This is a genomic window from Thermoflavimicrobium dichotomicum (assembly GCF_900114055.1).
GTDB lineage: Bacteria > Bacillota > Bacilli > Thermoactinomycetales > Thermoactinomycetaceae > Thermoflavimicrobium > Thermoflavimicrobium dichotomicum.
Genome location: NZ_FORR01000007.1, coordinates 57,672 through 115,117, shown reverse-complemented (window position 1 = coordinate 115,117; position 57,446 = coordinate 57,672). Strand labels below are relative to the sequence as shown.

64 protein-coding genes and 1 pseudogene (2 of these 65 cut by a window edge) are annotated in these 57,446 nt (G+C 42.6%); 56 read left to right on the top strand and 9 right to left on the bottom strand.

From position 1 onward, the window contains the following. Positions 1–554, top strand: the 3' portion of a protein-coding gene (locus tag BMZ78_RS09105) for a metallophosphoesterase (protein WP_175482381.1). 187 nt of this gene lie to the left of the window's left edge; 554 of the gene's 741 nt are visible here — the last part of the coding sequence; its start codon lies off the left edge, out of view; its stop codon occupies positions 552–554. Positions 555–661: 107 nt separating this feature from the next. Here the strand turns inward: BMZ78_RS09105 and hutH are convergent, their stop codons facing one another. Further along, a complete protein-coding gene (hutH, locus tag BMZ78_RS09100; RefSeq protein WP_245739799.1) occupies positions 662–2,194 on the bottom strand; it encodes a histidine ammonia-lyase in 1,533 nt (510 codons plus the stop codon). Between the two features lie 216 nt (positions 2,195–2,410). On the opposite strand from hutH, the gene BMZ78_RS09095 reads away from it, so the two are divergent. The 5 genes from BMZ78_RS09095 to BMZ78_RS09075 all read left to right on the top strand — a co-directional run bounded on the left by BMZ78_RS09095 (position 2,411) and on the right by BMZ78_RS09075 (position 5,788). Then, positions 2,411–2,881 carry a hypothetical protein gene (locus BMZ78_RS09095; RefSeq protein ID WP_093229720.1) on the top strand — a complete coding sequence of 157 codons (471 nt, stop codon included), beginning with the start codon at positions 2,411–2,413 and terminating at the stop codon, positions 2,879–2,881. 452 nt (positions 2,882–3,333) lie between these two features. Next, positions 3,334–3,891 (top strand): NADPH-dependent FMN reductase, encoded by a 558-nt coding sequence (locus tag BMZ78_RS09090; RefSeq protein ID WP_093229718.1) that lies wholly within the window; start codon positions 3,334–3,336, stop codon positions 3,889–3,891. Positions 3,892–3,966: 75 nt separating this feature from the next. Continuing rightward, positions 3,967–4,413, top strand: coding sequence for a transcriptional regulator MntR (mntR, locus tag BMZ78_RS09085; protein WP_093229717.1), 447 nt, complete (start codon positions 3,967–3,969; stop codon positions 4,411–4,413). Positions 4,414–4,493: 80 nt separating this feature from the next. Next, complete coding sequence (locus BMZ78_RS09080; protein ID WP_093229715.1) at positions 4,494–5,411, top strand: patatin-like phospholipase family protein; 918 nt, start codon at positions 4,494–4,496, stop codon at positions 5,409–5,411. A gap of 20 nt (positions 5,412–5,431) precedes the next feature. After that, positions 5,432–5,788, top strand: coding sequence for a protease complex subunit PrcB family protein (locus BMZ78_RS09075; protein WP_093229713.1), 357 nt, complete (start codon positions 5,432–5,434; stop codon positions 5,786–5,788). 423 nt (positions 5,789–6,211) lie between these two features. Here BMZ78_RS09075 and BMZ78_RS09065 read toward each other — a convergent pair whose 3' ends face one another. Next, the gene (locus tag BMZ78_RS09065) at positions 6,212–7,204 is read right to left on the bottom strand and encodes a DUF1385 domain-containing protein (protein WP_245739798.1); all 993 of its coding nucleotides are present in this window, start codon (positions 7,202–7,204) and stop codon (positions 6,212–6,214) included. A gap of 184 nt (positions 7,205–7,388) precedes the next feature. On the opposite strand from BMZ78_RS09065, the gene aroQ reads away from it, so the two are divergent. The 4 genes from aroQ to BMZ78_RS09045 all read left to right on the top strand — a co-directional run bounded on the left by aroQ (position 7,389) and on the right by BMZ78_RS09045 (position 10,777). After that, positions 7,389–7,838, top strand: coding sequence for a type II 3-dehydroquinate dehydratase (aroQ, locus tag BMZ78_RS09060; protein WP_175482380.1), 450 nt, complete (start codon positions 7,389–7,391; stop codon positions 7,836–7,838). Between the two features lie 12 nt (positions 7,839–7,850). Beyond that, on the top strand, positions 7,851–8,927 hold the full coding sequence (locus BMZ78_RS09055; RefSeq protein ID WP_093229710.1) for a M24 family metallopeptidase: 1,077 nt from the start codon (positions 7,851–7,853) through the stop codon (positions 8,925–8,927). A 25-nt stretch (positions 8,928–8,952) separates the two neighbouring features. Next, positions 8,953–9,510 (top strand): elongation factor P, encoded by a 558-nt coding sequence (gene efp / locus BMZ78_RS09050; protein WP_093229709.1) that lies wholly within the window; start codon positions 8,953–8,955, stop codon positions 9,508–9,510. A 109-nt stretch (positions 9,511–9,619) separates the two neighbouring features. After that, positions 9,620–10,777 (top strand): conserved virulence factor C family protein, encoded by a 1,158-nt coding sequence (locus tag BMZ78_RS09045; protein ID WP_093229707.1) that lies wholly within the window; start codon positions 9,620–9,622, stop codon positions 10,775–10,777. Positions 10,778–10,945: 168 nt separating this feature from the next. Here BMZ78_RS09045 and BMZ78_RS09040 read toward each other — a convergent pair whose 3' ends face one another. The 3 genes from BMZ78_RS09040 to BMZ78_RS09030 all read right to left on the bottom strand — a co-directional run bounded on the left by BMZ78_RS09040 (position 10,946) and on the right by BMZ78_RS09030 (position 13,696). After that, on the bottom strand, positions 10,946–11,401 hold the full coding sequence (locus BMZ78_RS09040) for a DUF441 domain-containing protein (RefSeq protein ID WP_093229706.1): 456 nt from the start codon (positions 11,399–11,401) through the stop codon (positions 10,946–10,948). Between the two features lie 92 nt (positions 11,402–11,493). Beyond that, on the bottom strand, positions 11,494–12,297 hold the full coding sequence (gene comA, locus BMZ78_RS09035; protein WP_175482379.1) for a phosphosulfolactate synthase: 804 nt from the start codon (positions 12,295–12,297) through the stop codon (positions 11,494–11,496). Positions 12,298–12,385: 88 nt separating this feature from the next. Continuing rightward, positions 12,386–13,696: an MFS transporter gene (locus BMZ78_RS09030; RefSeq protein ID WP_093229703.1), complete on the bottom strand. Its 1,311-nt coding sequence runs from the start codon at positions 13,694–13,696 to the stop codon at positions 12,386–12,388. Positions 13,697–13,787: 91 nt separating this feature from the next. Here BMZ78_RS09030 and BMZ78_RS09025 point away from each other — a divergent pair, with 91 nt between their 5' ends. Next, positions 13,788–14,192 carry a CD1247 N-terminal domain-containing protein gene (locus BMZ78_RS09025; protein ID WP_093229701.1) on the top strand — a complete coding sequence of 135 codons (405 nt, stop codon included), beginning with the start codon at positions 13,788–13,790 and terminating at the stop codon, positions 14,190–14,192. Between the two features lie 341 nt (positions 14,193–14,533). On the opposite strand, the pseudogene bacA reads toward BMZ78_RS09025, so the two are convergent. After that, positions 14,534–15,339 (bottom strand): annotated as a pseudogene (gene bacA / locus BMZ78_RS09020) (undecaprenyl-diphosphate phosphatase). A gap of 331 nt (positions 15,340–15,670) precedes the next feature. Between bacA and spoIIIAA the strand changes: the two are divergent. From spoIIIAA to BMZ78_RS08870, 30 genes are all read left to right on the top strand, one after another. Next, complete coding sequence (gene spoIIIAA, locus BMZ78_RS09015; RefSeq protein ID WP_425263923.1) at positions 15,671–16,633, top strand: stage III sporulation protein AA; 963 nt, start codon at positions 15,671–15,673, stop codon at positions 16,631–16,633. Beyond that, positions 16,630–17,151 (top strand): stage III sporulation protein SpoIIIAB, encoded by a 522-nt coding sequence (spoIIIAB, locus tag BMZ78_RS09010; protein WP_093229698.1) that lies wholly within the window; start codon positions 16,630–16,632, stop codon positions 17,149–17,151. Before spoIIIAA ends, spoIIIAB begins: the two co-directional genes overlap by 4 nt. An 11-nt stretch (positions 17,152–17,162) precedes the next feature. Further along, a complete protein-coding gene (gene spoIIIAC / locus BMZ78_RS09005) occupies positions 17,163–17,369 on the top strand; it encodes a stage III sporulation protein AC (RefSeq protein WP_093229696.1) in 207 nt (68 codons plus the stop codon). 16 nt (positions 17,370–17,385) lie between these two features. Further along, a complete protein-coding gene (gene spoIIIAD, locus BMZ78_RS09000) occupies positions 17,386–17,775 on the top strand; it encodes a stage III sporulation protein AD (RefSeq protein ID WP_093229695.1) in 390 nt (129 codons plus the stop codon). A gap of 11 nt (positions 17,776–17,786) precedes the next feature. Further along, positions 17,787–18,974, top strand: coding sequence for a stage III sporulation protein AE (spoIIIAE, locus tag BMZ78_RS08995; protein ID WP_093229693.1), 1,188 nt, complete (start codon positions 17,787–17,789; stop codon positions 18,972–18,974). 8 nt (positions 18,975–18,982) lie between these two features. Continuing rightward, positions 18,983–19,615: a stage III sporulation protein AF gene (gene spoIIIAF, locus BMZ78_RS08990; RefSeq protein WP_093229691.1), complete on the top strand. Its 633-nt coding sequence runs from the start codon at positions 18,983–18,985 to the stop codon at positions 19,613–19,615. A gap of 17 nt (positions 19,616–19,632) precedes the next feature. Then, complete coding sequence (spoIIIAG, locus tag BMZ78_RS08985; RefSeq protein WP_175482377.1) at positions 19,633–20,250, top strand: stage III sporulation protein AG; 618 nt, start codon at positions 19,633–19,635, stop codon at positions 20,248–20,250. Positions 20,251–20,261: 11 nt separating this feature from the next. Beyond that, positions 20,262–20,825, top strand: a complete 564-nt coding sequence (locus BMZ78_RS08980) for a SpoIIIAH-like family protein (RefSeq protein ID WP_093229688.1) — start codon at positions 20,262–20,264, stop codon at positions 20,823–20,825. A 308-nt stretch (positions 20,826–21,133) separates the two neighbouring features. Continuing rightward, the gene (rraA, locus tag BMZ78_RS08975) at positions 21,134–21,622 is read left to right on the top strand and encodes a ribonuclease E activity regulator RraA (protein ID WP_093229687.1); all 489 of its coding nucleotides are present in this window, start codon (positions 21,134–21,136) and stop codon (positions 21,620–21,622) included. A 215-nt stretch (positions 21,623–21,837) separates the two neighbouring features. Further along, positions 21,838–22,350 carry a C40 family peptidase gene (locus tag BMZ78_RS08970; RefSeq protein ID WP_175482376.1) on the top strand — a complete coding sequence of 171 codons (513 nt, stop codon included), beginning with the start codon at positions 21,838–21,840 and terminating at the stop codon, positions 22,348–22,350. Between the two features lie 564 nt (positions 22,351–22,914). Continuing rightward, positions 22,915–23,445: an acetyl-CoA carboxylase biotin carboxyl carrier protein gene (accB, locus tag BMZ78_RS08965; protein ID WP_093229684.1), complete on the top strand. Its 531-nt coding sequence runs from the start codon at positions 22,915–22,917 to the stop codon at positions 23,443–23,445. A 21-nt stretch (positions 23,446–23,466) separates the two neighbouring features. Continuing rightward, positions 23,467–24,834, top strand: a complete 1,368-nt coding sequence (accC, locus tag BMZ78_RS08960) for an acetyl-CoA carboxylase biotin carboxylase subunit (protein ID WP_093229682.1) — start codon at positions 23,467–23,469, stop codon at positions 24,832–24,834. Further along, a complete protein-coding gene (locus tag BMZ78_RS08955; protein ID WP_093229681.1) occupies positions 24,827–25,228 on the top strand; it encodes an Asp23/Gls24 family envelope stress response protein in 402 nt (133 codons plus the stop codon). Before accC ends, BMZ78_RS08955 begins: the two co-directional genes overlap by 8 nt. Before the next feature lie 28 nt (positions 25,229–25,256). Next, positions 25,257–25,817, top strand: coding sequence for an alkaline shock response membrane anchor protein AmaP (amaP, locus tag BMZ78_RS08950; protein WP_093229679.1), 561 nt, complete (start codon positions 25,257–25,259; stop codon positions 25,815–25,817). 14 nt (positions 25,818–25,831) lie between these two features. Further along, the gene (locus BMZ78_RS08945) at positions 25,832–26,062 is read left to right on the top strand and encodes a DUF2273 domain-containing protein (RefSeq protein WP_093229678.1); all 231 of its coding nucleotides are present in this window, start codon (positions 25,832–25,834) and stop codon (positions 26,060–26,062) included. 45 nt (positions 26,063–26,107) lie between these two features. Further along, entirely contained in the window at positions 26,108–26,527 is a 420-nt protein-coding gene (gene nusB, locus BMZ78_RS08940; RefSeq protein WP_093229676.1) for a transcription antitermination factor NusB, read from the top strand. 750 nt (positions 26,528–27,277) lie between these two features. After that, positions 27,278–28,639: an exodeoxyribonuclease VII large subunit gene (xseA, locus tag BMZ78_RS08935; RefSeq protein ID WP_093229674.1), complete on the top strand. Its 1,362-nt coding sequence runs from the start codon at positions 27,278–27,280 to the stop codon at positions 28,637–28,639. Next, a complete protein-coding gene (gene xseB, locus BMZ78_RS08930) occupies positions 28,632–28,883 on the top strand; it encodes an exodeoxyribonuclease VII small subunit (RefSeq protein WP_093229672.1) in 252 nt (83 codons plus the stop codon). Before xseA ends, xseB begins: the two co-directional genes overlap by 8 nt. A 6-nt stretch (positions 28,884–28,889) precedes the next feature. Beyond that, positions 28,890–29,780, top strand: coding sequence for a polyprenyl synthetase family protein (locus BMZ78_RS08925; protein ID WP_093229781.1), 891 nt, complete (start codon positions 28,890–28,892; stop codon positions 29,778–29,780). Positions 29,781–30,191: 411 nt separating this feature from the next. Beyond that, the gene (locus BMZ78_RS08920; RefSeq protein WP_093229671.1) at positions 30,192–30,374 is read left to right on the top strand and encodes a hypothetical protein; all 183 of its coding nucleotides are present in this window, start codon (positions 30,192–30,194) and stop codon (positions 30,372–30,374) included. 137 nt (positions 30,375–30,511) lie between these two features. Further along, a complete protein-coding gene (locus BMZ78_RS08915) occupies positions 30,512–31,129 on the top strand; it encodes a hypothetical protein (RefSeq protein ID WP_093229669.1) in 618 nt (205 codons plus the stop codon). Beyond that, the gene (gene dxs, locus BMZ78_RS08910; protein WP_093229668.1) at positions 31,110–32,999 is read left to right on the top strand and encodes a 1-deoxy-D-xylulose-5-phosphate synthase; all 1,890 of its coding nucleotides are present in this window, start codon (positions 31,110–31,112) and stop codon (positions 32,997–32,999) included. Before BMZ78_RS08915 ends, dxs begins: the two co-directional genes overlap by 20 nt. Positions 33,000–33,013: 14 nt before the next feature. Next, positions 33,014–33,826, top strand: a complete 813-nt coding sequence (locus BMZ78_RS08905; RefSeq protein ID WP_093229666.1) for a TlyA family RNA methyltransferase — start codon at positions 33,014–33,016, stop codon at positions 33,824–33,826. A gap of 52 nt (positions 33,827–33,878) precedes the next feature. After that, positions 33,879–34,424 (top strand): hypothetical protein, encoded by a 546-nt coding sequence (locus BMZ78_RS08900; RefSeq protein ID WP_093229664.1) that lies wholly within the window; start codon positions 33,879–33,881, stop codon positions 34,422–34,424. 25 nt (positions 34,425–34,449) lie between these two features. Further along, positions 34,450–35,307 carry an NAD(+)/NADH kinase gene (locus tag BMZ78_RS08895; protein WP_245739796.1) on the top strand — a complete coding sequence of 286 codons (858 nt, stop codon included), beginning with the start codon at positions 34,450–34,452 and terminating at the stop codon, positions 35,305–35,307. A gap of 18 nt (positions 35,308–35,325) precedes the next feature. Continuing rightward, on the top strand, positions 35,326–35,781 hold the full coding sequence (gene ahrC, locus BMZ78_RS08890) for a transcriptional regulator AhrC/ArgR (RefSeq protein ID WP_093229663.1): 456 nt from the start codon (positions 35,326–35,328) through the stop codon (positions 35,779–35,781). Positions 35,782–35,793: 12 nt separating this feature from the next. Continuing rightward, a complete protein-coding gene (gene recN / locus BMZ78_RS08885; protein ID WP_093229661.1) occupies positions 35,794–37,488 on the top strand; it encodes a DNA repair protein RecN in 1,695 nt (564 codons plus the stop codon). A 178-nt stretch (positions 37,489–37,666) separates the two neighbouring features. Then, positions 37,667–39,046 carry a SpoIVB peptidase gene (gene spoIVB / locus BMZ78_RS08880; protein WP_093229660.1) on the top strand — a complete coding sequence of 460 codons (1,380 nt, stop codon included), beginning with the start codon at positions 37,667–37,669 and terminating at the stop codon, positions 39,044–39,046. Positions 39,047–39,081: 35 nt separating this feature from the next. Continuing rightward, positions 39,082–39,861: a sporulation transcription factor Spo0A gene (spo0A, locus tag BMZ78_RS08875; RefSeq protein WP_093229658.1), complete on the top strand. Its 780-nt coding sequence runs from the start codon at positions 39,082–39,084 to the stop codon at positions 39,859–39,861. A 200-nt stretch (positions 39,862–40,061) separates the two neighbouring features. Next, on the top strand, positions 40,062–40,259 hold the full coding sequence (locus tag BMZ78_RS08870; RefSeq protein WP_093229657.1) for a hypothetical protein: 198 nt from the start codon (positions 40,062–40,064) through the stop codon (positions 40,257–40,259). A gap of 102 nt (positions 40,260–40,361) precedes the next feature. On the opposite strand, the gene BMZ78_RS08865 is transcribed toward BMZ78_RS08870, so the two are convergent. From BMZ78_RS08865 to BMZ78_RS08855, 3 genes are all read right to left on the bottom strand, one after another. After that, positions 40,362–40,604, bottom strand: coding sequence for a hypothetical protein (locus tag BMZ78_RS08865; RefSeq protein ID WP_093229655.1), 243 nt, complete (start codon positions 40,602–40,604; stop codon positions 40,362–40,364). A 59-nt stretch (positions 40,605–40,663) separates the two neighbouring features. Next, a complete protein-coding gene (locus tag BMZ78_RS08860; RefSeq protein ID WP_245739795.1) occupies positions 40,664–41,632 on the bottom strand; it encodes a superoxide dismutase in 969 nt (322 codons plus the stop codon). Positions 41,633–41,848: 216 nt separating this feature from the next. After that, positions 41,849–42,163 (bottom strand): DUF2627 family protein, encoded by a 315-nt coding sequence (locus BMZ78_RS08855; RefSeq protein ID WP_093229652.1) that lies wholly within the window; start codon positions 42,161–42,163, stop codon positions 41,849–41,851. A 170-nt stretch (positions 42,164–42,333) separates the two neighbouring features. Between BMZ78_RS08855 and BMZ78_RS08850 the strand changes: the two genes are divergently transcribed. The 15 genes from BMZ78_RS08850 to BMZ78_RS08780 form a co-directional block, all read left to right on the top strand. Further along, entirely contained in the window at positions 42,334–42,762 is a 429-nt protein-coding gene (locus BMZ78_RS08850; protein WP_093229650.1) for an SRPBCC family protein, read from the top strand. 1 nt (position 42,763) lies between these two features. After that, positions 42,764–43,141, top strand: a complete 378-nt coding sequence (locus BMZ78_RS08845) for an ArsR/SmtB family transcription factor (protein ID WP_093229648.1) — start codon at positions 42,764–42,766, stop codon at positions 43,139–43,141. A gap of 468 nt (positions 43,142–43,609) precedes the next feature. Further along, a complete protein-coding gene (locus tag BMZ78_RS08840) occupies positions 43,610–44,377 on the top strand; it encodes an IclR family transcriptional regulator (RefSeq protein ID WP_093229647.1) in 768 nt (255 codons plus the stop codon). 296 nt (positions 44,378–44,673) lie between these two features. Continuing rightward, positions 44,674–45,132 carry a cupin domain-containing protein gene (locus BMZ78_RS08835; protein WP_093229645.1) on the top strand — a complete coding sequence of 153 codons (459 nt, stop codon included), beginning with the start codon at positions 44,674–44,676 and terminating at the stop codon, positions 45,130–45,132. Between the two features lie 190 nt (positions 45,133–45,322). Next, positions 45,323–46,216, top strand: coding sequence for an FAD binding domain-containing protein (locus BMZ78_RS08830; RefSeq protein ID WP_093229644.1), 894 nt, complete (start codon positions 45,323–45,325; stop codon positions 46,214–46,216). Next, positions 46,216–46,764, top strand: a complete 549-nt coding sequence (locus BMZ78_RS08825) for a (2Fe-2S)-binding protein (protein WP_093229642.1) — start codon at positions 46,216–46,218, stop codon at positions 46,762–46,764. Before BMZ78_RS08830 ends, BMZ78_RS08825 begins: the two co-directional genes overlap by 1 nt. A gap of 40 nt (positions 46,765–46,804) precedes the next feature. Then, complete coding sequence (locus BMZ78_RS08820) at positions 46,805–49,171, top strand: xanthine dehydrogenase family protein molybdopterin-binding subunit (protein ID WP_093229641.1); 2,367 nt, start codon at positions 46,805–46,807, stop codon at positions 49,169–49,171. A gap of 146 nt (positions 49,172–49,317) precedes the next feature. After that, positions 49,318–49,776: an SRPBCC family protein gene (locus BMZ78_RS08815; protein ID WP_093229639.1), complete on the top strand. Its 459-nt coding sequence runs from the start codon at positions 49,318–49,320 to the stop codon at positions 49,774–49,776. 314 nt (positions 49,777–50,090) lie between these two features. Beyond that, the gene (locus tag BMZ78_RS08810) at positions 50,091–51,200 is read left to right on the top strand and encodes an acyl-CoA dehydrogenase family protein (protein ID WP_093229638.1); all 1,110 of its coding nucleotides are present in this window, start codon (positions 50,091–50,093) and stop codon (positions 51,198–51,200) included. A gap of 171 nt (positions 51,201–51,371) precedes the next feature. Further along, positions 51,372–52,499 (top strand): XdhC family protein, encoded by a 1,128-nt coding sequence (locus BMZ78_RS08805; protein ID WP_093229636.1) that lies wholly within the window; start codon positions 51,372–51,374, stop codon positions 52,497–52,499. Positions 52,500–52,575: 76 nt separating this feature from the next. Beyond that, positions 52,576–54,975, top strand: coding sequence for a xanthine dehydrogenase family protein molybdopterin-binding subunit (locus BMZ78_RS08800; protein ID WP_093229634.1), 2,400 nt, complete (start codon positions 52,576–52,578; stop codon positions 54,973–54,975). Beyond that, a complete protein-coding gene (locus tag BMZ78_RS08795) occupies positions 54,962–55,750 on the top strand; it encodes an N-acyl homoserine lactonase family protein (protein ID WP_093229633.1) in 789 nt (262 codons plus the stop codon). Before BMZ78_RS08800 ends, BMZ78_RS08795 begins: the two co-directional genes overlap by 14 nt. A 13-nt stretch (positions 55,751–55,763) precedes the next feature. After that, on the top strand, positions 55,764–56,156 hold the full coding sequence (locus tag BMZ78_RS08790) for a VOC family protein (protein ID WP_093229632.1): 393 nt from the start codon (positions 55,764–55,766) through the stop codon (positions 56,154–56,156). A 16-nt stretch (positions 56,157–56,172) separates the two neighbouring features. Beyond that, a complete protein-coding gene (locus BMZ78_RS08785) occupies positions 56,173–57,111 on the top strand; it encodes an FAD binding domain-containing protein (RefSeq protein ID WP_175482375.1) in 939 nt (312 codons plus the stop codon). Further along, a protein-coding gene (locus BMZ78_RS08780; protein ID WP_093229629.1) for a (2Fe-2S)-binding protein crosses the window boundary here: on the top strand, positions 57,112–57,446 show its 5' portion. Its footprint extends 172 nt past the window's final position; only the first 335 of its 507 coding nucleotides appear in the window; it begins with the start codon at positions 57,112–57,114; the stop codon falls past the right edge of the window.

The following is a 57,446-nucleotide window of genomic DNA, read 5'->3' as shown; positions in this document are numbered from 1 at the left end:
TGATTCCTGGAGACATCAGTTGGGCCATTCGTTGGGAACAGGCTCAATATGATTTTGATTGGATCGCGCAGTTACCGGGAAGAAAGATCTGTTCCCCAGGAAATCATGAATACTATTACCATAGCAAGAAAAAGATTCGGGAAGCTTTGCCTGAAGGGATCGAATGGATTGATGCGGATTATACGGTGGTGGAAGGGGCAGTGGTAGCTGGCACACGTGGTTGGAGTTTGCCGGGAGATCCGTTTTATCAAGAAGAAACGGATCGCAAAATCTATGAACGGCAAGCTGGACGATTGCGCCTGGCATTGGAAGCAGCGCAAAAAGATCACCCCGATAAAGAAAAAATCGTGATGTTGCATTTTCCGCCGATCACCAAACATGCCAAGGAATCGAAATACATGGAGATTATGAAAGAGTTTGGCGTGACATTGTGCATTTATGGACATATGCATGGAAAATCGGCAGAGGATGCGATCCAGGGAGAAGTAGATGGTATTGACCTTCGTTTGGTTGCGTGTGATGCGTTAAAATTTTGTCCAGCCAGGTTAAGATAGATATGAACAGAAGCGGTATGACATGATTACCATATCGCTTCGTTTTTATTTCTTTTCCTTTCTGTCGATAGGATTACCCAAGAACCCCCTTGCGTTTACACAAGGGGTCAAATTTGCAAGTCCATTTGTGTTGTCACTTCTTGAACCAATCTTCCGCTTTGAATCAATTTATGAGCAGTGGCAATATCTTCATGACCTTCACGATCGGTTGTGAGTGGTGGAAGATACTGGCGCAAGAGTTCATATGCAATTCGAGTACCCTGACCACATTGGTTCGGAGTAAATTCCAAGGCTTGGGTGGCACATACATATTCAATGGCCAGCACTTTGGAAACGTTTTCAATAACATCCAAACATTTTCGGGCAGCGATGGATCCCATACTGACATGGTCCTCTTGATTGGCAGAAGAGGGGATGGAATCAACCGATGCGGGATGGCATAATACTTTGTTTTCTGAGACCAGTGACGCAGCTACATATTGCAGAATCATGTATCCCGAATGGAGTCCGCCATTTTGCGTAAGAAAAGCAGGAAGATTGCTAAGTTGTGGATTTACCAAACGTTCGATTCTGCGTTCGGAAATATTTGCGATTTCAGCCATGGCGATTTTCAGGAAATCAGCTGCAAAAGCCAGGGGCTGACCATGAAAATTACCGCCTGAAATCACCTCGCCAATCTCAGTAAAGATAAGTGGATTATCAGTGGCTGCATTCATTTCGGTGGCCACAATTCGCTCAGCAAAGTGATACGTATCTTTAGAAGCACCATGAACTTGCGGGATACAACGTAAACTGTAAGCATCCTGAACCCGTTTTTCTCCCGAAGAGGTCACTTGTTTGCTCTCTTTCAGCAGATTTCGCATATTTTGGGCAGTCATGATCTGTCCCTGATGTCCTCTGACTTGTTGGAGCAGAGGATGAAATGCATGGGGAATACCTTGCAGTGCTTCAATGGTTAGAGCAGAGATAATGTCTGCAGCTAACAAAAGATTTTTCGCACGAAGAATGGAGTCTGCCAGGATACTGCACATCATCTGGGTTCCATTGATCAGAGCCAATCCTTCTTTTGCCTCCAGGCGAATGGGTTCTAAGCCGATTTCCTTGAGAGCTTGGGCAGATGGTTTGGGTTTTCCATGATGATTGACATAGCCCAAACCGAGCAAAGGCAGGCACATATGAGCGAGAGGAGCCAGATCACCACTGGCACCTAAAGACCCTTGTGAAGGAACGATCGGATGCACTTCATGATTTAATAGTGTGATGAGTGCTTGGACTGTATTTGGAGAAATACCCGAATACCCTTTGGCTAATGCATTGATCCTTAACAGCATCATCCCGCGAACAATGGTCTCAGGTAGCGGTTCACCTATACCGCAGGCATGGCTTTTAATCAGATTTAGTTGTAATTCTTGAGCCTGTTGACTGCTGATCACACAATCACTGAACTTGCCAAAGCCTGTTGTCACTCCGTAAATGCTTTGCTCCTGTGCCGCTAGATCATTGACAAATTGCTTGGACTGTGCCATTTTGGTCATGGCTTCATCACTGAGACGAACAGGCACTCGATCATAGACAACAGCGGCATACTGTTGAAATGTTAACGAATCACCATGAATTTCAATCATTTCATCCTTCTTCATATTAGCGCTTTCCTCCTTTATTTTGGCATAGAAATAAATAGAAGGGAGGGTTAGGTAAGTATCCTAACCCTCCCTTCTTTTGGATATTTGATTCTAAAATTATTTAATATTATTATACTTCGAAACAATATAGTAGTCTAATTTTTATTGTTCTTTGTACTTTTTTGTTGGGTTCTCCGTAAGATAGAGAAAGTTTTTGTTTAGAGGAGGAAAAAAATGACTTGCTCGAATAAAAATATTTTGCTCAATGGTGGTTTTCGACAGGGATTACGGCCGTGGGAAGGAAAGAATATAAAACGGGTACAGAATCCGGTTGTTTCTGGTGACGCCTCCTTGTTATTGGGAAGCTCTTCATCGGAACCGAGTGTCTTAAAGCAAAGAATTCAAACGGACCATCTGGAAAGTTCGTGTGCTTATTATTTGTATTTTCGCCTTTTGAATGCAAGTCCAAATCAATACAGGCCAACGATATTTGCCACCGTAGTATACTTTGATTCGCACGGGAAATGGTTACGCGCCACTCCACTGATGATCACTTTACCTCAACCTAAAGCTCTCCGTTTTTCACCATATTTTACCATTGTTCCTTCTCCTCCCAAGGGAACGCGATCGATTTCGGTCGTCTTTTCCTTAAATAAAGGAAAAGTGTTTGTGGATTATATTCGTCTGGCGTCTCATAAGGTATGAATATTTCCTGAGTGGTATTTGCGTGGACCGAAGGATAAGGATTAATTCAAGCTCAAAAGTGATGAAGAAAGAGAAATGCAGGTGAAAAAATAGGCTATTTTCACTTTCTGACCATAGAAATAAGAGTTTAAATCTTGTATACTGAATCATGCGTACGGTACGCATGATCTTTTATATTCTTGAGAGCGAGAAAACCCGATCGGGACGAGAGCGAGCATCAAACTAGGCTGAAAAGCGAAAACCAAGCAGTAGGGCTAGTTTGAAAAATATCTTTTTCACCGCTGGACTGGCGGGTTGAGCTTGGTTCATTTCTCTTCAGTAGAAGGGATTACCCAAGAATCCCCTGCGTTTTCACATGGGGAGTGGTCAAGGAAATCACTTGATACAAAAAGGATTCTTGCCCGAAGAATCATAGTATCAGGCCTTCTACATAAACTAAAGGAGTGTTTGCGTTGAAAATCCTGGCCCTAGCCGGAAGCATGAATCCAAACTCTACCACGAAACGTGCTGTTCAGATTGTAATGGAAGCGGCAAAGAAACAAGGAGCAGAAGTAGAACTGTATGATTTCAGGAAGAATCCTTTGCCAATCTATGACGATCGTTCGGATGAATCCACGTATCCAGAAGCAGTTCATCAATTCAAAGCCAAAATGTTAGAGGCGGATGGATTTATTCTGGGTTCACCTGAATATCATGGAAGTATTTCTGGTGTTTTAAAGAATGCCTTGGATTTTATTGGTGCACGTGAGTTGGAAGGAAAATTTGTCGCTCTTGTTGGAACTGCAGGTGGAGCTTTGGGAGCAACCAATACTCTTAACACCATGAATATTATTTGTCGCACCTTGCATGCATGGCCATTGCCGTCCATGGTTTCGGTGCCGCGCTCGTATATGGCGTTTAATCCGGATGGTACATTGAAAGACGAAAAGATACAGCAACGTTTGGAAGAACTGGGCAAAAATTTGGTGGAAGCGATTCGATTAATGGGAAGGGAATTGCGAAAAATTTGATGGTGTGTTGGATGTTTATGGTAAAGATGTGTGATAAAATGAAATTATCAGACGCTAGTATAGGAGGGGTTATCTATGCCAACGCCAAGCATGGAAGACTATTTGGAAAATATTTATAAATTGATTGAACAAAAAGGTTATGCACGAGTATCTGACATTGCCGAAGCGTTGGAAGTACACCCCTCATCGGTTACGAAAATGGTACAAAAGCTGGATCAAAGCAAATATTTGGTGTATGAGAAATATCGTGGGCTTGTTCTTACTGCAAAAGGAAAGAAAATAGGAAAGCGCCTAGTGGATCGACATCATTTACTGGAGCAGTTTTTACGGCTGATCGGCGTAAATGAGGAGCACATTTACAACGATGTTGAGGGGATTGAACATCATCTGAGTTGGGATTCCATTACATGCATCGAAAACCTGGTTGATTTTTTAGGAAAAAACCCAGAGATTGTAGAACATTTACGGCTATTGAAGGAAAAAACGGAACAGGAAGAAATCGAAGATCTTCAGTCACTCTAACCCATGGACTCAATCCCTGGGTTTTTTTATACATTTAATCATACAATGATCTTAAAAGAGTGATGGGAGCTGGAATATGTATGTGGGCAGATGCCGTATTTGAAGGTGGAGGAGTAAAAGGAATTGGTTTGGTTGGTGCATTATCCGTTGCGGAGAAAAAGGGATTTCGTTGGAAGCGGGTGGCAGGAACTTCAGCTGGAGCGGTGATCGCTTCCTTGATTGCAGCAGGATATACTGCGGATGAATTGTACCAGATTTTAATGGAGAAAAACTTTTTGGATTTTTTATCTCCGAATTGGTTTAATCAAATCCCGTATATTGGGCCTTTGCTTCGCATTTGGCTCAAAAAGGGAATGTATTCAGGAGATGCTTTGGAAAAATGGTTAGCTTCCCTTTTAAAGGCCAAAGGAATTGAAACATTTTCAGACTTTCAGGGAGATACAGAATTGCATGTCATTGCTTCTGATATTACACTTAGCCAATTGTTGGTTTTGCCTGATGATTTGATAAACTATGGATATAAAAAGGAAGAAATATCAGTGGCTCGGGCAGTCAGAATGAGTGCCAGTATTCCTTATTTTTTTCAACCCGTAAAAATTCGCCATCAATCTCATCGCACCCATTGTTATATTGTGGATGGCGGCGTATTAAGCAATTTTCCGGTTTGGTTGTTTGACCAGGAAGAACCTCGCTGGCCTACGTTTGGTTTTTGTTTGGTATCTTCTTCAGAAAAAAAGATCAATCGGATTGACGGCCCCTTTAGTATGCTGATGTCGATTTTTTTTACCATGTTAGAAGCACATGATAATCGAGCCATTCAGGGGCAAGATCAATTGCGAACGATCATGGTTCCTTCGATGGGAATCAAGATCACAGACTTTTCCCTTAATCGCGAACAAAAAGAACAATTGTTTCGATCAGGTCAAAAAGCAGCAGAAGCATTTTTCCGTGATTGGACGTTTGAACAATATCTGCAAGTACGTGGAAAGAGAAATTAGATTCATTGGAGGAGCAATTTATGCCACATGAAAATTTTCGGGTGATCGAAGACAAAAAGATGGATCAATTACCTAAAGAGGTATTGGTATGGTTTTATGAGCATAAAAGAAAAAAAGGCTTATTTGTTTATACTTGGCAAGAACAGCATTATCTCTTGATTGCCTTGGGAATGCGACCGAATCCCGGCTATCGATTGGAATTGATCAAGGTGGAAGGGGATGAAAAAGAGACGGATGTATTTGTTGAAGAACGGCATCCTGAGAAAGATAAATTCTATCCACAAGTGGTTGTTTATCCCTATATTTTAGCTGAAGTGCGTGGTTCCATACGTGTCTGGATGATTCAGTCTGATCGGCAAATCTTGCGGTTCGGGTAAAAAAAATCCCTCTTCAGGCGAAAGAGGGAGATCAAAGTGATTTTTTCTTGTTACCATCAATGACTCGAAAAGGATGGTTTTTTTTCTTTTGATGGCTAACGATTCGGAGTGGACGGGTTTTTTTGAGGTTGGAATCTGTTTTGTTTTTTTTGCGATAACGTACATGGGGTGGTCGTTGAGAAAGGCTGATTCTGCGTAACCATTTTGGAGGATATTTATAGAGATAAATAACGATACCGATTAAAAGTGCCGGTATCATGATATCCAACAGAAATAGCCATAAAGTTGATAAGGAATTCCACACCTTATGTCCAAATCCAATCCCAATCAGTGTAAAGATAACCCATCTCCATCCTTTTGAGTGGGAAGAGTGAGAAACCATACAACCACCCTTTCTTTGCAGAACCCAAAAACATAGGGGTCTTAAGATGTGGAAGAGGAAAGATGTGCAGTGGCTGCTTGTTCTGTACTCTTGCTTTGGGCAATTTCTGCGTCAAGTTCGAGCATACGGTTAAAGGCGGCAATGGCTACTTCCACTTGATCATCCGATGGTTCTTTGGTTGTTAATTTCTGTAGCCATAATCCGGGGTAACCCAGAAGGCCAAGGACAGGTACGTTTCTTACTGCATTGGTAAAGCGTAACAGTTCATAGGAGAGGCCAATGACAACTGGAATAAGCAGGATTCGATTCCATATCCGATCCCAGACGGTATCATAATGGAAGAAGGAGTACAGAATCACACCAACAATGACTGTAAGGATGATAAAACTGCTTCCACAGCGATAGTGAAGAGTGGACTGTTTTTGAACATTTTCTACTGTTAATTCTTGCCCAAGTTCATACGTGCTAATCACTTTGTGTTCTGCACCATGATATTGAAACAACCGTTTGATGATGGGAGTTTGCGATATAATCCATAAATACGTAAGTAATAAAAGGGTTTTGATACCACCTTCGATCAGATTTTGAATAATGAGGTTTTTGGTAAAACGGTCAAATAAAACACTCGCTAAAAAAGCAGGTACAGCAGTAAAAATGATTTTCCCGACAATAAAGGATAAAATGCCCAGGATCGTGACACTTATCATCATTCCAACATTCCACGAAGAAGAAGAGGAATCTTCGGAAGCGCTTGCAGTACTTTCATCATCTTCATCCATATCTTGTTCGTATTTTTCGGAAGCAAATTGAAGATGTTTGGCTCCGGACGCACTTGATTCAACCAATGCAACGATTCCACGAATAAAAGGAATCTTTTTCAGGAAGGAAAGAGCCGGATGTTCATTTTTTAATATTTCGTATGTTTCAATTTGCCCATTTTTTCGACGGATAGCTGTAACCTGAGTATAGCGACCGCCAAACATCACACCTTCTATGACAGCTTGTCCGCCGTATAGTACGGGTTTTTCAGCCACGAGCAGTACTGCACCACCTTTGTTTCTGTCTTTAATACCTTTATTTTACCATAAAGCCGCAAATCATTGTATGATTTCAATGGATCGATCAAACATTGGACAAAATACAAAAAACGTGGGACAATAAATAATTGTGGTAATGATTTTCCACGAATTGTGATACAATGACAGGGGATGATGTATAGTGATACAAGTGCTGGTTCTTCATGGTCCCAACCTGAATCGGTTAGGTAAACGAGAACCGAGCATATATGGAACAGGTACATTGGAAGAACTGAATCAACAGTTGGTTGAACTGGGTACGGAGCTAGGTTTGAACGTTACCTGTTTTCAGTCAAATGCAGAAGGTGAATTGATTGACCAGCTTCATATGGCTGAGGGAAAATATGATTACATCATCTTGAATCCTGGTGCGTATACGCATTATAGTTATGCGATTCGTGATGCGATCACATCGATCGATGTTCCGGTAATCGAAGTGCACTTATCCAATATTCATGCCCGTGAACCATTTCGTTCTACCTCTGTGACCGCCCCTGTCACTGCTGGGCAAATTGTTGGCTTGGGTTTTATCGGCTATGAATTGGCCCTAATGGCGATCCAACGAAGCTGTCAAAAAACAGCACTTACATAAGGAGTGGGAACGATGGAGAAGCGACTGAAACGGCTCCGTGCTCAAATGGAACAAAATGGACTAGAAGCCATCCTGATTACTCGTGCTCCCAATCGTCGGTATATCACAGGGTTTACGGGTTCAGCAGGAACGGTATTGGTAACGGCCAACGAAGCGATCCTGTTCGTTGATACCCGTTATACTGTTCAAGCCAAACAACAGGCATCATCTTTTAAGGTGATCGAATATAAACGACATATGGATCTCATTCCAACGATCGCTCAGGAATGCCGTAGATTGGATGTATCCAATCTGGCGGTTGAAGCAGAAGACCTTTCCTATGCACAATTCAATCGTCTGAAAGACGGGTGTAAAGGCATTCAACTCACTCCAACCAGCTTTTTTGTTGATAAACTGCGCATGATCAAGGATCAGGAAGAGATCGCCATCATCCGTCAGGCAGCTTCTATTGCTGATCAGGCATTTGCAAGAATTTTGGAAGAGATTCGTCCAGGTATGACCGAAAAGCAAGTGGCTACCCGTTTGGAATTTTTACTTCGGGAATTTGGAGCGACCTCTTCTTCATTTGATATGATTATCGCTTCGGGTAAACGTTCCGCTTTGCCCCATGGTGTAGCCAGTGACAAAAAGCTGGAAAAAGGTGATTTGGTCACCTTGGATTTTGGTGCCTTATATAATGGTTACGTTTCAGATATTACGAGAACCATTATGTTAGGAAAACCCAATGACAAACAAAAAGAAATTTATGATACTGTATTAGAGGCAGAGAATCGAGGTATTCGTGCCATTCAACCGGGAGTATCTGGTGTTGAAGTCGATGCGGCTGCACGGAATTACATTATAAGCCAAGGATATGGCGATTACTTTGGACATGGTACAGGACATGGGATCGGATTGGAAGTGCATGAAGGACCTTATCTTTCTACCCAGAGTGAAGATACGCTCGTTCCTGGAATGATCGTCACAGTGGAACCGGGGATTTATATCCCAGATTTTGGCGGTGTCCGGATCGAGGATGATGTCCTTGTGACCGAATCAGGATATGAAGTTCTAACACATAGTAAGAAAGAATTAATTGTGATTGATTGATTTTATATGTTAGGAGGAAGTCTGGATGATTAGTGTGAACGATTTTCGTACAGGTTTAACCATTGAACTGGATGGAGACGTATGGCAAGTGATTGAGTTCCAACATGTAAAGCCAGGAAAAGGAGCAGCTTTTGTTCGTTCCAAACTGCGTAACTTGAGAAATGGAAATATTCAAGAGCGTACATTCCGTGCGGGCGAAAAAGTACCAAGAGCAATGGTGGAAACCCGGCAGATGCAATATCTTTATGAAAGCGGCGGCGAATATACATTTATGGATAACGAAACGTATGATCAAATTACATTACCCGCTGACCGTTTACAATATGAGCTCAATTTCTTGCAAGAAAATATGAATGTAAACCTGGTCATCTTTAAAGGGGAAACGATCGGAATTCAGCTACCGAATACGGTAGAATTGGAAGTCGTCGAAACGGAACCGGGAATTAAAGGAGATACCGTATCTGGTGGTAGCAAACCGGCAAAACTGTCTACTGGTTTTGTGGTACAAGTTCCGCTCTTTATCAACCAAGGTGATCGCATCATTGTCGATACTCGTAGCGGAGAATATGTATCTCGCGCATAAACAATCATTGCTTGTTAACGATTCTCGAACGATCCCAGCTGTACTCACTAAAGAAAGCCTCTGCGATATCCAGAGGCTTTCTTTATTACGATGAAACGGGGTGATTCCAATGAAAATCGTCTCGATCGAGCCGACTCCAAGTCCAAATGTAATGAAATTAAATCTGGACGAGCAGTTGCCTGCAGAAACGAGTTATAACTTTAATCAAAAGAATAAAGAGGCAGCGCCTCCATATATTCAACAACTTTTGTCGATTGAGGGTGTACAGGGTGTCTTTCAGGTTTCAGACTTTATTTCGCTAGAAAGGCATCCTAAAGCAGATTGGCAGGAAGTGCTGGCTTTGGCGCGAAAAGTGTTGGGCGATGCAGATAGCGCTGTTAGCGTTCCAGCTGATTCAGGACAGGAACCACAGGATGTAGCGAAGGACTCATTTGGTGAGGTTACGGTTTATATTCAAAAGCTAAGAGATATTCCGATGCAAATCAAATTGGTCAAAGATGGCGAAGAAGTGCGTGTCGGATTGCCTGAGCGATTCAAAGAAGCAGTGATGAAGGCACAAACAGCTACCTCCAATCTCATTCTGGAGCGCAGATGGGAAGAACAAACTCCACGCTATGGGGACTTGAAAGATGTTGGGGAGCAAGTAATGGAAGAGATTTGTGCTGCTTATGATGAAAAACGCTTGCAGCAATTGGTCGAACGTGTGCTGGCTGAAGGGGAAGAAATCGAGCCCAAAAAACAAGCCATTTCGGCAGAAACGGTGCGCGAAGCCTTTCGTGAAAAAGAGTGGGAAAGACGTTATGCTGCCTTCGAACAATGGGAGCCATCCGAAGAGCATTTGGATATACTGGACCAGGCCTTGCGGGATGAAAAAGCAGCTATTCGCCGGCTGGCTGTCGTATATCTTGGCTTTATTGGCGGTAAAAAAGTTTTGCCTTATTTATATCGCGCTTTAAAAGATGCATCCTCCATCGTTCGCCGGACTGCTGGTGATACCTTGTCTGATTTGGGAGATCCTGAAGCGATTCCAGCAATGTGTGAAGCCTTGAAAGATCCGAATAAACTGGTGCGTTGGCGAGCAGCCCGTTTCTTGTATGAGGTCGGAGATGAAACCGCTCTTGATGCACTTAGACAGGCAGAAAACGAGCCTGAATTTGAAGTAAGGATGCAAATCCAAATGGCTTTGGAACGAATTGAAAAGGGAGAAGAGGCGAGTGGAACTGTCTGGCAACAAATGACACGAGGATTAAGAGAGAACAAAGAATAAGGCGGTTAATAAAAGAAGGTTCCTCTTCCGATTGATTCTCTGGTGGGAATGCGACGGAAAAGGAACCTTCACGCTCAGGATGGGCAAAGACGCTTGCGATGTATGAGAGTTAAAATTTCCGCAATGGATGTATTCATGAATTTGTACCTCTCTGTCCGCTGACTGATGTTATTTCCACCAAAAATGAAACAGTTTGAGAAGCAGGGCGGTGATCCCGGCTGCCATCAGGGGGCCTACGGGAATCCCGCGCAAAAATAAAATGCCGAAAATGGACCCAATCATCATACCTACGATTAATTGAGGGTCCATTTTTAGTACGACCAATCCTTTCCCATTCATGTAGGTAGCGAGCGCGCCACCAATCAACGCCAAGATGCCCGGAATCGAAGTGAAAACAGAGAGAAAGTCTTTATAGGAAATACGTCCTGCCGCAAAGGGAACGAGTACGGAGATCGTCAAAAAAAGCAATCCCAGTTCCAGGCCACGCCGTTCCACTGTAGCAAAGAAACGACCGAGGTGTAGCATTTTTAAGATCAAGAGAAAGCTTGCCGCTGTAGTGATTAATGGAGAACGTCCCAAAATACCGATCAGAATTAAAATGACTAAAAAGAAGTCGACTTTCATGCTCGTTACTCCTGTCCACACAGTGTTTTGTACCACTGTATGTCCAGGAAAGGATATTTAGAAGAAGATAGAGCGAACAATTTTCAGGCTGTCTAGTGGTCTTGCTGCTTATTTGAACTTTCCCAAAGATGAAAGGTTTCGGATCGTAGACCTCGACGCAAAGACTCCACTGCCAGGACTTCAGTAGGAGGAATATTACCAAGATTCACTTCCGAACCCAACAATTGAAGCATGGTAACTTGCTGCTTTTTTAGGGGAGCTTCCCAAATGATCGAGTCGGAGTTGACTCGATGGACTAATTTTTGTAAATAGGCGATATCCATATCGCCGTGTTTATTATAGAGCCCGACATTGATTCCGCTTTCTCTTCCTTCCATGGTGACATAGGCAGCACCATGCCGTATGTCATGCTGATAAAGAGTGATAAACTCATCAAGAGATGAAAAACTGCCTTCTTTTTTTTTGCCAATTTCAGTGATGACAATGAGCCCCTGTTGACGGGCCTGATAAATCAATTGACTCCGGTTAGTTAGTGGAAGATCAATGGTGCCATCGGAAATTTCGACCCACTCAAAACCCATTGTTTGCAATCGAGTAAAGTAATCTGTCGCATGTCCTTCGGTATAAGCAATTTCGAAAAATGTTCCGCCAGGGTATAGATGGACGTCATATTGTCGGGCCAAGCTGATTTTTTCCTGGAGGATGGATGGTGGTGTAATTCCAGCTGTACCAAATCCCAGTTTAATGAAATCAATGTGATCACCAGCAAGCTCTAACAGGTCATAAAATGCATGAAGACCGAGGCCTTTATCGATCAGGCAATTTAATCCACAGGTGCGTGGTTTTGGCTTTCTTTTTTGCGATCGGTCTATCCACTTGGTATGCCAACTTTTCATAAAAAAATAAACTCCCTCTTTCTCCATGGTTTCTAGGACATTGTATGCCTGGAAAAAGGGGAGTAAAACCAAAGCAGTAAAACTGAAGTTAACTCGATGGTTGAAATCGTTCCTTGCGGATCAAAAGACGATATTGACCATCTTTTCCGCGCAGACGTTGAGGTTGATGTATAAAGATGGCTGCGGCTACAGCTATAAGGATAAATAGAGCAGATAGTCCAAAAAATAACAGATAAGGGCGATTGGATAATGTTTCAAATGTGGGTGGCCCGAAAGCCACTCCCAGAAAACGGACACTGCCATAAAGAGAGGTAATGATCCCTCGTTCCTGAACACCGATGGCCGAAGTGATTAATGTGTTGAGACAAGGGAGAATAAGTCCAGCACCAATGCCCAGTCCGAATGCGACAGCAATCAACCAGACCATTTGCGTAATCCAGGGCATGGTTACAATAAAGCCAGCCATGACTCCCAGTCCCAGTAAAATGAATTTTTTCATTTGGCTGGTTTGATTTTTTACATGACTCCCAGTCCAATAGGCGACTAAACATAAAGCCAGTAGTGGGATGGCTAAAATAAACCCTTTTTTGATTCCGACAATATGATAGGTTTTCTCAAGTGTATCCGATAAATAAAAGAGCACCCCAAACATGGTAAACAATGCAAGAGATCCAGCCAAAAAGGCGGTTACCAGCCATTTTCCTTTGCGCTGGAAAATTTTGCGGATATCCAGCCAATATTGTTTTAATGGCAGTGGTTTTTGTTTATGAACCGGCTCTTTGATCACTTTCCATAGGGCAATGGCGATTGGAAGACAAAGGAGTGGAAAAACAAAAAACATGGCATACCAGGATATCAACAATAGCAATGATCCAAAAATGGGACTTAATACTTTTCCAAATGCATTGGAAGCTTCATTGATGCCAAGTGCCTTGCTGCGCTCTTCTTTTTGGTAAAGATCACTAATTAAAACCATCGCAATGGGAGATGTACCTGCTGCACCGATTCCTTGCAAGATACGGGAAGCTAGTAAAAATGGATAAGACCCTCCATTGACAAGAGCGGAAATGCCAGCTAAAAGTCCCCCGATCCCATAAAGAAGCAAGCTGAAGAAGATGACTTTTTTTCGCCCAACTCGATCAGCCAAAATACCTGTAATCGGGATGACGATACCAGCCGGGATGGAAAACAAGGTAATAAGCAAGCTTACTTGTAAGGAAGTAATATCCAGAGCTTTTTCAATCACAGGCAGTGCAGGAATGATCATGGAGTTGCCCAACACCATAATCAGTGGAATAAAGCTCAGGGTAATCAAAGCAGCGGTTGTGGGCTTATTGTTATGCGTCTCTGACGAAGTCATACATGTCACCTCTGATTTTAACCGTGTTGTTGTTAGCATACCCTGATTGATCCCAATTATTGAAAGGAATGTGAAAACAGCAAGTGGGCGAAACTAGTGATGTTAAACCATAAAAAAGAAGGTGAACAACATGTATGAGCGTCTGAGACGAGAACTGGCTTATGTTCGAGGCCTTTGTGAAGGAAATCCGGAACTGGATCGAAAAGCCTTGAATCGTTTACTTGATACATTGGATGAATTGGTCGAAGCCAACCAGCATGTAGAAGCTCGACTGAGGGAATTGGAAGAATATGTGGAAGAAGTGGATGAAGACTTAAATGAGTTGGAATTGGCCTTTTATGGAGATTTGGATGATGAAGAAGGATTAATTGAAGTGGTTTGTCCAGAATGTGGAGAAGAAGTACTGGTTGATGAAGATGACATTGCAGATGATGAAATCGAGGTATTATGTCCGAAATGTCATACCGTTTTGGTAGTGGAAGATGCGACAGAGATCGAACCGCAGCGTAGTGGAGTGGATGAAACGATCAGTTAAAGATGGGAACAAGGGTTCTGGATTAAAAGGAACCCTTTCTTGTTTTAGGTGTTGGTACATAGTAAATGCGTCAAATAAAACGCTCTCTTGAAAGAGCGTGAGGCTATCCTGAAAATATGGATACGTTTTTCTAGCGCTTCGGGATGGGTACCTTCCTCCGTGACGACTTCTGTACCATCACAGTCACTCCGTAAGGAACCCATCCCTCCGCTTTATAGAAAATACTCTGACGATGTTGCTCGGCAACATGAGGGTCTGATAACATACCCGGTGTATAACGGAAACTTTTTCAAGAAGCTGATGCTCTCTTGGAAGAAACAGTTTGGGCTGCTTTTTGTAAATTAGAGTAAAAAAATCCAAAAGAGAGCTGCTAATATAAAACGATAGATAGCAAAGGGAACTGATTTTACTTTATTAATGATTTGTAAAAAAAAGCGAATAGACAACAGGGCAACAAAAAATGCAGTAAGGAAACCTGTGATAAACAGAGGCAAATCATATACACTCAGATGGCTCCAGCTTTCAAATAAATCTTTACCAGATGCAGCAACCATAATAGGAACGGCCATAATAAAGGAAAACTCGGAAGCTGTTTTGTGATTCATTCCAACTAATAGTCCACCTGAAAGGGTTGCGCCCATTCTAGAGAAACCAGGAACAAGGGCTAAGCATTGAAACAACCCATTCCTAGTGCCTGCTTATATGTAATTTGATCTAATGTTGTTGCGGTTGGTCTTGGCTTTCGAAAACCTTCAGCAACCAACATAAGTATCCCACCGGCAATAAGTGAAACGACAACGGTTTGTGGAGAGAATAGGGTTTTAATAAAGTTGTAAAAGACAGCACCAAGGAGAAAAAAAGGAAGAATTCCTATCAAGATATGGATGTAGCTTAATTTTCCCATATCCTGATCCTCTGTTTCGATTTTGCGTAATCCTACAATATTTAAGATTCGTTTCCAAAAAGCAACGACTACTGCAAGAATAGATCCCAACTGAACCACGACTTCAAAAGTTGTTGCTCTTACTGTACCTTCAAAACCTAATAAATGACCTACCAGGATCATATGTCCAGTTGAAGATACAGGGGCAAATTCCGTTAGACCTTCGACACTCCCAAGGATGAAGCCAATAATAATGTCCATAATATTCATATTTTCACACCTTGAATGATTTAATAACGAAACACATTATAATACAAAATATTATAGAAAAAATTATACGATTTTATGAAATATCATCCTTTAGGATAGTTATTATTATTAGGAATTTCACTAATCCCTTCCTGATTAGAGGGGGAGCCAAGCGCTAAAGGCGCATTAACTCTCTTTACCTCATTAGGATGTCCCCTTTCGTAAAATATGTTGAGTACTTCCTCTAATTAAATCATTCGCTCTTTTTTTATGCTTGTCATAATCATTCCCAGCTTCCCATATGAATGAGGTAAAAAGAAAAAATGTGGACAGGAGGTGTATGCTTTTGAAAGCCATTTATCAAATTCTTCCCCTGTCCATCCGGGAGCTGATTCAGTCGCTTCCTCGCACGATCCTCGGATGTTTGGAGGAAATTCGGGTAAGGCAAGGCCGACCATTGGAAGTGATTACTTCTGAGCAATCCTGGTTTGTCAGTCGGACATGCCAATTAAGTATGCAACCCAAAGATAGCATGATTCCAACCAAAGAACATTGCCAGAAGATGCTCAATTTGATCAGCCAACACTCCCTGTATGCGATGGAGGAGGAATTACGCCGCGGATATGTTACGGTCGAAGGGGGACATCGCATCGGACTGGTCGGGAAGGTGGTTGTCGAGAACGGAAATGTAAAGCACATTCGTGAAGTGGCCGGGTTTAATATTCGCATCGCCAGACAAGTGATCGGCGTGGGGGAGGGCTTGGTTCCTTATCTGCTGGATGGAGAACAGGTTGAAAACCTTCTTTTGGTTTCTCCACCGCAGTGCGGGAAAACCACCCTGATTCGTGATCTCGCCAGATTGGCCAGTACAGGTGGCTCACGTTTTCGTTCCCATAAAGTAGGAATTGTGGATGAGCGATCAGAGATTGCCGGATGTGTGGATGGAGTGCCTCAGCATGATGTTGGACCGAGAACCGATGTGTTAGATGCTTGTCCCAAAGCGGAAGGCATGATGATGATGATTCGTTCGATGTCACCAGAGATTTTGGTAGTTGATGAGATTGGCCGGATGGAAGATAGTGTAGCCGTCCACGAAGCGATTTGCTCAGGTGTACATCTATTTACAACAGCTCATGGGAGTTCCATTGAAGAGATCTGTCATCGCCCCATTTTATCCGAGTTGATTCGGGAAGGGGTATTTACACGGATTGTCGTTCTCAGCCGCCGGCGTGGTCCAGGAACAGTGGAAGGGATCTATGATCGATCACTGAAGCCTTTGCTGATGAGGCATCAGGTGATCAGTAAATGATCATCAAATTGGCTGGAGCATGTATGGTGCTATTGGCGGCTTCTTGGGCAGGATTTTTCCTGGCTCGGAATTATCGGGAACGTCCCCAGCAAATACGGCAATTGCGCTCAGCTCTATCTTTATTGGAGACTGAAATCGGTTACGGAACCCGTCCATTGATCGAAGCTTGTGAAGCGATTGCAGAGCGTATGGATGGAGCGATTTCAGCGATTTTTGCTAGATGTGCTGAAAACCTCAAACAGATGGATGGTGCTTCTACATATGAATGTTTTCAACAGGCTATTGAGCAACAGTGGCCACACACTACAATGAAAAAGCCGGAAAAACTTGTTTTGCTGCACTTTTGCCAGACACTGGGCCGGTCTGATCGTGAAGATCAATTGCAACATGTCAGAGTGGCCAAAAGCAATTTAGAAGTGGAGGAAATGAAGGCACGTGAAGAGCAGGGGCAGTATGAGAAGATGTGTAAAACTGTCGGCATCCTCTGTGGAGTATTGATCATCATCTTGATGTATTAGGGGAGGTTTGTATGCCATACAATGTGGATGCTGTTTTTCAAATTGCTGGAATTGGGATTATCGTGGCGATGATTCATACAGTGTTGAAGCAAATGGGAAAAGAGGATTTTGCCCATTGGGTCACTTTGTTTGGGTTTGGTGTGGTTTTATTTATGATTGCGATGCTGATTCAGGATTTGTTTCAAACGATTAAAAATGTGTTCCTCTTCCGTTCATAGATAGGGGGAGATCCGCTTGGAAATTATCCAGGTGGTTGGAATTGGGATCATTGTCACTTTTCTTGTCTTGGTCCTTAAGGAACAAAAACCGGTTTTTGCTTTTTTGCTTGCAACCTTTACAGGAATCATCATTTTTATCGCCCTGGCTGGAAAGATTGCTGAAGTGATCCGAGTGTTAGAGCATTTAGCCACTCAAGCACATGTCAATAACCTCTTTTTCGAGACCATCTTAAAAATCGTTGGAATAGCATATATTGCTGAATTTGGAGCACAAGTGACACGAGATGCAGGGCAAGGATCGATCGCTTCCAAAATTGAAATGGCAGGAAAATTGCTCATTATGGTGATGGCGATCCCGATCATCACAGTAATTATAGAAACGATTGTGCAAATATTACCTGCTTAAAGGTGAGTGAGATGCAGCGCCTAAGTTGGCTCCTTATATTTCTATGGATGGTATGGATGATTCTACCTGGCACTGTGTATGCAGAAGGAGAGGGGAATCAGGGCAATTCTGTCACAAATGAAATCATTCGTTCGCAATTAAATCAATTGCAAGTTGAAGAAGTGGAATCATTCTGGCAATATTTACAGAACGAATATGGCCGTTTTTTTCAGCAAAAAAATCTGCCAAGCCTCTTTGATTTATTGCTGTCAGAAAAATGGAGTATGAAAGAAGTACTGGCTGCGCTAGGGCGTTATTTATTTCACGAAGTGATATACAATGGAAAAATTCTTGGCACGATTATCGTCTTGGCCGTTTTCTGCATGATTCTTCAAACGCTCCAAACCGCTTTTGAACAGAACCAGGTGAGTAAAGTTGCTTATGCCATTGTGTTTATGGTGATCATTATCCTGGCTGTAGACAGCTTTTATATTGCAGTGGATTCAGCCAAACAGGCCATTCAGCATATGGTGGATTTCATGTTGGCGTTGATTCCCCTGATGTTGACTCTGCTTGGGACAATGGGAAATTTTGGGTCAGTGACACTGTTTCATCCTTTGATCATTTTCATGATTCATATGATTGGAACCATCATTTATCTCTTCATTTTTCCTTTGTTCTTTCTTTCGACGATCTTGAGTATTGTCAGCAGTTTATCTGAAAAATACAAGGTAAACCAATTAGCTGGTTTGCTTAAAAAAATTGGCATTACTTTGCTAGGTGGAATGCTAACCATCTTTTTGGGCGTACTTTCTATACAGGGAGTCACAGCTGCGGTAACCGATGGTGTTACGATCCGTACAGCCAAATATATTACGGGTAACTTTGTACCTGTAGTAGGACGAACCATTTCAGAAGCAGCGGATACGGTAGTCAGTGCATCTTTACTCGTTAAAAATACAATTGGACTGGCTGGGGTGATTATCCTGCTTCTGATCAGTGCTTTTCCTGCTATAAAGATCCTTTCATTGGCTTTTATTTATCAATTCTCTGCAGCGATCATGCAGCCGATGGGAAATAGCCCGATCATCGAAAGTTTATCTACGATTGGCAAGACATTTGTTTACATTTTTGCTGCACTTGCTACAGTGGGACTCATGTTTTTTCTTGCCGTATCCATTATTATCGCCTCTGGTAATATCTCGATGATGATGAGGTAGGTGAAAAGGTGGAATGGATTAGCGACTGGCTCAAACAGATTATTTTATTGGTGCTAATTGCCACATTTTTTGATTTGATCTTGCCGAATCATTCGATGGATCGGTATGTAAAGTTGGTAATGGGGTTACTCATCATCATGGCGATACTATCCCCGATTTTTCAGCTTCTCAAAAATGATTCAAACCTGTCCCACCTTGCTGTTGCTTTAAAAAAGGGATGGGACGGAAAAGAAATGGCTTCCCTTCCAGAGATCAGAGAAAAAACAGAGACCCTAAAACGATCACAAGATACGATGATTCAACAGCAAACAGAAAAATCGATGGAACAAATCATGATTCAACATGTGCAAACCAAATTTGGTGTGGAGGTGGTGCGTGCCAAAGTAAAAACAGACTGGAATCAGCAAAAAGCTCCTGAAATCATGCAAATTGAGATGATTACACGGATGAAACTGAACAATAAAAATGCTTTTTCAAAGATGAAGCCAATTGAACCTGTTCATGTGGAGATAAAAGAATCTACAACACCGTCAAAAGTCAGAGAAAATAAAACATTGGAAAAACAGATCGCCGAATATATCATGCAAACCTGGCAGGTGATGCCGTCCAAAGTGCATGTACAAGTGGAACAACCTGTATAAAGATGGGAGGGAGTGGTGTGCTGCAAAAGTGGCTTGAAAAAATGGAGCAAAAAATGGGTGGTGAGAAGAAAAAAAATACATTCCGCTGGATTTTGCTGTTGGGATGTTTAGGAATCGGAATCATGATCCTGGCTTCCTTTATACAAGTAGAAGAAGAAGACGGCAAGCCAAGAGGATTATCTGCTCCATCCTTTCAGAACAACACCCGTCAGCCGTCTTCTAATAAAGAGATGGGCATGGTTGACTATGAAAAAAAATACGAAGCCCAGCTCGCAGATGTATTGAGCAAGATTGTGGGTGTCGATGATGTTTCCGTTATGGTCAATCTTGATTCCACCGAAGAAGAAGTGGTGCATGTAGAAACCAGAGAATCTTCACAAATAACGAATGAAGCAGATCCGAAAGGTGGAAATCGAACCATCCAACAAACGAACAGTGAAAAGAAGACAGCCACTTATCGGGGAGAGGATGGTGAACAACCCATGGTGGTCAAACGTTTAAAACCAAAAATTCGTGGCGTTCTTGTCGTGGCACGCGGCGTAGAAGATTTGCAAGTGAAAGCAGCAGTCATTGAAGCCATCCAGCGAACCCTGGATGTACCCATCCATCGCATTTCTGTATTACCAAAAGGATAGGAGGATGTTTTATGCAGGTAAACAAACAAACAGTTTGGTTAGTGACCATGCTTACTCTAATGGTGGTCTTGTCTGCTTACTATATTGCTACGGGGCCGGTTGAGCCAGCAGGAGAACTGGCCAAGGAAAAGGGCAACAAAAATGATCAAATTCAAGTGGATATCAAGGCATTGGATCAACCAGCGTCTACCAGCAAGGGGAAAGAGGCACTGAAAGGGAAGCCAGAAAGTGATTATTTGCTTGCTTATCAGCTGCAGCGCACCACTCTCAGAGGAAAAATGACAGAAGAGTACATGAAAATTTTGTCCAACCCGAAATCTTCCAAGCAGCAAATCAAAGAAGCAGAGCAAAAAGTAAATCAGCTGACACAACTCGAAAAGCAGGAAAATGTATTGGAAGAGTTGATTCGTAAAGAAGGATATCAGGATGCAGTTGTTATTATCAATGATGAGCATGTGGATGTGATTGTGCAAAGTGAGAATTTGAGTAAAACACAAGCTGTGAAACTGATCAGCCTGGTTCGTCAGCATATGGATGTAGCAGCGAATCAAATCTCGGTAGCGTATGTAAAGTAAAAATAAGCAATAGCCTGCCTGACTTGCCATAGGAGAGACTATCCTGAAAATATGGATACGTTTCCCGCGCTTCGGGATGGATTCTAACCCGTATCGCAAACAAAGCGGTACGGGTTGATGTTTTTAGAGGCATATGATATGTCGCAATAGTTGTATGGGCCCGCTTACTTGTCAGCCAGTGGGTTATTCAATAAAAAGATTTATTTTATTCATATATTTTTCAATTATTCTGCCTCCATTTTTTTCTTTTTTGTTTGTGAAAGTATTATAATATTAAACAACTTTCTATTTAATAAAAGGGTGGTTTGATGAAAACAACCGATTTATGCGATGCATTTTTAGAGAAGTTGCAAGTAAGCGAAGATCTTTTTCAATCTTTTGGCAAGAAAAAAAGTTTCCATGGACCGATTCATACTGTCCAGGTATATGAAGATAATGTTTTGGTGCGACAAGCATTGGAAACGATTCCTGCTGGATCTGTTCTGGTCGTCGATGGTGGTGGCTCAAAAAAGTGCGCTCTCTTGGGAGATCGCTTGGCCGAGATTGCTGTTGAGCGTGGAATTCAAGGGGTCATCGTGTATGGTTGTGTTCGCGATACCAAGGAATTGGCTGAACTGGATCTAGGGGTTATGGCATTGGGAAAAAGTCCCGTGAAAAGCAAGAAAGATGGGAAAGGAAAAAGGGATGTAACCGTTCGCTTTGCAGGGGTCGAGTGGATTCCCGGACATTATGTTTATGTGGATGAAGATGGGATCGTTTTATCAGCTGAAAATTTATTAAAAAATAAAGAGATTTAGATTATGATCCTTGCAAAATAGATTTTTATGTAGAGTTTGACGAAAAAAGGAAAATTAAATAGATAAATTTGAACACTATTTAACTATTTTGAAAAGCCTCTTTTCATTTATAAATAATTTGCTAGAATGAGAGCATCTGTTTGTAGATGGGAAACAGCCATGGGGGCAGGATTAAAATTGACAGCCAAGATCTTGCAACAAGGGAGAGGGTTTATTTGAAGAAAAAAGGCATCACCGTATTGACTGCATTTTTGGTAACAGCTCTACTCTCTACAGGAGTAGTGAGCGCAACTCCAAATACGGATCAATCCGTTCAAACTCCTTCTGTACAAACGGCAACGGTAAGTACACGGACGCAAAAATCGGATAAATTGATCGCTGAGGCGAAACGGCATTTGGGAAAACCGTATCGATATGGTTCGACAGGCCCATCCTCTTTTGACTGCAGTGGTTTTACCCAATATGTATTCAAGCAAGCATTGGGCATCAATTTGCCTCGTACGGCTTCCTATCAGGCAAAAGAAGGAAAATCGACTGGAAAGAGCTTGAGCAACTTATTAAGAGGAGATCTCATGATATTTAAAGAAGATGGAAGGGTATTCCATGTAGCTATTTATATCGGAAACGGTGAAATGATCCATGCAACGACTTCCAAAGGTGTTAAAATAGACAAGGTTACAAACACATACTGGAAACCGAGATTTAGCGAGGGACGTCGAATCTATTAGAGGCTGTTCCCCATCATTTCATATATAAATTTTCACTCAAAGAGACCTGTCTTTTAAGGACAGGTCTGTCTTTTTTTTTTTAAGTTTGCTCTTCGTAAAAATCATAGTTATTTTAAACTTCTGAGAGCCAAGGTCAGTGAATTTATTTATTTGATAGAGGGAGGTAGAAAAGGGTCGTTTTTAATGGGAACAAGAAAATGGAGATCGTGTTAGCTGGAATGATACCAGGCAGATAATAGCGAATATTACAACCATATTATCCGAGACGGTCTATCTGCCCAAGGCAAAGGACTCTCGATTCGGAGTGACAATGGGTGCAGAAATGACAAGTCGCCGCTGTATGAAAGCGCGGGGGCTTTATTCATCATGGTGGGCACCATCCCATCGTATTCGATTTTTCTTGTCTTTTTTGGTAAAAATAAAATAATCCGTTCTAACCTGAAGGGGATAGGGGTGGTCAAACATAGAAAAAAACTATATCATAAAAACGGTTAATAAAATAAGGCGAAATCATGATCGGTTTTAGGTACAATGGAAATCGAATTCGAGAGGAGTGTTGGACTCATGTCTTTAAAAATGCATGAAATTCGGGAATTAATCCGTTTGGTTGATGAATCCCAAATTGAAGAGTTTGAAATTGATAAAGAGGGCACAAAAGTGGTGATTAAAAAGACATCTGGACGTGCGCAGATCGCTACTGCACCTGTTCAGGAAACACCTCTTGCTGTCTCCACTCAATCGGTAGCTCCTTCTGTATCAGCTGTGGCAACGACACCTGCTGTCCAGCCAACTGCCATCGCTGAGCCAGCTCCAGCACCGACTCCTGCTTCACCTGCTGTTGAAGATGAGGCGAATCTACATAAGATTGTTTCACCGATGGTAGGAACTTTCTATCGTGCACCTGCGCCTGATGCTGATCCATATGTAAAAGAAGGCGATGTTGTCGATGAAAAGACAATTGTCTGCATTGTTGAAGCGATGAAATTAATGAATGAAATCGAGGCCGAAGTACGTGGAACCATCGTGAAAGTATTGGTAGAAAACGGTCAGCTAGTTGAATACGGTCAACCTTTATTTTTGGTAAAAACCAGCTAGTGTCCCCGGGAGGAAAGCAAGATGTTCAAGAAAGTATTAGTGGCAAATCGTGGAGAAATTGCTGTACGTATTATACGTGCTTGTCGTGAGCTTGGTATTAGTACGGTGGCTGTTTATTCCGAAGCTGATCGTGATGCACTCCATGTCTCCTTGGCGGATGAAGCTTATTGTATTGGACCGGCGTTGGCGAAAGACAGTTATTTAAATATGACCAATTTAATGAGTACGGCAACATTGGTTGGTGCAGATGCTATTCATCCTGGATACGGTTTTCTGGCAGAAAACGCTGATTTTGCGGAGTTGTGTGCTGCCTGTGGGATTGAGTTTATCGGTCCTTCTCCCGAAGCAATCATTAAGATGGGAGATAAAACGACCGCTCGAGAAACGATGAAAGCAGCAGGCGTTCCAGTAGTTCCGGGAACAGAAGGGGTTATTGAAGATATCGAAGAGGCTGCCAAAACCGCTAACGAAATCGGCTATCCTGTGATCGTGAAGGCAACAGCAGGCGGTGGCGGAAAAGGAATGCGCATTGTACATAGCGAAGAAGAATTGAGACGGGCAATAACGCTTGCACAGAAAGAAGCAGAGGCTAACTTTGGCAATCCAGGTGTTTATCTTGAAAAATTCCTTGTAAAGCCCCGTCATATCGAAATTCAAATCTTGGCAGATAAACATGGAAATGTCGTTCATTTGGGTGAACGGGATTGTTCGATCCAGCGTCGTTATCAAAAACTAATTGAAGAAGCTCCTTCTCCAGCGTTAAGTCCGGAGCTGCGTGAACGGATGGGACAAGCGGCCATTCAGGCAGCAAAATCTGTAAACTATTCTGGAGCAGGTACGGTGGAATTTCTACTCGATCGAGATGGGAATTTCTATTTTATGGAAATGAATACGCGGATTCAAGTAGAGCATCCTGTGACAGAATGTATAACAGGCATTGATTTAGTGAAAGAGCAAATTCGTGTAGCCGCTGGAGAACTGTTATCCGTGAAACAGGAAGATATTGTGATCAATGGCTGGTCGATTGAATGTCGGATCAATGCCGAACGCCCTGATAAAAATTTCATCCCTTCCCCTGGAACCATTCAATTTTATTTGCCTCCTGGTGGAATTGGAGTTCGTGTGGACAGTGCGTGTTATCCGGGTTATCGCATCCCACCTTTTTATGATTCCATGATTGCCAAATTGATCGTATGGGGTAAAGATCGTCAAGAAGCATTGGAGCGCATGACACGAGCATTAAAAGAATTTGCCATTGAAGGTGTGCATACAACCATCCCCTTCCACTTAAAATTGATCAACCATCCGAAGTTTGTAGAAGGCGACTTCCATATTCAGTTTTTAGAGGAATACAACTGGCAAGAGGAGAGTGACAAAAGCGATGGATAATTTGATGTATGAAGAGAAAAATGTGCTTGGTAAAGTGGAAATAGCCCCTGAAGTCATTCAGACGATTGCAGGTTTGACGGCTACCCAAATTGAAGGTGTTGTTGAATTGAAAGGCGGGGTAGTAGGTGATTTGAATAAATTGATCGGCCGCAAAAATGTTCGGCAGGGTACCCAGGTGGAGATTGCGGAACATACCAGCATTGAAGTGGCCATAGTTGTGGAATATGGCTATCACATTATCGAAGTGGCCAAGGAAGTACAGCAAAAAGTAAAAGCAGCTGTTGAATCGATGACCGGTCTGGTAGTAGAAAAAGTGGTAGTACGTGTAGAAGGAATCAAAGTTCCTAATCTAGAAAAAGGGAAAGAAGAGGTCGGAAGCAAACGGGTTCGGTAATATCTTCAGATAGAGGAGGAGACCATCGATGGGCTTATGGGATCGGCTCCTGTTATTTTTATTCAGTTTGGGGGTTGCAGCCCTCGCTATTACGGGTATATTAATAGGTTGCGATCTTTTTATCGATCCAAAAAAAGCAAGCGAAGCCATTTTACTGTTGGATCGAGATGTCACATTAAATATATCAGTGGTTGGTGTCAGCGTCTTTGTCTTGTTGATAAGCTTGTATTTTATTAGTTGGGGAATATTTAGAAGATCGGCCAATGCTGGTGTAGACCAATTAACCGAGATTGGCAATATTCGCATTTCTTTGGAGACCATTGAGAATATCGCTGTAAAGGCGGCGAGAAGGGTAAAAGGTGTTCGTGATCTGAGTGCCCGTATTCGCCATAATATCAAAACTTCTTCCGTCGATATTGGTCTCAAAATCATTGTCGATGGTGAAACACCGATTCAGCAGGTTTCCGAACAACTGCAGCGGACTGTGAAAGATCAAGTGGAGACCATTGCGGGAGTTGCAGTAGATCAAGTCCCGGTGTATGTGGCAAAAACCATTCAGGCCAATCGAGCGAAAATTCGTGTTGAATAAGGCGGTGCGCCAACATGGATAAACATTTTCTTGAGACGATCTGGTTACAATATGGAGGAAGAATTGCGGGTTCCTTCATTGGTTTTGCCCTTGGTCTCATCTATTTAATGGTTGGTTTTTGGAAAATGCTCTTCTTTGCACTGCTAGTAGGACTTGGCTTTTTTATCGGGAAGCAGATTGATCGCAAAGAAGACTTAAAAGAGGTCATCGATACCATTATTTTAGAGAAATGGATGCGTAAATAGAGACCGGGCCGATTGGCTCGGGTTTCTTTTTGGGGGATCGATTATATGAGTGAAGTAAAAGCAGAAATGAGTCGTCGGTATGTCAGGGAATGTGTACTGCAAGCGTTGTATCAAATGGAGTTTCATCCGGATCAGGAGGATTCCGTGATCAAGGAAAGAGGAGAGAATTTGGAAGGAGAGTATAAAGATTTTTATCATTACTTGATTCGTGGTGTGAAGGAACATCTCTCAACCATTGATGCAACCATTGAGCGTTATTTGAAGAAGGGATGGTCACTGGAGCGGATTGCCGCTGTGGATCGGGCCATTCTTCGCATAGCTGTGTTTGAGCTATTATTTGAAGAGGAAACACCTAAAGGAGTTATTTTGAACGAAGCAGTAGAACTGGCAAAAGTTTATAGTGGCGAGGAATCGAGGCGTTTTGTCAACGGGATTTTGGGCAATGTCGCTAGTGATGATGAATAATCATGATAAAAACCAGTATCTGATTCAACATGGATACTGGTTTTTTTTTATCTATCAAATGGGGGAATTTATCTAGAAAGTGAAGAATCAATCGAATGGAACTACTGATCAAACGCTTTTGGAAGATTGGATAAAAATTAATTCTAAATATTTTTAAACTATTATGTCCTTCTTTGGACGAAGAAGAGTTATTATCTAAGGCGTTTAAGATATACTTTCTTGAGATCAAGTGCAGGAAAAAAATGATTAGACTCACATCTATGAACAGGCTGGATGGACATCCTCTTGTGAAAAGATGTACAATTCTCAGTGGGGTAAGAGAAAATGCGTTTGCTGTTGGTTGGCGGTTAAATCGCAATAGATAGAGCAATACACTCCATCTAGTTCCATAATATACGTAATTTTGAATATGATCAACATTACTATTCAAATATATAAAAATAATCTATCGGAATATTATAATATTTATCGAGATTCCTTTTCTCCTGCGTAATTTAGGGATCTTGCCGTTATCACCACTTGAATCCTTGATGCAGGAATGCGCTGATGGTAAGACATGATGCCGTTTTAATTGCTTTTCATCTTGTTCTTCATTTACAAATGACGGGCAGACGGTTCCTGTCTTTTTTCTTATGAGGGTGAAGGATTATTTTATCTCTTACTGTTTTGTGACATAATGGAAACAGGTGTGCGGGTAAGAGACATGGGAAACAAATAACCATAGGAAAAAGTGAGAGGAAGAAAGAAGCGGTGGAAATCGAAAAAAAGCCATGGTCCGTAACCGAACTGGTATCTTATCTACGAGAAACGATCGAACTGGACGAGTTGTTACAGAAGGTGTGGGTAGAAGGAGAGATCACCAATTTTACCCATCATGCGCGTAGTGGTCACATGTATTTTTCGCTAAAAGATGAACAAACCCAAATAAAAGCGGTCATGTTTGCGAGCTATAATCGACGGTTGCGTTTTACGCCGAAAAATGGGGATCGGGTACTTGTTAGAGGCAGGTTGTCCGTTTACGAGCGAGATGGACAAGTTCAGTTATATATTCACGATTTGCGTCAACACGGAATTGGGGATTTGTTTGTTGCTTTCCAGCAGTTAAAGGAACAGTTGGAGGCAGAAGGTTTATTTGATCCAGCTCATAAAAAAGCACTGCCGCCCTTTCCGAAAAAGATTGGTGTGATTACTTCTGCCAGTGGAGCGGCCATTCGAGATATTATTACGACGATCCGGCGGCGTTATCCGCTGGGGCATGTGATTTTATTTCCGGTTTCTGTGCAAGGAGAAACCGCTGCCAAGGAAGTGGCCCAAGCGATCGATATTATGAATCAGCTACAGGAAGTTGAGTTGTTAATTGTAGGGCGTGGCGGGGGATCTATCGAAGAACTGTGGGCGTTTAATGAAGAAATGGTGGTTCGAAGTATATTCCGTTCGCAAATTCCAGTGATTTCAGCTGTTGGACATGAAACGGATTTTACCCTGAGCGATTTGGTTGCTGATTTGCGTGCAGCCACTCCAACAGCTGCAGCAGAATTGGCAGTTCCACACCTGGAGGAGTTAAAAGAACGATTAGCCTCTTTACAAAAACGGTTGATTCAGGTACAAACGTCTATGATAAGCTTATGGCGTCATCGACTGCAGCAGTTACTGAGCCGACCGATTTTTCAACAACCCCATGCCCGTTTGGAACAATATGCACAACGACTCGACTATTTACAAAGCGACCTGGTAAAAGCCATCGAAAAAAGATGGACTAATTCCCAACGAAAAGTCGAGCGTTTGGCAAATCAACTGGAACGGCTTCATCCCCGAGTAAGCTTATCCAAACAAAGAGACAAACTATTTTATTTGCAAAAAGAATTGTTAAATGCCATACTTCGGATCATCCGGGATCAAGAAGGAAAAAGCCAGCGTTTAATGGATCGGTTGGATGCATTAAGCCCACTAAAAGTGATGAAACGGGGGTATTCGCTGGTTTATCGTTTGGGCCGTGATGAACTGGTGAAATCAGTCAGGCAGGTAAAGCCGGGTGACTTGATTCAGGTTCGATTATCGGATGGGAAGTTGAAGTGCCAAATTTGGGGATCGGAGGAATCGAATCATGAGTGATTTGGAACAAATGGAATCCCTTCCGTTTGAAAAAGCGATGGAGAGACTGGAAGAAGTGGTTCGTTTGCTCGAAAAAGGAGAAGCTCCTTTGGAAGAAGCGATTCGTTTATTTGATGAGGGGATGAAATTGGCCCATGTTTGCAATAAAAAATTGGAATGGGCCGAACAGCAAATCGAGATGCTCGTTCAGGAAAATGGGGAGTGGATCAAGAAACCATTTTTATCAGAGGAGGAACTGGAGTAAGTGTTGATGATATTGGATTATATCAAAGAGAAAGCGGAATTCATCAATCAAGCTTTGGCGGAAACGATGGATCAGCTGGAGGGAGTTCCGCCTGTTTTGAAAGAATCAATGAAATACTCTTTATTGGCAGGAGGAAAGCGCATTCGTCCGGTTCTGGTATTGGCAACTGTAGAAGCATTGAATGGAGATGAAGAAAAAGCTCTTCCATTTGCCTGTGCCATTGAGATGATTCATACCTACTCATTGATTCATGATGATTTACCGAGTATGGATAATGATGACTACCGTCGGGGACAATTGACCAATCATAAAAAATTTGGCGAGAGTACCGCTATTTTAGCCGGTGATGCGCTGTTAACGGAAGCGTTTGGTTTAATGGCGGCTGGAGCGAAAAATGCTCATCTTCCCTTGGATGTGGCACTGACCATTATTGAAGAGGGGGCGAGATGTGCTGGATCCAGAGGAATGATTGCTGGACAAATCTACGATTTACAAAGTGAAAACAAAAAAATTTCCCTGGCTCAACTGGAACAGATTCACCGCTTGAAAACAGGAGATTTGATTGCATTTTCAGTGAGAACGGGAGCGCATATAGCTGGCGCAAGCCAACGAACCTTGCAAGCATTAACAGAATTTGCCTATGGGTTAGGTCTTGCATTTCAAATTCAAGATGATATTTTGGATGTAATCGGAGATCAAGAAAAACTGGGTAAGCCAGTAGGGAGTGACCAAGAGAAAAACAAGGCGACCTACCCTGCTTTACTCGGACTTGATGAAGCCAAGCGAAAGTTGTCTGTCTGTATTGAAGAGGCCAAAGGAAAAATAAGGGAACATGATGAGATTCGACCCGCAAGATTACTGGAAATAGCAGATTATCTATTATCTAGAGATTGGTAAGTTAGCTGTATGAGAATATACAGTAATTGTGCTATAATAAAGTTACTATTCGAGTGGTGCAGTATTCTAGTCAACCGGTCACCCCTGAAGGCGGGCCTAAAAATCCGCTAAAGGGCGTATCGATGAAGTTTCTGGTGTTGGCTTGCGGAGCCCAGCCGTGGGTTGATGCTGGAAGTTAAGGATTGAGGGCGATCCACAAAGGCATGTGGGCGTTGACCCTCTTTCCGCGGAGGCCTAAGTGCGTGGCTGGATGAGATCGTGCATCTGGCGATGGCTTAGGGGATGAACCTGCATTCGGGGAATGACTTGGATGCAGCGTAGCCTGCCTTGAGTGGTAGGATGGGGATATTCACTTGGTTAACGAGTGAATTGAAAGTTCTACTGCAAAAGAGGCTAGGGGGATGACGCAGGTTGTTGAGGAAAACTCCTAGACTGTTTGCAAGTGGCAAGGCTATCTGGGGATTAAAGTACGGACTAAGTGGTAATCCAGTCCAGCGTTTGGCGACAGCGCTGAGAGAGGTTATAAAGGGAAACCGCCTGATTGGCAACGATCAGGATACCTCTTTGGGAAATCCTACTGGACCTAAGCCGTAAAATTTACCTGGATAGTTACCACTCGGCTAATACTTAAGATTTGTCATGGAAAAATACATAATAGCAGAAACAGCACACCGGTCAATCATGACCGGCATTTTTCTGATGAGTGCTCGAACTAAAGGAGAAAGATACATATGGGGGGATTCTTCCACAAGCCACTAAGATGGGCAGTGACTGTCGGCATTATTTCTGCGATCCTGGCCATGATTCTTTCTTTCACTTCTTCGTCCATCTTGAGTGGATTGTCTTGGATAGGTGGTTTTGTTGTCTTGTTTGGCATTGTCGGGATCGGTATTGGTTTTGATATGTTGGGAATCGCTGCGGCTGCGGCAACCGAACAGCCTTTTCATTCGATGGCAGCACAAAAAGTAGCCGGTGCGAAAGAAGCCATTGGAATTATTCGCCGGGCCGATCAATTTGCGAATTTTTGTAACGATGTCATCGGAGATATCAGTGGGGTTATTAGTGGAGCAGCTGCCCTGGCAGTGGTGTCTTCCTTGATTGCATCTTATCCACAGCTAGATAAGAATCAATGGTTAGTTAATACCTTATTGGTTTCGCTGATCTCCGCACTGACAGTAGGAGGAAAAGCATTAGGGAAAACGATTTCCATTCATTATGCCAATCACATTATATTCCGGGTAGGCAAATTTTTTTACTATGTAAATCAAAAGTTGAATCTGCAATTATTTATAGTGAAAAAGAAAAGAAAAAGAAAGCGAGGCGGTCTTGGTGCTCCTCGAGCAGATTAATTCTCCAGAGGATTTAAAGAAGTTACCGATCGAAGATCTTCCCAAGTTGGCGGAAGAAATTCGTACTTTTTTGATCGAGAGTCTTTCTGTTACAGGTGGACACTTGGCATCAAACCTGGGTGTGGTTGAGCTGACCATTGCCCTTCATTACTTATTTGACAGTCCAAGAGATAAAATGTTATGGGATGTCGGTCACCAGGCATATGTGCATAAAATTTTGACCGGACGTCGCCATCTATTCTCGACTCTTCGGCAATATCAAGGGTTATGCGGTTTTCCAAAGCGAAGCGAAAGTCCCCATGACTGTTGGGAGACGGGACATAGCAGTACCTCTCTCTCTGGTGCGATGGGGATGGCTGCAGCACGTGACTTGAAAGGCGAGGATTACAAAGTCATTGCGATTATTGGTGATGGAGCCTTAACAGGTGGCATGGCTTTGGAAGCGCTCAATCATATTGGTGAAGAGAAAAAAGATTTGATGGTTATTTTAAATGATAATGAGATGTCCATTAGCCCGAACGTTGGTGCCCTGCATCAGTATTTGGGAAGGCTTCGTACGCATCGGCATTACCATAAGATGAAAGAAGAAGTGGAGCAATTTCTGAAAAAGATCCCAGCAGTTGGCGAACCTTTTGCCAAAACATTGGAGCGGGTAAAAGACAGCATCAAGTTTCTGCTGGTATCAGGCATTTTCTTTGAAACTTTGGGCTTTACCTATTTAGGTCCTTTTGATGGTCATAATATCGAAGAGTTGTTAAAATCCTTACGTCAGGCAGAACGCATTAAAGGACCTGTCCTGGTGCATGTCGTTACCAAAAAGGGACAAGGATACAAGCCGGCAGAAGATGATTCAGTTGGATATCATGGAGTAGGAACTTACAAGATTGAATCAGGTGCCTTTAAGAAGAAAGCTGGCGGTGCACCTGCTTATCCAGCCGTTTTTGGACAGACATTGGTAAAACTGGCTGAAAAGGATCCACGGATTGTGGCCATCACTCCAGCGATGATTACGGGTTCCAAGCTGGAGAAGTTTCAGGAGAAGTTTCCGGATCGCTGTTTTGATGTCGGCATTGCTGAACAGCATGCGACTACTTTTGCAGCCGGTTTGGCTACGCAGGGAATGAAACCGGTGTTAGCGATCTATTCCACTTTCCTGCAACGCGGCTATGACCAGTTGGTTCATGATGTATGTCGACAGAATTTAAATGTAGTTTTTGCAGTAGACCGGGCCGGATTTGTCGGTGAGGATGGCGAGACGCATCAAGGGGTATTTGATATCGGATTTATGCGTGCACAACCCAATATGGTCGTCATGATGCCCAAAGATGAAAATGAGCTTCAACATATGCTATATACTGCCATTCAATATGATGATGGCCCCATTGCTGTTCGCTATTCAAAGAGTGCTGGAATCGGTGTAGAAATGGATGCTGACTTCAAATTAATTCCTATCGGAAAATCGGAAGTCGTTCGTCAAGGGAAAGATATTGTCTTACTGGCCTTTGGATCCATGGTGTATCCAGCATTGAAAGCGGCAGAAAAGCTGGCACAGCAAAACATTGATGCAAGGGTGATTAATGCCCGTTTCGCGAAGCCGTTGGATGAGGAAATGTTACTGGCATTAAGTAAAGAAAAACTTCCGATTGTCACGATTGAAGAAGGAAGTATGATGGGTGGATTTGGTAGTGCTGTTCTGGAGTTTTTTGCAGGAAAAGGCATTACAGATCTAAGGGTAAAATTGTTGGGAGTCCCTGATTATTTTGTCGAACATGGCTCGATTGAAGACCAAAGACGTGAAGTGGGGTTAACACCTGAGCAGATTGCCAATACTGTGGCTACCACCTTTTTTCGCCAAGAAGTAGAAGTATAATCGCTAGAAAGTGGATGACCGTGGAGAAAGAAAGATTGGATGTACTATTGGTTAAAAAGGGATACTTTTCAAGCCGGGAACAAGCCCGGCGTTCTATTATGGCTGGCCTTGTTTTTGTCAATCGACAAAGGATCGATAAAGCAGGGACAAAAGTTCCCATGGATGCTCAGATTGAAGTAAAGGGCCAGCTCCATCCTTATGTCAGCCGGGGCGGATTGAAGCTGGAAGAGGCACTCCGGCTTTTTGCGATCGATGTACGTGATAAGGTAATGTTAGATATCGGGGCATCGACCGGTGGATTTACAGATTGTGCTTTACAGCATGGAGTGCAGTTGGTGTATGCCATTGATGTGGGGTACGGACAGTTGGCCTGGAAATTACGCCAAGACCCTCGGGTCATTGTCATGGAACGAACCAATTTTCGGTATATAAAACCGGAGGATTTAAAGGAAGCCAGACCCGATTTTGCAACGATTGATGTTTCTTTCATTTCCCTGGCCCATATTTTACCGCCTCTCAAAGAGCTTCTCTTGCCTGAAGGCCAGGTAGTTGCCCTGGTGAAACCTCAATTCGAAGCGGGAAAAGAACAAGTAGGCAAAAAAGGAATTGTGAAAGATCCAGCAGTCCACCGCCAAGTTTTGAAGCGTTTTGTCGCCTTGGCTTATGAACAGGGTTTTGATGTTCAGGGAATCGCTCCATCACCGATTCAAGGTGGAGAAGGCAATATCGAGTTTTTAAGTCATATGGTGTACCGAGCTCCCCGCATGCTCGATTGGACACAGGAAATAGAGAAAATAGTAAAAGAAGCCCATGCTTGTTTCAAATAAAAAAGGGGAATGATGTATGACTGCGAATAAATAGGTAAAGGGAGGGGGAAGGATGTCTCAGGTCGGAGATACCCTGGTTCTTTACCTATTAATCGGAGTCATCATTTATTTAATGATCAAAAATATTGCTTCAACAACTTCCGTAAAAGGTTGGCTGTTTTCATCCAAAGAAAAAAGTGAGTCCATTTCATTTACAGGTAAAGTACCAATGATATTACAAGAACACGGATATGAAGTGATTGATGAAAAGATCAAGATTCCAATTGCGATTGATCTGGATGGAGAAGCATATTCCAGTCGAATGTTTGTGGATTATCTGGCCCGTAATGAAGAGGGAACCTATTTGGTCATGGTTGCACGGGAACGAAAGCCGCTACGCTTGTCTGGCTCGGCTTTACGCGATTACTTTTTACCGTATTTCCTGTTGTTTGAACCATCGGGTATCTTGTATGTCGATAAAGAAAAAGGTAGTATCAAATTGATTCATCTTGATGTGCCTGATATGAAACTGAAAAAGAGAAAATCTGCACTTTCTGGCTATGTGATTGCAAGCATTGTAGGGATGATTCTGGCACTTCTGCTTTATCAAAACGGATAACAGAGTATATTGGGGTGGGGACTGTTTGAAAACCATTGGCATTACGATGAACTTAAGTAAACACCACGCTTATTCCGTTGCATGCCAATTGATTGATCTATTGGAAAAAAAGAATGTTCCGTTTTATTTGGAAAAAGAAATGGCTGAACAACTGAAGTATCATCGTGCAGGAATTGTATTGGAAGAATTTCCACAAAAGGTGGATGTTGTGTTTGTGTTGGGTGGAGATGGAACACTGCTGGGAGTTGCCCGTCAACTGGCAAAGTATGATTTACCGATTCTCGGGATTAATGTTGGGAATTTGGGATTTCTGTCAGAGGCAGAGCCCAGCGACTTGTCTACCGCTGTTGACCGGATTTTAAATGGAGATTATTGCATTGAAAAACGTTTGATGTTGGATGCTGAGCTTATACGAGATGGAAAAGTGATTGAGCGAGATATCGCGTTTAATGATATTGGGATCGCCAAAGGCTCATTTAGTCGAATGATCACTTGTCGAGTTCATATGGATGGTCTTTATTTGGGAACGTACTCGGGAGATGGTGTCATTGTATCGACACCCACTGGCTCGACGGCTTATTCTCTTTCATGTGGAGGTCCAATTGTTTGGCCTGGTATTCATACGATATTATTAACGCCAATCTGTCCCCATACACTGACATCACGTCCGATGGTTTTGCCTAAAGATGGGATACTGGAAGTACAGGTGAATGCAACGCACAATGAAATGGGATTAACCATTGATGGGCAAGTCGGATATTCATTGCAGTCTGGAGATGTGATTCGTATCCAAGGATCTGCCTGTTATACACAGTTAATCAAATGGAAAGAACGTTCTTTTTTTGAAGTGGTAAGAAAAAAATTGCATGGAGAAAATAAGTAGAAAGGAGAGAAAATGAGCATGAAGGCACAACGACATATCAAGATTCGTGAGATTATTGCCAGTAAAGATATTGAAACACAGGATGAATTGGTGGATGAATTGAAAAAGGCGGGATACAACGTTACGCAAGCCACTGTTTCCCGCGATATTAAAGAGTTACAGTTAGTAAAAGTACCGACGAATTATGGAACTTATAAGTATTCCTTACCGGCAGAACCGGTTGATCGACGGTATAATTCTCCGCAAAAGTTAAAACGGATGTTACAGGAATCGTTTGTCGGACTCAATCATGCGGAAAACCTGATTGTTATCAAAACGTTACCTGGTAATGCACAGGCAGTAGCTGCCCTGATCGATAATCTGGATTGGGAAGAAATTATAGGAACATTGGCTGGAGATGATACGATTTTGGTGGTATGCAGCAGTAAGGAAATTACGGAAGAGTTAGCTCAACGGTTTATTGATATGCTGTAGGGGTCGATGCTGATGTTACGGGAGTTGACGATTCGCCAATTTGCCATTATCGAAGAGATTTCATTAACTTTTTCAAATGGTTTTCATGTGTTAACAGGTGAAACAGGGGCAGGGAAATCGATTTTAATCGATGCTCTCGGGTTGGTTTTGGGTGGACGAGCTTCATCGGATCTCGTTCGCCATGGTGCAGAAAAAGCAGAAATTGAAGCATTGTTTGAAATTTCTTCTTCTCATCCTGTTTGGTCTTTGCTCAACGAATGGGGGCTTGAGATGGAGGAGACCTTACTCCTTCGCCGCGAAATTGCTGCCAGTGGAAAAAGTACATGTCGAATCAATGGAAGAATTGTGACGTTATCCATGCTTCGGCAAATTGGCAAGAAACTGATAGACATACACGGTCAGCATGAACATCAATCGCTTTTGGATGCGGATGAGCATGTGGAGTGGTTGGATCATTTTGCTGGCGAGGAAGTACTGGAAGTGCGGCATCAGTATCAAACACTATTTCATGAATATCAGCAAGTGCAAAAAGAATTGGCCCGTTTGAATTTGGATCAGCAGGAGGTCGCAAGGCGTATAGACTTGCTTCAGTTCCAAAAAGAGGAAATAAGAGCGGCGCAATTGGTTGAAGGTGAGGATGTTGAACTGGAGAAAGAAAGAAACCGGTTGGCTTTTGCTGAAAAACTGTTATCCAATGCATCGCAAGCGTATTACTATATGTATGGAGAAAATCAAGGATTGGATTTGATTCGGAAAGCACTTTCACATATGGAAGAAGTGCTTCATTTGGATGAGCGTTTGGCCCCTGTTTATGAGATGATGCAGTCCGCTTATTATCAACTGGAAGAAGGCGTTCATGAAATAGCGAAATACCGTGATGAGTTGGAATTTGATCCGGATCGTCTGAATGAAGTGGAAGAACGGATCTATACGATTAAACAGTTAAAGAGGAAATACGGAGAAACCATTTCGGACATTTTACGTTATTGCCAAAAAGTCGAGCGGGAATTGGAAGAATTATCCCAGCGTGATTGGATTGAAGAAGAATTATCTGAGAGAAAACAGCAGTTGGAAGAGAGATTGTTGCAACTGGCAGATCAGCTGACCTTTTTGCGAAAAAAAGCAGCAAGCAAGCTGGAAAAAAGAGTCGAGCAAGAACTGGCAGACTTGAATATGGGCGCAACCGTTTTTCATGTGGCTTTTTATCAGCCTGCAGATCGGGTACCGCTATTTACGCTGACTGGAAAAGATCAAATCGAATTTCAAATTGCCCCTAATCCAGGTGAACCACTTCGTCCTTTGGCTCGGATTGCTTCAGGAGGAGAGCTTTCTCGAATCATGTTGGCTTTAAAATGTATTTTTACGGATATGGATCAGATTCATACATTGGTTTTTGATGAGATCGACACTGGTGTGAGTGGGCGAGCGGCTCAGGCAATTGCTGAAAAAATTGCGATGGTTGCCAAACATCATCAAGTGCTTTGTGTGACTCATTTACCGCAAGTAGCGTGTATGGCTGATCATCATTTTTATATATCCAAGGAATCGGATGGATATAAAACACGAACAAAAGTGGAATCATTAAATAAACAAGGTCGAACTAGAGAATTGGCCCGCATGTTGGGTGGTGCAGAATTAACACCGACGACACACACCCATGCCGAAGAAATGTTATGTTTGGCTGAAGAAGTCAAAAAAAGCTTATAGTCCGTTCAACATTGCGTGCTCAACGAAAAGAGCATGCCGTTTTTTATTTTTAAGGAATGTTTGTTATATCTTTCGGAAGGATTTCTCTATCATAAAAGAAGCATGTAGCGGATATCTTAAGCTTACACAACTCTTCATTGGCGAAGGTTTAGGCAGGAGCTCAGGAGAGTGGTGAATATTGCAAAAAAGAGATAAACAAAAATGGCTAGGTGTTCTCCTGGTGCTTCTTTTGGTTTTGGGCAGTACAACAACATTCTTCCAGCAATTGACTCATTTTCCAGTCGAGTTACGTTTGATGAAGGGACAACTGAAGCAATTTCGCTTGGATATGCCCGTTTCCGCTACAGCGAATCTATCCAATCCTGATGTCATCCGTGTCAATGGTTTGAGCAAACCTATGGTTGCCATTGATTTAAGCCGTCCTTTTACAGTCTCTACTCAGACCATTGGTCATACCTTGTTAACACTGAAATTATTTGACACTGTACCGATCAAACAAGTGAAAGTCCGTGTGTTACCAGATATTCGAGTGATTCCAGGCGGACAATCCATTGGTGTGAAATTAAAATCATCCGGTGTATTAGTTGTTGGGTATCATTTGATAAAAAATAACAAAATCAATGGTTCACCCGCAGAAAAAGCCGATATTCGTATTGGTGATTACCTGACCAAAATCAATGGCAAACCCATTGTTCATGTGGAAGAAGTTGGCAAGGCCGTGCAAGAAGCAGGAAAAAGCCAAAAGCCACTCATGATTCACTTGGTACGAAGAGGAGAAGAGAAGCAGGTTCAATTGTCCCCGATTTTTGATGAAAAAGATCAGGCTTACCGTTTGGGGCTTTATATTCGGGATTCTGCCGCAGGTGTAGGAACACTGACTTTTTATGATCCCAATAAAAAAGTATATGGCGCTTTGGGACATGTTATTACGGATATGGATACAGGACAGGCTATTCGGGTTGGTGATGGCAAAATCCTTTACTCAAATGTAACCTCGATCCAAAAAGGAGAATCAGGTGAGCCAGGAGAAAAGCGCGCGATCTTTTTTCATGAAGACCATGTATTGGGCAATATTACCAAAAATACCTCATTTGGCATTTTTGGAAAGATGGCCAGTGTACCAGGAAACGGCCTTTATTCCCAACCGGTCCCGATTGCTTTGGCCGAACAGGTAAAAGAGGGGCCAGCCAAAATATTGACAGTGGTCGAGGGACAGAAAGTCGAAGCGTTTGACATTATGATTTCACACGTCATGAAACAGAAATTCCCTGCCACGAAAGGAATTATTATTAAGATCACTGATCCTCGACTGTTGGAAAAAACAGGCGGGATTGTACAAGGGATGAGCGGTAGCCCGATTATTCAGGATGGGAAACTGGTTGGAGCTGTCACTCATGTTTTTGTCAATGATCCTACAGCAGGATATGGAACTTTTATTGAATGGATGTTACAAGATGCTGGAGTTATCCAGCAGACAGCGGATCTTACAAAAGATCCGCTTTTTTATGGAAAAAAATGTAATAAAGAAGGAACGCATAAGTTTATGTCGAAAGGTTAAATAGGACTGTTTGCAGGACGGTAAGGAGGGTTTCTGTGGATAAGATTCGAGTAGCATTGGCGGATGATAATCGCGAATTCGCCGAATTATTAAAAGAGTACTTGTCCAGCCAATCCGATATTGAGGTGATTGGCGTTGCTTATAATGGGGGAGAAGTTATTGATTTATTAAATGAGAAGGTTCCTGATGTTCTGGTCTTGGATATCATTATGCCTCATTTGGATGGTCTTGGAGTTCTGGAACAAATTCACGACTTGGATATACAACCCGTTCCAAAGATCATTATGCTCACTGCTTTTGGTCATGAGAATATCACCCAGCGTGCAGTCGAATTGGGAGCTTCTTATTACATTTTGAAGCCATTTGATATGGAAGTACTTACTCACCGGATTCGACAAATGCAGGGAGTTACGACTACCCCTACTAGGAAAGTCAGCTTGAATGGTCAGGTTCATCGTTCCCCAAATTTGGATGCCAATATTACCAATGTCATTCACGAAATTGGTGTACCTGCTCATATCAAGGGATATTTATATCTTCGTGAAGCCATTACCATGGTTTATCATGAAGTCGATTTGCTTGGGTCGATCACAAAATCATTGTATCCGCGTATTGCTGAGAAATTTAATACGACTCCCAGTCGGGTAGAAAGAGCGATTCGTCATGCCATCGAAGTTGCCTGGAGTCGAGGAAATATGGATTCGATTCGCAATTTGTTTGGCTACACGATCAATGTGACGAAAGCCAAACCAACAAATAGCGAATTTATTGCCATGGTGGCGGATAAACTTCGGATTGAACATCGTGTAGGGTAGGGGAACAATTATTCCAGTTTTTGTAATCATCGTACTTATCTCTATGCTTTGTTGCCGACTATTGAAATGAAATGCCGTTTCTAGTGGGGAAAACTCCTCATAGAGGCGGTGTTTTTTTGCATAATGGTTCCATAAGTCTTTGGCATTGACATAGGATATGGGTTAGAGGGATGATTTTTCATAAGGGGGGAACATCTCCAATGCATGCGATTACACAAGGATTGAAAAATGTGATGCTTGCTCTTTTCGTTTTATTGATTGTGGTTATTTCTACGATATTCTCCGTTTTGCTTATCTTTGGTTTAGGGTTATTTGGGCTGATATTGGTTGGGGTTTCATCACTGATTGTACTCTTCAAAAAAGGATTTGGCCGGATTCGGATTGGAAGGCATAAATAAAATTCCCTCTGCTCAGAGGGAAGTATAGGATCTTGAACAAGTATGTTTTCCATACACAAGACTTCATCGAGATTTGGAGGTACAGCAGAACTGGATCCATGATTATTTAATGCGAATTTTCCCTTTGCGATGTAGCAGGTATCGATGATGTTTTCTTGCTTCGACGATTTGTTGAAATAGAGAGCCTGCCTCATCGTAATTCTTTAATTGCATGGCTTGCCGATACTTTTTGACCAGCGGTGCAACGGTTTGTTGATAGAATCGATTGGCCTCCAGTGTGTAACGAGGCTTTGATGGTCGATTGGCTGGTTTTTCCCTTACAATTATACGTTTTTTCTTGGACATAAAATACCACCTCCTGCACTCTTCTACATGTTATGCAGAAGATAGGCTTTTGCGCATGATTAGAAAGGCTGCCAGATCAGATGTTTTGCCCTGTTCCATCGTTGTTCGACAGCCGGCCAATAGACAATATTCCACCAGGCGGAGATATATTTTTTTCTTTGGTTTGGATATTTCAGATAGTAGGCATGTTCCCAAACGTCTAGTGGCAAAAGTGGTATGACATCCCACTGCGATAAATTTTGATGCTTTTCTGCCTGTAAAATTTCCAAACGATGGGAGCGAGGGCTCCAGACGAGAATAGCCCAACCTCCTCCTTCCACCTTTTCTGCTGCAGAGGAAAAGTGCTTTTGAAAACGCTCGAAACTCCCGAAATCTTGTCGGATTTGTTTTAAAAGGGACCCAGTTGGTTTTCCACCCCCTTGGGGGTTCATGGTTTCCCAAAATAGCGTGTGAAGATAATGTCCTGCTCCGTTGAATGCCAATTCCCGTTCCCAATGTTTGACCAGCTGGAAGTTACCTGTTTGCCGAGCCTGTTCCAACATTTTTTCAGCCGTATTTAAGCCCTCCACATAAGAAAGATGATGTTCATCATGGTGTATTCGCATGGTTTGTTCATCAATATAGGGTTCCAGTGCATCATATGGATATGGCAAGGGTGGAAGTTGATGTTGACCGATCGGAACCCGCTTTTTGATCATTTCTCGGGTCTCGGCTGGATCAGGGGATTCAGATGGCTGGGCAGCAATCAGTGGGGACGGATTTGCTTTTTTTAAAGTCTGTAGCCATTTTCTGTATTGTTTTTGTGTCAAAATCACCTGTTCTAACCAGTGATATAATGTCATGGGATGAGTAAACGGGGAAGAAGCGGCTGCTTCAATTTCGGAAAATTGTGCATTTAATGCCTGCAAATCCGATAAGATATGCTGATCCTGGATCTCTTTTTGTTGTTCGCGAATCCATTGACGACATAGATGAATGGAGCTTAAAATGGCCTTTTTTAGTAATGGATGATCCCATGTCGGATACATATTCATCCCTCCTAAACATAGTTTATGAGGGAATTCTTGATCGCATGATAAAAAAACAGCCTTCTTGAAAGATATTCAAAGGCTGTTTGACAAAGGTTCTATGGTTATATCAGAAAGGAATCCCTTTGTTTCATGACCACGTCCCATATCATTGAAGAAGGAAACATGACATTCAGGTTGGAAAGAAGCAGTTCCTCACAGGAAAGTGGGCTGCTGTCATACTTTTTTATAAAAACTGTATTTGTCTTTTTTCTCCCGTTTTTTTGAAGCTAATTGTTCTCTCTCTTCTTTACTTAATAATTTCGGTTGAACACGGTTCCTTTTTTTGTCCCGATAAAAGATAAAACCACCCAGGAAATATAAGGCAAATAAGAGTAAGAATAATCCACCTAAAAAAGGCCCCCAAGCAAACCCTTGTTGGGCAAAATAGTTAAACAGAACATCACGAATGATGGTCCAGCCATAAATACCGAGAGCTCCCGGGACACACAATATGAGTATAGCCAAGATTCGTTGATAGATCGGTTTCATAAAGATCCCGCCTTTCTCGTTACCATCCTTATGGTACAGTATTTGGTGCAGGAAAACCAGTCTTTTGGGGAATTTTGGTGAGAGAATGCCTGTTGACACGAAACCATTTGGTTTCATATAATCTAAACGAAACCAAATGGTTTCATATTAACACGTTATGGAGGTAAAAAATGCAAGGAAATAACCAAGATACACTGTCGGCTATCCGTCAGACTATTGTATTTAACGCACCGATTCAAAAAGTATGGGAGGCTGTTTCTACCTCAGAAGGTTTGGCTGCATGGTTTATGCCAAATGATTTTCAGCCTGTAGTCGGCCATGAGTTTCATTTAAATGCAGGCCAGTTTGGCATGTCCCCCTGCAAGGTCACGGAAGTGGATCCACCCAACCGTCTTTCGTTCAATTGGGGAAAAGATTGGACCATCACTTTCGAATTAAAAGAGCTTGATGGTGGTAAAACGGAGTTTACGCTGATCCATTCTGGCTGGGATGCAAACAAAGTTACAGAATTCGGAGAATCTCATTCGGTTGTGCGAGATCGCATGAACCAGGGCTGGACTGTGCTTCTTAAGTCGCTGGGCAAGTATGTGGAGGCTTGAAATGCCTGCGCCATCACAGAAACATGACGTCTTTCAGGCGATCGCCGATCCTACTCGCCGCCAACTGCTAAGGTTGCTTGCTGATAAGGAGATGCCTGTTACCATTATAAGCAGGCACTTTCCCATGAGCCGCACAGCCGTTTCCAAGCATTTGCGTATTCTGGCGAATGCCGGACTTGTCAAGGAACAAAAAGTAGGGCGTGAGACGCGGTACAGGCTCCAGCCAGAGCCTCTGATTGAACTGAAGCAATGGCTTTCCTTTTTCGAGCGATTCTGGGCAAACAAGCTATCCATGCTTAAACATTACGTAGAAAACGAGGAAATAGATGGTTTGAAACTGGTGGAATCAAAACACGAAGAACAGGAACCAAAAGAATAGCCTGTGACTTTTGGGAGGAACAATTATATCCATTTGTTATTGTTGAAAACGTTAAAGAAGCGATTGAATACTACCAAAATATTTTCAATAAGTCGTTCAACTGAAAAAGGAAAACCGGGTTTGTCAACGGCCTCAACCTCTCATCTTGAGAGGTTTTTTATATATATCTACGATCCGAGTTGAACGAAAAAGACAGCCTAAGCCTTTAGTTTTATTGACTCTGTGGTTTCTGATCATTTTCCTTGAAATGCATTTGTTCATATTTATGAGAGGCCCAACAAATCGCCATTAAGCCTGAATCTTTTGATGAAGTGAGAGTATAATTGCTATTTATCAAAGAAAATAGGTAAACCAAACAAGCCTGGAATGTTATTTTTTAAATGTAAAAAATCTGTTCATTTCATATTATGAAATTTTTTTCATTGATATTAACTATACGAATTGCTATATTATTCATAGGTGATTGGTATGAAAAAAAGCAAAACAACAATTAAATCTGTATCGAAAGCGCTTCAAATTTTAGAACTACTAGGGAAACATCCAAATGGATTAATGATAAAAGAAATTAGTATATTACTAAAGTTGAACTTAAGTACAACTTACCATTTGATAAATACAATGTTAGAACACGGGTATGTGAATAAAACAAAAGATGATGTTTATTTACTGGGATATCAAATTCCTTTTTTAAACAACGCCTTTTTACAATCCATGGCTCCTGATACCATGTTAAATCATTGTTTGGAAGAACTTTCTGAAATTACTCTAGAAACCGCATATTTAGGTAAAGAGCGGGATGGCGAAGTGATTATTCACAATATTATTGAAGGGCCTCAAGCGATAAAAGTAAAAGCGCTATATATAGGATACAGGGATTACCCCCATGCAAGAGCTTTACCTAAAGCGATCATAGCATTCTGGTCTGATTCGAAGATTGAGAACTATTTCAAAGGAAAAAAGTTCGAAAAATTAACTGAATCAACCCCATCCAACTTGGATGAACTGATGAAGGAATTATATGAAATACGGAAGCTTGGTTACAGTATAGATGAACAGGCATTTACAAAAGGAATTTGTTGTATTGCAGCGCCTGTTTTTGATGCGAGTAAAAAACCAGTTGCTGCCTATAGTGTGAGTGTGCCTTATGACCGATATAACAATAACCGTGATGAATATGTGGAAAAAGTCTGTATGATCGCTAAAAAAGCATCCCGATATCTTGGATGCTCAGAATAGATAATTTAAGTTTAAGGAGAGGGTGATGAAAAATGAAATAAGAACCGAAGAGAAGTAGGATTAGAGGGTTATATTATGAGATGACTGAGGAAGGGGCTTGTTTATGGTTTGGAGATGGGGAGGCGCTTTGAAAACGCGTACAACTCACCTTATTGGCTAGGCTGATCAAAGTCACATATCACATCCTGAAACCGTTTACAGGATGATGGTTTGAAACAGATGGACATCTAGTCCATGAAGTATATAATCATAATGTTCTAATTTATCAGTCAAATAAAATGATGGAGGTATCAAAAATGGATTTGAAGGACGTTTATAAACGTGTGATTCGCAGACAGGATGTCAAAGCAAACTGGGATGCATTCCCGGATTTTAAAAAAGCCACTTACAGATATATTGGAACATTGGCCTCGAAGGATACCTCAATTCCACCAGTCTTAATGGACAGTGAAATTTCTTTGGGAATTATTGAAGCTGGTCCCGGCCCCCAAGCGGCTTTGCATAATCATGAAGTGGAAGAGATATTTATGCCGCTTGAAGGCCTGTGGGAATTCTTCTGGGGTCCTAACGGAGAAGAACGGGTTACATTGGGCCCTTTGGATGTGATTACTGTTCCGCCTGGAGTATTGAGAGGTTTCAACAATGTTGGTGGTACAACAGGCCGTCTGTTGGTATTGCAGTCCAGTGCAGAGGCCGATGGAGCTGCTTTTGTTGACAAAGAAAAGCTTACAAACATTACTGAAACGAACAGCTAACGAAATGAAGATACACAACAAGTTCTTCATAACTTACACATTCTCGCAAATTGCATTGAGGGATCGGGACGCGATTTTCCGGCCCCAAAACAGTGGCAAATTGCTTGGCGGAAAATCGGTCCCTCCCAGGACTTTATCATGTATCTCATTGGCATAAGGACAACTTTTTAACATAAGAGGTGGAAAGATCATGTATCCAGCACCTATATCTGAATATTTTGCTCCATCAACCTTGGAGGAGTGCCTGGATTTATTAGACCAATACGGCAACCAGGCGAAGATCTTAGCTGGCGGTCAAAGTTTGATCCCTTTATTAAAACTGAGAATGGCGGATGCACCAATCATCATTGATATTAACAGAGTGATTGAATTACAGGAGTTTGGTGAAAAATTCCTGGAATCAGGAAACCGTGTTCTTCGAATTGGTGCATTGACAAGACATAAAACGTTAGCCTCTCATCCGTTAGTGTTATCGAAATATCCGATTATTTCGGATGCGGCAAAATATATCGGAGATGTTCAGATCAGAAATAGAGGAACCATCGGTGGAAGTTTGGTTCACGCTGATCCAGCAGCTGATCTTCCGGTTCCTATCTTGGTTTTGGATAGTACATTACGGCTTGTGTCAAAAGACGGAGAGCGTACATTTTCTGCGGATGAATTTTTCCTTGGATTAATGATGACGGTTATCGAACCCAATGAAATCCTGGCACATATAGACATTCCTTCCCCTCAACCGGGAACAGGAGCAGCATATTATAAGTACTCTGCGGTCTTTGGAGATTTTGCAATTATCAGTATCGGAGCTAGGATAACACTTCAGGATGGCATTTGTCAATCATCGCGAATCTACTTGGGTGGAGTTAATCCTCGTCCTCAGAGAGCTGTTGAGACAGAAGAGTTTCTCAATGGTAAAACAATCACCTCTGAGATCTTGCAAAAAGCAACGGATGTAATGGTTGAGGAAGTAATCGTGGAATCTGACATGCGTGCTTCTGATACTTTCCGAAAAGTTCTTTTAAAACAATATGGCTTCGATGTTTTATCGAAAGCCGTACAAAGAGCAAAGGAGGAGCAAATTTAATGCATCCATTACAAGATGTTCAAAAACCTGGTGTAGAGGGTACGAAAACCATTCAAGTTCGCGTCAATGGACAAATATATAAAAGAGAAGTTCCGATCCGAATGTTACTTGTGGATTTTTTACGAGAGGAACTGGGGTTAACCGGAACTCACGTGGGATGTTCTGTAGAAGGAAGATGTGGAGCTTGTACCATCGTTTTAAACGGAAATAATGTAAAATCCTGTTTATTGTTGGCTGTTCAGGCCGATGGAGCTGACATATTGACGGTAGAAGGACTGGGAGAGCCTGATAACCTTCATCCAATTCAGGAAGGCTTCTGGGAAAAACATGGTTTGCAATGCGGCTATTGCACTCCAGGGATGATGATGTCTGTTTATAACTTACTAAAGGTCAATCCACATCCTTCTGTTGCCGAAATTAGAGAAGCATTGGTTGGAAACATATGTCGGTGTACCGGTTATGAACATATTATTGAAGCGGTACAGTATGCCGCTGATCGTATAGCAGCTATGCCAAAAGAGGAACGGGACAAACTTTTTTCCTATTAGGATTAGTCATTTACTAATTATCTAAGGAGATGATGATTGTATGACTACGGTATCTGAGACCAAATGGGTTGGACGAGCTATCCGACGCCGCGAAGACCCACGGTTATTGGCAGGGAAGGGCAAATATATTGGCGACATAACCCTTCCCGGAACAACATATGTTCATCTGGTACGAAGCACTCATGCCCATGCGCGAATTCGCAATATCGATACCACCAAGGCAGAAAACTACCCCGGTGTGGTAGCGGTTGTTACCGGAGAAGAGGTTGCCGCTGCGATGAAGCCGATGCTTGTGCCTTCAATTATCCCACGATTGGGGGGAGAATTGCAAATTCCAACGGTTTATCCATTGGCCATAGACAAGGTTCTATGGGTAGGAGATCCCATCGTTGCCATTATAGCGGAAAATAAATATATTGCAGAGGATGCGGCGCAGTTAGTAGAAATTGAATATGAACCCTTACCTGTTCTTGAAGATCCCGAGGAAGCTCTCAAATCTGATTCTCCCAAGATTCATGAAGATTGGAAAAGTAATGTGCTTTGGCATGGGGAACTTGGTGACGGAGATGTAGAGAAGGCTTTTCGAGAAGCTGATTATATCTTGTCTGAAAGATTTTATGGGCATCGTACAGGATGTGCTCCATTGGAGACGCGTGGGGCAGTCGCCTCTTATGATGATTTTACGGGTTTAACCCTTTATATTAATAGCCAACGTCCACATATTTTACGAATGGCCTTGTCACAAATTTTGAATATACCTCATGACAAGGTGCGTGTCATTGCACCCAAAGATGTAGGGGGAGCCTTTGGAACAAAAGCTCCGATATATCGTGAAGATCTGCTTATCTGTTATTTGGCGATGAAATTAAAAAGACCCGTCAAATGGATTGAAAACCGAATGGAAAGCCTGATGACAATCGGGCAAGAACGAGATCAAATTCATTATTTGGAACTGGCTGTACGCAAAGATGGGAAAATCCTGGGCCTTAGAGATCGCATCATCGCCGATGTTGGAGATGGAAGAACGGGTGTTTATCTGGGATTTGTGATGCCTTGGTTAGGCGCAGCTTATTTAACGAATGCATTCGATATTCCAAATGTACACATCGACCTATCATGCGTGGTGACAAACAAACCTTGTTTATCACCCAGTCGGGCGTTTGGGGAATTCCCTGCTCGTTTTGCAATGGATTATGCCTTACATCTGGTAGCCAGGGAACTGAATTTGGATCCCCGTGACGTTTTCGAAAAAAATATCATCAAGAAATTTCCGTATGTAACAGCAACCGGAATTACACATGACAGTGGTGATTATGTAGGGGCTTTCAAGACATTGCTTGAGGCATTGGATTATGATCGAGTGAAACAGGAACAAAAAGAAGCGCGAAAGAACGGCCGGTTGATTGGTGTCGGATTTGCTATGGGTGCGGAAATGTCCGGTATCGGCTCACAAGTCTTTGTAGCCATGGAAAATCAACCGGGGTATGGGTCTGCCACTGTCAAAATTGATACCCATGGCATGGTTCAAGTTCTTGAAGGAGACTCTCCTCAAGGTCAAGGCCATGAGACGACGATTGCCCAAGCAGTGGCTGATGAACTTGGGGTGAATATTGACGATATATATATCAGTTACGGTGACACTTTCGCTACTCCTTTCGCTTCTGGCACACTCGGAAATCGTGGAGCGTCTTATACGGTTAGTGCGGCAGTTCTCGCTTGTCGGAAATTGAAAACCAAAATTCAAAAGATTGCCGCCTATCTTTTAGGAATCGAATCGGATTCAGAAGAATTCATTTTTGCAAATCGAGAAGTGATTTGGAAAAAGGATAACAGTAAAAGAGTGAGTCTCGATGATATTGCCGATGTAGCTATTATGGCCCCGACAAAACTTCCGCCAGGAATGGAAGCAGGTTTGGAAGCTACCGCGTACTTTGAAGCAAATATTGCCTCGATGTTAAGCATTGGTGTACATGGTGCTGTTGTGGAAGTTAATCCCAAGACTGGAGATTACAAGATTTTGCGTTATGTCGTGGTGGATGATTGCGGGGTTCCGATTAATCCCATGTTAGTTCGTGGGCAAGTTCACGGCGGCGTAGTCATGGGGATCGGGAACACACGGTATGAAAAATATATCTACGATGAAGCAGGTCAGCCTTTATGCACAACATTAATGGAGTATCACATGCCATCAGCAGCCGATGTTCCTGATATCGAAGTGATTGAGTACAACGTTCCCACTCCTTATACACCTCTGGGTACAAAAGGAAAGGGAGAAGGAGTTCCGGGACCAGTTCCGGCTACCTTAGCGAGTGCTATTACCGATGCCATTGATCGTCCAGGATTCAAGCTTCTCAATTTACCATTAACACCAGAATCCATTTGGCGTGCTTTAAACGAAGATAAATGATGATTCTCGGGAGTTACCTCCCGGGAATCATCATTCTGAAATAGAGTTTGCTTAAATGAACTTTTGATTAAATTTAGAGAACTGAACGGATATCCCTCAAGCCTGTCGTAAAGAATTCAAAATGATTTAAAAGGAGAGCTGTTTAGATGAAAATTAGCGGTACCTATGAGATTCCCACGAATTCAACTACGGTTTTTCAATTGCTTACAAATCCTGATGTTTTGGAACGAACCGTGCCAGGACTGAAATCATTACATTTAATTGAAGATAATATTTACGATGCTGATCTGGAGATGGGATTACCGACGGTCAAAGGACGCTATAAAGGAACCGTAAAACTGGTTGACGCGGTGATCGGTGAGCATTTTCGATTGATTATGGAGGGTCAGGGGCCATTGGGATTTGTGCAAGCGGATGTGTTGATAAAACTCGAACAAATTTCTGAAAATCAAACAAAAGTGGATTGCGAAGGTGAGGCGACTATTGGAGGAGTTGTGGCGGGAATCGGGCAGCGAATGATTTCAGGTGTTGCAAGTTTCTTAATGGGACAATTTTTTAAGGCGATCAGGAAAGAAGCCAGTAAAGCTGAAAATGTCGGTAATTAATATTTTTCTTGTGTTTCATTATACAGCCCCTCCGATCGCAAAAATAACACCTTGTTAGATTGGCTTTGGTGACAAAGTGGAGGTTTGACTCTTTAATCACTGGCAGAAACTCCGAACAAGTACCGACTTGTTCATGACCACCAAACAACTGCCAGCTTGAAGAGCTATAGCCACCAATTTCCACAACATTTGCAAGTAAAATATCCGGTTCATTGTCTCCCGGTTTCCAAATATAACTCGGGTCTTGAAGCCGGGAGGCATACAGAACCACTAGGTTTTGTTTGCATAAGGCTAATGTGGAAGGAGGGGGAAAAGTGATACAACCAAACATGTTATACAGAGACTTGTTTGATATCGCAAAAGACCTGACCCATGTTATTCGAGCTCATGTTGACCATGAGGCACATCATGAACATGTTCTTTTAAATATTTGGCCACATCTCGTCAAAGTTGGGTTTCACCGTTTATTGATTGAATCCCGTTTCGGAGGTTTAGGACTTGATCTTAAGCAATACATGAACCTTATACGATTATTGGCTTATGGAGATGGAGCACTGGCCTTGGCAGTCCATGTTCATAATTTTGCCGTGAAAATTGTCAATGAACTGGGAAACGAAACTCTCCAGCATCGTTTAAAGACATGGCTAGACGAAGGAAAAATTTTTGCGCTTGCACGATCTGAGTATGGAAGAGATTACAGATATAATTTTTCTACTCGAATCTCCCAAATTAAATCTTCAATGATACTAAATGGTCAAAAGGATTTTTGTACCCTTGCAGGCTTGGCTGATTATTATCTAGTGTTTGCACAAACTGAAGTGACCAGTCCATCAATGGATTCTGTACAAGTTTGTATCGCTAACGGAAAGAATCCTACAGTTGAAGTGATAAAATCGAACGGTTTGGATTCCATGGTTTCTTCTTCCACTTATAGTGTACGTTTTAATCACTATGAATTAACTCCAGCAGAATTGGTTGGACAACCAGGTGAGATTACTCGTTTATCGAATCCAGACATCCTCACACTCGGAATATGTGCGATCAACATCGGTATGGCCGATTTAGGTATAGAATTATTTACCGAAAAAGAAAGACAACTTTACGCCAGTAAAAATGCTGAGGTATTGAGATGGTTAGGTCGAATGGATGTACTGCTACGTAGCACTGAATTGTTACTGAACGAATCAATCAATTCTCGTCCCCACTCAGGTATCGATTCAGGTGTTTGTTTAAGACGTGCGAAAGCAGCTTCAGATATGTTGATACAAGATGTAACTGAAGGCGCTATTCATTATTTAGGCATTGACGGAATTATGTCCAAAAATAAATTTATTTATTTAAGAAATAATTCATATGCTACTCGTATTTTGCCTCCAAATACCCAGAAGTGCCTGTTCACGCTGGGGACTGAAAAATTAAAATAAGCCATGATATTTGAATGTGTATGGGTAATTTGGGGAGATATTTCGATATGGTTGCCGTGATTCCATTAACAAACGCATGCGGTGGACATTGGAAGAGGAGGATTTCTTACCTATATATGGATGTCGAGAATTTGTCCCTAACTGAAACGCATTTTTCGGAGGTGAAATATTGTGGTAGGCAACAAAGTGATCGCTGACGCAATAGAAGATGCAAGAAGATCAGGTACCCAGATTGCCTTAGCGACGGTGGTACGTGTTACGGGGTCCGCTTATCGACGGGAAGGGGCCAAAATGCTTGTGGATAAAAACAAGAATACTTTGGGAGTCATTTCCGGTGGTTGTCTGGAACAGGATGTCACCGAGGTAGCTCAGCAGGCTATGGAAGAGGGTCGGCCCGTTCTAAAGCAATACGTTTTGGATGAAGACTTGGTGTGGGGGCTCGGACTTGGTTGTCCCGGAACTGTTGAGGTTTACATCGAACCCCTTACATTTGCGGAAATAACTGAAAATGACCAGGGTACGAAAAGTATTTCAAGTCCATTAGATGCTTGGATAACATGTCTGAAACAGGAACAGATGGGCGTATTAAGCACCATTTTGAAAGCTCCATCTGAACTTCATATTTCCCTGGGTAGTCGCCTTTTTATACCTGAACATGGGGATCCGATCGGGAGTCTTGATCACGATGAATTGAATCGCAAGGTCCTGGAATTAGCCAGAGAAAAATTCAAAAGTCTAAATCCGAAATCGGAGACTTGTTCGGTTCGCCTTTCGAGTGGAGAGTCTATCGATATTTTTCTGGACGTGAATGTTTCTCCTACTGAACTCATCATTTTTGGTGCCGGTCACGATGCAATCCCTTTGTCCAGCTTTTCGCTCCAATTGGGTTTTAAAACCACTGTAGTTGACCCACGACCGGCATATGCGACACATGAACGTTTTCCTAGGGCTAACATTATTTTGGCAGATTCAGGCTCGTTGCAAGAACGTGTCCACATTGGTTCTCGAACGTATGTGGTGATCATGAACCATCATCTTGAACGAGACCGGGCTTGTCTTTCCTTTGCGCTAAACTTCAATACTCCTTATATAGGTGTTCTTGGCCCCCGTTCCCGCTGCATGAAATTGCTGGAAAATGTTGACCAGTTCGTCCATGTATATAATCCGGTAGGACTTGACATCGGTGCGGAATCTTCCGAAGAGGTGGCCATTAGTATCCTGGCAGAAATTCTTGCCATTAGAAATAACTGTTCTGGAGGTTTTTTACATGGACGGTTAAAAATACATGATCCAACATAAATGGATGTCAGTATTAAATGCAAAATGGTGAGTGTTAAGCAACAAAAAATCACCTTAAGGGGAGGCGAAAGGACGAATGATAATGACGAAAAAAGGATTGGGAGCAAGCGTCAAACGTAAAGAGGATCCGAGATTTTTAACGGGACTAGGCCAGTACACCGATGATATAGAGAAACCGGGTACACTTCATTTAGCCATATTACGGAGTCCTCATGCACATGCTCGTATTCTCAATATTGATACAACAAAAGCGAAACAGTTGGATGGAGTTGTTGCTGTTGTAACTGGTGAAGAGGCTCTTGACTACTATGGTCCATTGGCAACAACGATCAATATTTCCAATAACGTCCCTGAGATTTATGCCATTGCTTATAAAAAGGTGCGTTATGTTGGAGAACCTGTGGCTGTCGTTGCAGCGGTTGACCGTTATGTAGCTGAAGATGCCGTAGATTTAATTGAGGTGGAGTACGATCCTTTGCCGGTTGTTGTCAGTGTGGAAGATGCTCTTGAACCGAAGGCTCTGCTTTACGAAGAATGGGGTCACAACATTCAGTTGGAATGGAAAACCACAATTGGCGATATAGATGATGCTTTTGCCAAAGCCACCTATGTGTTTGAGGAGACGATAACGCATAACCGATACACAGGAACTCCTATGGAATCACGCGTTTGCATTGCTGACTATAACCCGGCTACCAAACATTTGACAGTAACGTGTTCGACGCAATCTCCGTCTCAGGTACGAACTTTGATCGCCCAAACACTGCGAATGCCAGAACACAATATTCGCGTAATCGCTCCGGATGTAGGTGGAGGTTATGGAACGAAACTCCAGGCAAATGCCGAAATCATCCCCTGCGTTATGTCACGGATTCTGGGAAGACCTGTCAAGTGGACAGAAGATAGGGTGGAAAATTTGTTATCCGGAATGCATTCCCGCGACTATTCTTGCACATTAAAAGTAGGTTTGGATAAGGACTACCGAATTCTGGGTCTCAAAGCAAAATTGATCGGTAATATCGGTGTCGATGGGACCTGTCAAGGCCCTGGGACCCCTGCATTGCTGGTTGCGGCTGCTTATTTTCCAGGCCCCTATAAAATCCCTGCTTATGAAGCAGAGGTCCTGGGAGTAGTAACGAACAAGGGACCGTACGGAGCTCATCGTGGATACGGGAAGGACATTGCGAATTACCCTGTAGAACGCATGATGGATATCATGGCTCAAAAACTGGGGATTTCTCCGGTAGAAATAAGACGTCGTAATTTTATAGGCAAAGACGAGTATCCGTACGAACAAATTTCGGGACCTATTTACGATAGCGGGGACTTCCAACGTCTGATGGATATCGCATTGGAAAAGGTTGATTACCACGATTTGAAAAAGAAACAGCAAGAGTGGCGAAAGCAAGGTAGATATATAGGTGTTGGTATGGCCGCTATGCTTGAGCCTTCGGGGGCTGCCGTATTCAATGGAGTCTTTAATGGATATCAGCCTGCTACTGTGCGCATGACTCCAGAGGGTGGTTTTCAAATATTAACCAGCCACCAAAACATTGGACAAGGTGTGGAAACCACGCTTCCGCAAATCGTTGCAAGTGTAATGGACGTGGACATTGATGACATTCGACTGGTATATGGAGATACCGATGTTACTCCATACGGTCTGGGACCATTTTCTTCTCGGGGTGCCACCTATACTGTATCAGCCGTTTACGAGGCAGCAAAAAAGCTTAAAGACAAAATCTTGAAAATAGCTGGCCATCTGCTCGGAGCGGATCCTCAAGACCTGGAAATGGTAAATGGTCATGTTCGGGTAAAGGGAGTATCTTCTCACGAAGCATCCATCAGTTTGAAAGAATTGGGAAACAAGGTTTATTTGTGGCCAGGTCCATACGGAACCGTCCCCAAGGGCGTTGACTGTAATTTGGAGTGTACGTATACCTGGACCAGTGAGGTAGTCAAGTGGGTACCCGACGAGCATGGCAGGGTGAATTTGTATACTACCCATCCAACGGGTGTGTTTGTTGCTGTCGTAGAGGTAGATGTTGAAACAGGACAGGTAAAAATCAATAAATTTATAGTCTCTCACGATTCCGGCACCATCATCAATCCGATGATAGCCGATGGTCAAATAGCGGGAGGCATCGCTCATGGAATAGGCGGGGTTTTGCTTGAAGATCTTGCTTATGATCGTAACGGTTTCATGGTGAATGCCGATTTTCAATCCTATTTATGCCCAACGGCGATGGAAGTATCAGACATCGAGATCCACCATATCGAATGTCCGTCACCTTTCACACCACTGGGGACGAAAGGAATGGGTGAAGGCGGAGCAATTCCTTCTCCGGCAGCCGTAGCAAATGCGGTCGAAGATGCCCTAGAACCGTTCGGAGTAAGAGTGAAGGATTTGCCCCTTACCCCAGAGAGGATACTGGAGTGGATCAACAAGGGGGAGGTTAATCATGGCAGATCATAAATGGAGAGTGTATCCTCTTGTAGTTGGAGAAGCTGAGGTTCCACAGGTTTTGGACGTTTTTTGGTCTCTAAGCAAGGATAAATCACTGGTTACTGTTCCAATTTTGGCTTGGTTGTTGGTTCCATTAAATCATCACACTGAACCCATCCTTGTTGACACCGGATTTCGTGACGCTGAACGTTGCATGAAAGTGCATGGTCTTGGCCCTCACAGGACGAAACCGGAGTGGACCTTAAAGCAACAACTTGGTAATCATGGTCTTGCCTTGGATGAAATAAAAACAGTTATACTCACGCACTTGCATTACGATCATGCCGGAGGGTGCACACAACTGCCAAATGCAAGGTTTGTTATTCAACACTCGGAAATGCAGGCAGCAGCTGCCCCGATGGTTTCTCCACGTCTGGAGTTCGGAGGTGGAGCCCTATTCTATGACCGAAAGGATATCGCAGATTTGGTGGATCCTCTCTGGCCACAGGTCGATCTTATTGAAGGTGATACTGAAATTGCTCCGGGTGTCAAGTGTGTATTGTTTGCTAACACTCATACCCCTGGGAGTCAGGCTGTGTACGTAAAAACCGAATCCGGCACGGCAGTTATACTTGGCGATATCGCTCGAAATGTTGAACTGAACATTAATCAGGGGATTCCACCTGGGTTGTTTTACGATTTGGAAGCCACCTATCGGGCCATGATTCGAATTAAAAAGGAAGCAGACATTGTGCTTCCCTGTCATGATTACAATGTTGTAAAAAAATATGCTGATGGTCTTTGAGGCGGAGGTTGCTATGAGAGTAAAGGGAATAGAGCGTGTTGCGCTGGAAGTGAAAGATATGGACGAATCCGTTGAACTTTTCTCTAAACTGTTAGGCACCAGGTTCCAACGAAAAGATTTGAAAATAGGAAGTTCATCTGTTAAGTTGGCATTTTCCTCTCTTGGAATCGAGCTGATTCAAGAACAGGATTCTGAATATGACAAACTTCGCAGTTTCCACCTTCGTGTAGAAGACATCAATGAGGTACCAGCTGCCGTTTCGGAAATGGGTGGAGAGGTGCTTTCAAGATTTCGGGTTGGAGCTATGGAGCATATGGTTACAAGAATTGGATCTTTCCGAATTGTCTTCGTAAGTTATTCCGGAGATGATTCATTAGATGCATTAACAAGATCGGAAAATGATTAGGTTAGGAGGTTGCTGGATGAAACCCGCTCCGTTTGAATATTTAGCGGTTAACAGTGTCAGTGAGGCAGTTACAGCACTACAGAGGTACGGGCCTAACAGTCGAATCATTGCTGGCGGTCAAAGCCTGATGCAAGAAATGAACCTTCGACAAACTCGTCCTGCTTTTCTTGTGGACATTAATGGAATTAAGGAATTGGATTATATCCGAGAAACGGCGAACGGCCTGGCTATTGGAGCGCTTACTCGCCATCGAACCGTTGAGCGTTCGGAATTGGTACAAAAAATCTGTCCACTATTGCAAGAAGCAGTGAAACATATCGCACATTTCCAGATTCGCAATCGTGGAACAATTGGTGGAAGCCTTTCACACAATGCCCCAGGGGCCGAGTACGGGGTGGTGACTCGATTGCTTGATGCGGAGATTGTGGCGGTTGGTCCAGATGGTGAGCGTATAATACCGGCAGAAAAATTCTTTATAGGCCATTTTAAAACGGATTTGAAGCCTGCTGAAATGGTAACTGAAGTGCGATTTCCGGCTCTTTCTAAAGAAACAGGGTACGCATTCTTGGAAGTAACACGACGCCATGGGCATATCCCTATTGTTTCAACAGCGGCAACTCTAAGGTTAAATCCTGATGATACTGTCAAGGAGGCACATATTGCGTTAGGCAACGTGAGTAGTAAAGGCGTTCCTTATAAGGTAAAAGCAGTTTCCCGTTTATATGGTCAAAAATTAACCCAAGATGTTCTTGCTGACCTGGCAAAAGCAATCGAAGCGGAAGTGGATCCGGATCCGCATGCTGATTCAGAAGCTGTCTTTGTAAAACAATTTTCAGGAATCACAAGTCGCCGTGTATCGGAACTCAGTAGCGCTACTTACAGGAAACAAGTATCAAGTGCTTTAAGTTGTCGAGCACTGAATATCGCGTTTCAGCGTATAAAAGGGGGCATTTAAATGGCAGAAGCTGGTGTAAGAAAAAAGATTTCGGTCACTGTTAACGGAGTTAAATACGAGCGGGAAGTTAACGTTCGAACACTGCTATCAGACTTTCTTCGTCGTGAATTGGGACTGACCGGAACACACGTCGGTTGTGAGCAGGGAGTCTGCGGTGCCTGTACCATATTGATTGACGGTCAGGCAATCAGATCCTGCCTTACCTTAGCCGTACAGGCCGATGGCCGTTCCGTTACAACGATTGAAGGAATAGGTTCTCCGGAGCAACTTCATCCTATTCAACAAGCCTTCTGGGAGAACCATGGTTTACAATGTGGTTTTTGTACTCCCGGATT

Excerpts from the sequence above, each read along its gene's own strand:
- BMZ78_RS08855 (WP_093229652.1), bottom strand. The coding sequence starts at position 42,163 with ATGAAACCGATCTATCAACGAATCTTGGCTATACTCATATTGTGTGTC.
- BMZ78_RS09080 (WP_093229715.1), top strand. The coding sequence starts at position 4,494 with ATGTGGGCAGATGCCGTATTTGAAGGTGGAGGAGTAAAAGGAATTGGT.
- BMZ78_RS08835 (WP_093229645.1), top strand. The coding sequence starts at position 44,674 with ATGGATTTGAAGGACGTTTATAAACGTGTGATTCGCAGACAGGATGTC.
- BMZ78_RS09045 (WP_093229707.1), top strand. The coding sequence starts at position 9,620 with ATGAAAATCGTCTCGATCGAGCCGACTCCAAGTCCAAATGTAATGAAA.
- hutH (WP_245739799.1), bottom strand. The coding sequence starts at position 2,194 with ATGAAGAAGGATGAAATGATTGAAATTCATGGTGATTCGTTAACATTT.
- BMZ78_RS08800 (WP_093229634.1), top strand. The coding sequence starts at position 52,576 with ATGATAATGACGAAAAAAGGATTGGGAGCAAGCGTCAAACGTAAAGAG.
- BMZ78_RS09040 (WP_093229706.1), bottom strand. The coding sequence starts at position 11,401 with ATGAAAGTCGACTTCTTTTTAGTCATTTTAATTCTGATCGGTATTTTG.
- BMZ78_RS08825 (WP_093229642.1), top strand. The coding sequence starts at position 46,216 with ATGCATCCATTACAAGATGTTCAAAAACCTGGTGTAGAGGGTACGAAA.
- ahrC (WP_093229663.1), top strand. The coding sequence starts at position 35,326 with ATGAAGGCACAACGACATATCAAGATTCGTGAGATTATTGCCAGTAAA.
- efp (WP_093229709.1), top strand. The coding sequence starts at position 8,953 with ATGATTAGTGTGAACGATTTTCGTACAGGTTTAACCATTGAACTGGAT.
- spoIIIAE (WP_093229693.1), top strand. The coding sequence starts at position 17,787 with ATGCAGCGCCTAAGTTGGCTCCTTATATTTCTATGGATGGTATGGATG.
- BMZ78_RS08850 (WP_093229650.1), top strand. The coding sequence starts at position 42,334 with ATGCAAGGAAATAACCAAGATACACTGTCGGCTATCCGTCAGACTATT.
- BMZ78_RS08865 (WP_093229655.1), bottom strand. The coding sequence starts at position 40,604 with ATGTCCAAGAAAAAACGTATAATTGTAAGGGAAAAACCAGCCAATCGA.
- accC (WP_093229682.1), top strand. The coding sequence starts at position 23,467 with ATGTTCAAGAAAGTATTAGTGGCAAATCGTGGAGAAATTGCTGTACGT.
- BMZ78_RS08915 (WP_093229669.1), top strand. The coding sequence starts at position 30,512 with ATGGGGGGATTCTTCCACAAGCCACTAAGATGGGCAGTGACTGTCGGC.
- amaP (WP_093229679.1), top strand. The coding sequence starts at position 25,257 with ATGGGCTTATGGGATCGGCTCCTGTTATTTTTATTCAGTTTGGGGGTT.
- BMZ78_RS08945 (WP_093229678.1), top strand. The coding sequence starts at position 25,832 with ATGGATAAACATTTTCTTGAGACGATCTGGTTACAATATGGAGGAAGA.
- rraA (WP_093229687.1), top strand. The coding sequence starts at position 21,134 with ATGAAAACAACCGATTTATGCGATGCATTTTTAGAGAAGTTGCAAGTA.
- accB (WP_093229684.1), top strand. The coding sequence starts at position 22,915 with ATGTCTTTAAAAATGCATGAAATTCGGGAATTAATCCGTTTGGTTGAT.
- nusB (WP_093229676.1), top strand. The coding sequence starts at position 26,108 with ATGAGTGAAGTAAAAGCAGAAATGAGTCGTCGGTATGTCAGGGAATGT.
- BMZ78_RS08815 (WP_093229639.1), top strand. The coding sequence starts at position 49,318 with ATGAAAATTAGCGGTACCTATGAGATTCCCACGAATTCAACTACGGTT.
- BMZ78_RS08980 (WP_093229688.1), top strand. The coding sequence starts at position 20,262 with ATGCAGGTAAACAAACAAACAGTTTGGTTAGTGACCATGCTTACTCTA.
- mntR (WP_093229717.1), top strand. The coding sequence starts at position 3,967 with ATGCCAACGCCAAGCATGGAAGACTATTTGGAAAATATTTATAAATTG.
- BMZ78_RS09025 (WP_093229701.1), top strand. The coding sequence starts at position 13,788 with ATGTATGAGCGTCTGAGACGAGAACTGGCTTATGTTCGAGGCCTTTGT.
- BMZ78_RS08955 (WP_093229681.1), top strand. The coding sequence starts at position 24,827 with ATGGATAATTTGATGTATGAAGAGAAAAATGTGCTTGGTAAAGTGGAA.
- BMZ78_RS09030 (WP_093229703.1), bottom strand. The coding sequence starts at position 13,696 with ATGCTAACAACAACACGGTTAAAATCAGAGGTGACATGTATGACTTCG.
- BMZ78_RS08860 (WP_245739795.1), bottom strand. The coding sequence starts at position 41,632 with ATGTATCCGACATGGGATCATCCATTACTAAAAAAGGCCATTTTAAGC.
- xseB (WP_093229672.1), top strand. The coding sequence starts at position 28,632 with ATGAGTGATTTGGAACAAATGGAATCCCTTCCGTTTGAAAAAGCGATG.
- BMZ78_RS08870 (WP_093229657.1), top strand. The coding sequence starts at position 40,062 with ATGCATGCGATTACACAAGGATTGAAAAATGTGATGCTTGCTCTTTTC.
- spoIIIAB (WP_093229698.1), top strand. The coding sequence starts at position 16,630 with ATGATCATCAAATTGGCTGGAGCATGTATGGTGCTATTGGCGGCTTCT.
- BMZ78_RS08820 (WP_093229641.1), top strand. The coding sequence starts at position 46,805 with ATGACTACGGTATCTGAGACCAAATGGGTTGGACGAGCTATCCGACGC.
- BMZ78_RS08845 (WP_093229648.1), top strand. The coding sequence starts at position 42,764 with ATGCCTGCGCCATCACAGAAACATGACGTCTTTCAGGCGATCGCCGAT.
- spoIIIAC (WP_093229696.1), top strand. The coding sequence starts at position 17,163 with ATGCCATACAATGTGGATGCTGTTTTTCAAATTGCTGGAATTGGGATT.
- BMZ78_RS08840 (WP_093229647.1), top strand. The coding sequence starts at position 43,610 with ATGAAAAAAAGCAAAACAACAATTAAATCTGTATCGAAAGCGCTTCAA.
- comA (WP_175482379.1), bottom strand. The coding sequence starts at position 12,297 with ATGAAAAGTTGGCATACCAAGTGGATAGACCGATCGCAAAAAAGAAAG.
- BMZ78_RS08795 (WP_093229633.1), top strand. The coding sequence starts at position 54,962 with ATGGCAGATCATAAATGGAGAGTGTATCCTCTTGTAGTTGGAGAAGCT.
- BMZ78_RS08925 (WP_093229781.1), top strand. The coding sequence starts at position 28,890 with ATGATATTGGATTATATCAAAGAGAAAGCGGAATTCATCAATCAAGCT.
- BMZ78_RS08785 (WP_175482375.1), top strand. The coding sequence starts at position 56,173 with ATGAAACCCGCTCCGTTTGAATATTTAGCGGTTAACAGTGTCAGTGAG.
- BMZ78_RS09055 (WP_093229710.1), top strand. The coding sequence starts at position 7,851 with ATGGAGAAGCGACTGAAACGGCTCCGTGCTCAAATGGAACAAAATGGA.
- BMZ78_RS08790 (WP_093229632.1), top strand. The coding sequence starts at position 55,764 with ATGAGAGTAAAGGGAATAGAGCGTGTTGCGCTGGAAGTGAAAGATATG.
- BMZ78_RS08900 (WP_093229664.1), top strand. The coding sequence starts at position 33,879 with ATGTCTCAGGTCGGAGATACCCTGGTTCTTTACCTATTAATCGGAGTC.
- BMZ78_RS08905 (WP_093229666.1), top strand. The coding sequence starts at position 33,014 with ATGACCGTGGAGAAAGAAAGATTGGATGTACTATTGGTTAAAAAGGGA.
- BMZ78_RS09075 (WP_093229713.1), top strand. The coding sequence starts at position 5,432 with ATGCCACATGAAAATTTTCGGGTGATCGAAGACAAAAAGATGGATCAA.
- BMZ78_RS08830 (WP_093229644.1), top strand. The coding sequence starts at position 45,323 with ATGTATCCAGCACCTATATCTGAATATTTTGCTCCATCAACCTTGGAG.
- BMZ78_RS09095 (WP_093229720.1), top strand. The coding sequence starts at position 2,411 with ATGACTTGCTCGAATAAAAATATTTTGCTCAATGGTGGTTTTCGACAG.
- recN (WP_093229661.1), top strand. The coding sequence starts at position 35,794 with ATGTTACGGGAGTTGACGATTCGCCAATTTGCCATTATCGAAGAGATT.